Genomic DNA, 56,125 nt, shown 5'->3' with positions numbered 1-56,125 from the left:
TCTGCAGGTTGTACGGGTTGCAGATCCCAAGGCCAGTGCCGATCAGGCCGGCCAGCGGCATCACGGCGATGCAGCCGATTTCGGCCAGTTGGCGGGCGATGATCGGGTCATCACTGGTGTAGACCATCACGTCGAAGCCTTCCTTGACCAGGGTTTCGGCGGCCTTGAGGGTTTCGATCACGTTGGGGAACAGGGTTTTCTGGTCGGCCAGCACTTCCAGCTTCACCAGGTTGTGGCCGTCGAGCAGCTCACGGGCCAGGCGGCAGGTCCGCACGGCTTCGATGGCGTCGTAGCAGCCGGCGGTGTTCGGCAGGATGGTGTAGCGGTCCGGCGGCAGGATATCCAGCAGGTTCGGTTCGCCCGGGTTCTGGCCGATGTTGGTGCGGCGCACGGCCACGGTCACGATCTCGGCGCCCGAGGCTTCGATGGCCAGGCGGGTTTCTTCCATATCGCGATACTTGCCGGTGCCTACCAGCAGACGGGACTGGTAGGTACGACCGGCCAGGACGAAGGGCTTGTCGCTACGAACGATGCTCATGGGAAATCCTCGAGGTGGGGTGAGGTTCTGCAGAATCCGGGGTGGCGCGCCTGGGCGCCGGACGACTAGCCGCCGCCGATGGCGTGGACCACTTCGACCTGGTCACCTTCGGTGAGCGCGGTCTCGACGTGTTGGCTACGCGGGACGATATCCTGGTTGAGCTCCACTGCGACGCGACGCCCGGTCAGGTCCAGACGGGTCAGCAGGGCCGCAACGGTTTCACCGTCGGGCAGTTCAAAGGGTTCGCCGTTCAACTGAATGCGCATGCCATGGGCCGCCATCGTTTTTAGGGGCAAGCATTCTAGCCCGATTGGCGTAGCTGGCCCAAGGCCCTTTGATCAGTAGCGCGCTTCAGGCCGCCTGCTGCAAGCGCCACGCCGCCAGCCCCAGGAGGAACCAACCGAGCAGAAACGCCAGGCCACCGAACGGCGTGATGATGCCGAGCTTGCTGATGCCAGTCATCGTCAGCACGTACAGGCTGCCGGAGAACAGCAGGATGCCGACGACGAACGACACGCCCGCCCACGTGACCAGGCGGCCCGGCAGGTGCGCCGCGAGCAACGCCACGCCGAACAGCGCCAGGGTGTGGACCAGTTGGTAGGTCACGCCGGTATGGAAAATCGCCAGGTACTCGGCGCTCAGGCGGTTTTTCAAGCCGTGGGCAGCGAACGCACCGAGGGCGACACCGGTGAAGCCGAAAAAAGCAGCCAGCATCAGAAAGCCACGCAGCATGAGGAACTCCAGTCAGACTCATTGGGCAGGGTCTGTATAATGGCCCGCTCAACGGGTTCGGCCAAGCCATCTCTATGCTGCGTGTCCTCTTCAATCGTTTTCTCAAAGCCGTGAAATGGTTTGCCATCGGCAGCGTGTTGCTGGTGCTGCTGTTTCGTGTCGTACCGCCGCCGTTCACGGCGCTGATGGTGGAGCGCAAGATCGAATCCTGGTTTGACGGCGAACCGATTGACCTGCAGCGCACCTGGGTGCCGTGGGATGAGATCTCCAACGACCTCAAAGTGGCGGTGATGGCGGGTGAAGACCAGCGCTTCCCACAACATTGGGGCTTCGATTTCGGCGCGATCCAGGCGGCGCTCCTGCACAACGAGCGCGGCGGCTCGATCCGCGGCGCCAGTACGCTGAGCCAGCAGGTATCGAAGAACCTGTTCCTGTGGTCCGGCCGCAGTTATCTGCGCAAGGGCCTGGAGGCCTGGTTTACCGGGCTGATCGAGGTGCTGTGGCCCAAGCAGCGGATCCTTGAGGTGTACCTCAACAGCGTGGAATGGGACGAAGGGGTGTTCGGTGCGCAAGCGGCGGCGCAGCATCACTTCGGGGTGAGTGCCAAGGCGCTTTCTCGGCAGCAGGCCAGCTACCTGGCGGCGGTGTTACCCAATCCTCGGGTATGGAGCGCCAGCCATCCAACGGCCTATGTGGCACGGCGGGCGGCATGGATTCGCCAGCAGATGAGCCAGCTGGGTGGGGATGGCTATCTGGTTGAGTTGAACCATTCGCGCAAGGCGCCTTGGTCCGACTGACACAACACAGAAATAAATGTGGGAGGGGGCTTGCCCCCGATAGCAATGGGTCAGTCACCTTGATGTCGACTGACACTCAGCTATCGGGGGCAAGTCGAATCGTCGCACCGCCCCTCCCACAGTTTTAAGCGGCGATCGACAGCTTCAGCTTGTTCATCGCGCTCTTCTCAAGCTGACGAATCCGCTCAGCCGACACGTTGTACTTCTGCGCCAGGTCGTGCAGCGTGGCTTTTTCTTCGGCCAGCCAGCGCTGGTAGAGGATGTCACGGCTGCGGTCGTCCAGCACTTCCAGCGCTTCGTGCAGGTTGTGGTTGGAGTTGTCGCTCCAGTCGGCGTCTTCCAGTTGACGCGCCGGGTCGTACCGGTGGTCTTCCAGGTAGTTGGCCGGCGATTGGAAGGCGCTGTCGTCGTCCGCTTCGGCGGCCGGGTCGAAGGCCATGTCATGGCCGGTCAGGCGGCTTTCCATCTCGCGCACTTCACGCGGCTCCACACCGAGGCTTTCGGCCACGCGGTGGACTTCCTCGTTGTTCAGCCATGCCAGGCGTTTTTTCTGGCTGCGCAGGTTGAAGAACAGCTTGCGCTGGGCCTTGGTGGTCGCGACTTTCACGATGCGCCAGTTGCGCAGGATGAACTCGTGGATTTCCGCCTTGATCCAGTGAACGGCGAACGACACCAGGCGCACACCCATTTCCGGGTTGAAGCGCTTCACTGCCTTCATCAGGCCGACGTTGCCTTCCTGGATCAGGTCAGCCTGGGCCAGGCCGTAGCCGCTATAGCTACGGGCGATATGTACGACAAAACGCAGGTGGGCGAGCACCATCTGCCGAGCCGCCCCCAAATCCTGCTCATAGTAGAGACTCTCGGCCAGTTCACGCTCCTGCTCCGGTGTCAGCAATGGAATGCTGTTGACCGTGTGCACATAGGCCTCCAGGTTCGCACCCGGGACCAAGGCATAAACAGGTTGCAAAGAAGTGGTCATACGAAAAAACCTCCGACTCACATAACTCGTGCAGTTCAGCACTGCGAAAATTGACCGGGAACCGTAGGACAAGTTCCCTAAACCACTGATACGGTCAATACAAACGAAACCACATTAATCTGACATTAACTACTTCGGTGCCAGCTCACGTAAATGCCGTGCGACCGCAATCCACGCACCGATATACCCCAACAAGACCGCGCCAAGCAAGAGCGACAGACCATCGGCGACCGGCACCCCGGCCAGGGCGAAATCACTGCCGTACAAGCCGGCCAGCCCGATGACCGCGTCGTTCAGCCAGTCCAGGCCGAACGCCAACAAACCCCAGGACAAAATCCCCGCACCGAAGCCATAAAGCGCGCCCATGTACAGAAAAGGACGACGCACATAGCTGTCCGTGCCGCCGACCAGTTTAATCACTTCTATCTCGGTGCGACGGTTTTCAATATGAAGACGAATGGTATTACCTATCACCAAAAGTAATGCAGACACCAACAACACCGTCAGGCCGAACACAAAGCGGTCGCCCAGCTTGAGAATCGCCGCCAGGCGCTCTACCCAGACTAGATCAAGTTGCGCCTGTTGCACCTTGGGCATCTCTGCGAGTTTTTGTCGCAGGGCTTCCAGGGCCGGTTTGTCGACTTCATTCGGCGTCACCAGCACCACGCCCGGCAGCGGGTTCTGCGGCAGCTCCTTGAGCGCCTCGCCCAGGCCGGACTGTTGCTGGAACTCCTCGAGGGCCTGATCGCGGCTGATGTACTCGGCATCCGCCACGCCCGGCAGGTTCTTGATCTCTTCGCGCAGGGCTTCGCCGTCTTTGGCGCTGGCATCCAGGTTCAGGTACAGCGAAATCTGCGCGGCGCGCTGCCAGGAACCGCCCAGGCGCTCCACATTATTAAGCAGCAGCGACAAGCCCATGGGCAGGCTCAAGGCCACGGCCATCACCAGGCAGGTGAAAAAGCTGCCGATCGGCTGCTTGCCCAGGCGACGCAGGCTGTCGAGCAGGCTGGCACGATGGCTTTCGATCCAGGCACGCAGCAGCGTGGCGAAATCCGGGCCGTCGTCTTCGTCGTGTTTTTTCTTTTTCGGTTGCGGGTCGGCCGGTTTCGGCGCCACGCGCTCGGAAACCTTGGGGCTGCGTGTCGCACTCATACGCCAGCCTCCCCGTCGCCGATCAGGCGACCGCGTTGCAGGGTCAGCATGCGATGGCGCATGCGCGCGATCAGTGCCAGGTCGTGACTGGCGATCAGCACGCTGGTGCCCAGGCGGTTGATGTCTTCGAACACGCCCATGATCTCGGCCGCCAGGCGCGGGTCGAGGTTACCGGTGGGTTCGTCCGCCAGCAGCAAGGCCGGGCGGTGGACGATGGCGCGGGCGATGCCGACGCGCTGTTGCTGGCCGGTGGACAGGTCGCCGGGGTAGAGGTCGGTCTTGTCCGACAACGCCACGCGCTCCAGCGCCGAGTCCACGCGCTTGATGATTTCGGCCTTGGACAGCCCAAGGATCTGCAACGGCAACGCAATGTTATTGAACACCGTGCGATCGAACAGCAACTGGTGGTTCTGGAACACCACGCCGATCTGGCGGCGCAGGAACGGGATCTGCGCATTGCTGATGGTGGCCAGATCCTGGCCGGCCAGCAGCAGCTTGCCGGTGGTCGGGCGTTCCATGGCCAGCAGCAGGCGCAACAGGGTACTTTTGCCGGCACCCGAATGGCCGGTGACAAACAAGAATTCGCCGCGACGCACTCGAAAACTCAGCTCATGCAAGCCGACATGCCCATTGGCATAGCGTTTACCGACCTGTTCGAATCGAATCATGAACGCTCCCGCTCGGCAAACAGTGCCTGGACAAAGGGTTCGGCTTCAAAGGTGCGCAGGTCGTCAATACCTTCACCGACGCCGATATACCGAATCGGCAACCCGAACTGCTTGGCCAGGGCGAAGATCACGCCGCCCTTGGCCGTGCCGTCGAGCTTAGTCAATGCCAGGCCGGTCAGTTGCACCGTCTGGTGGAATTGTTTGGCCTGGCTGATGGCGTTCTGGCCAGTACCGGCGTCAAGCACCAGCAGCACCTCGTGCGGAGCCTCGCCGTCGAGCTTGCCGATCACGCGGCGCACTTTCTTCAGCTCTTCCATCAGATTGTCTTTGGTGTGCAGGCGACCGGCGGTATCGGCGATCAGCACATCAATGTTGCGGGCCTTGGCGGCTTGCACGGCATCGAAGATCACCGAAGCGGAATCGGCGCCGGTGTGCTGGGCGATGACCGGGATCTTGTTGCGCTCGCCCCAGACCTGCAACTGCTCGACGGCGGCGGCGCGGAAGGTGTCGCCGGCGGCGAGCATGACTTTCTTGCCTTCCAACTGCAGCTTCTTGGCCAGTTTGCCGATGGTGGTGGTCTTGCCGGCGCCGTTGACGCCGACTACCAGGATCACGAACGGCTTCTTCGGAGTAATCACCAACGGCGCTTCGACCGGCTTGAGCATCGCGGCCAGCTCGGCCTGCAGGGATTTGTACAGCGCATCGGCGTCGGTCAACTGCTTGCGCGCGACCTTCTGGGTCAGGCTCTGGATGATCACGGCGGTGGCTTCGACACCCACATCGGCGGTCAGCAGACGGGTTTCGATGTCTTCCAGCAGTTCGTCATCGATGGTCTTCCGGCCCAGGAACAGGCTGGCCATGCCTTCGCCGATGGTCGCGCTGGTTTTGCTCAGGCCTTGCTTGAGACGGGCGAAGAACCCGGTTTTGCTCGGTTCGGCGGCAACCACGGGCGACGGCGCGATCACGGCGGGCGCCGCGGCCAAAACAGGCGCGGGAGTCGGCTCGACCGCCACCGGCTCAACCTGCGGAATCGGCGGCGTCACATGCTCGGCCTGCACATCTTCGACCAGTGCCACGGGCTCTTCGGCCACCGGCAGTGCCAGCCACGGTTTGTGCTCAGGCTCGGCTTGCGCCACCGGCGCGGTCGGTTCGGCGCCTACCAAGGGCTCAGGGGTCGGCTCAGATTGAACCTGCGGCTGTTCGACGACGGTTTCCTGCGGCTTTTTGCGCAGCCATCCGAACAGGCCTTTTTTCTCGCCAGCCGCAGCTGGGCTCTTCTTGTCGTCGTTGGAACCAAACATGGAGGACGGCTATCTCAAGGTAGCGACGCGCCAAGGGCGCCTCGGTAAATAAAAATTCGATGCAGAACAGACTGCTTTAACGCTCGCTCGTTCATGCGCAACATTTTGTAAGGCGTAAATAAAGGCCTCAACAAATCGATTCAATATGGAATTGAAGCGACAACATCGGCGAAAAGCTGAAGATTGTCGGGGAAAACCGTAGCAAACTTCAAAATTCCTACAACTGAATCCAGAACGGTATGACGACCGCAGTGGCCGTCCCCAAATCGGATCAGTATCCTAGCACCTCCTCGCCCGCCGACGCTAAGACCAAGCGGGCAGCCCAACAGGTTTAAAAACGAATGAATGCTCTAGCCCGCCGCGCCGCAGGCCTGCTGCTCAGCACAGTTTGTCTGCCCCTCTCAGCCTTGGCTGCCGACCCACAACCCACCCATGAATTCACCCTGGATAACGGCCTCAAAGTGGTCGTGCGCGAAGACCATCGCGCGCCGGTGGTGGTTTCCCAGGTCTGGTACAAAGTCGGTTCGAGCTACGAAACCCCGGGCCAGACCGGTTTGTCCCACGCCCTGGAACACATGATGTTCAAGGGCAGCTCCAAGGTCGGCCCCGGCGAAGCCTCGCTGATCCTGCGCGACCTGGGCGCCGAAGAGAACGCCTTCACCAGCGACGACTACACCGCCTACTACCAAGTGCTGGCGCGTGACCGCCTGGGTGTCGCCTTCGAACTCGAAGCCGACCGCATGGCCAGCCTGCGCCTGCCGGCCGACGAGTTCAGCCGCGAAATCGAGGTCATCAAGGAAGAACGCCGCCTGCGCACCGACGACAACCCGATGTCCAAGGCCTTCGAGCGCTTCAAGGCCATGGCCTTCCCGGCCAGCGGCTACCACACGCCGACCATCGGCTGGATGGCCGACCTCGACCGCATGAAGGTCGAAGAACTGCGCCACTGGTACCAGTCCTGGTACGTGCCGAACAACGCCACCCTGGTGGTGGTCGGCGACGTGACCCCGGACGAGGTGAAGAACCTGGCCCAGCGCTACTTCGGTCCGATCCCCAAGCGTGACGTGCCTCCGGCGAAGATCCCGCTGGAACTGGCCGAGCCCGGCGAGCGCCTGCTGACGATGCATGTGCAGACCCAACTGCCGAGCGTGATCCTGGGCTTCAACGTGCCCGGCCTGGCCACCGCGCCAGACAAACGCTCGGTACAAGCCCTGCGCCTGATCTCGGCCCTGCTCGACGGCGGCTACAGCGCGCGCATTTCGGAACGGCTCGAACGCGGTGAAGAGCTGGTCTCCTCCGCCTCCACCAACTACGACGCCTACACCCGCGGTGACAGCCTGTTCACCCTGAGCGCCACACCGAACCAGCAGAAGAAAAAGACCATCGCACAAGCCGAAGCCGGCCTGTGGCGCCTGCTGGAAGAACTCAAAGCCAAGCCGCCGACCGCCGAGGAGCTGGAGCGTATCCGCGCCCAGGTCATTGCCGGCCTGGTCTACCAGCGTGACTCGATCACCAGCCAGGCGACCGCCATCGGTTCCCTGGAAACCGTCGGCCTGTCCTGGAAACTGATGGACACCGAACTGGCCGACCTGCAAAGCGTGACCCCGGACGATATCCAGAAAGCCGCACGTACCTATTTCACCCGCGAACGTCTCAGCGTCGCCCATGTCCTGCCTGAGGAGACCGCTCATGAGTGATCGCAAAAGCAGCCGCCTGATCCTGCCCGGCCTGATCGCCGTCACCCTGATCGCGGCGAGCGCGGTGTATTTCCTGCGCCCAAGCGAATCCGTCGCCAGCCCGGCGCTGGAAAAAGCCCAGTCGACCCACACACTGCAATCCCTGGCGGAACTGGACGGCAAGGCGCCGACCAACCGCAAGCTCGACGTGCAGACCTGGAACACCGCCGAAGGCGCCAAGGTGCTGTTCGTCGAAGCCCACGAACTGCCGATGTTCGACATGCGTATCCTGTTCGCCGCCGGCAGCAGCCAGGACGGCAACATCCCCGGCGTGGCGCTGATGACCAACGCCATGCTCAACGAAGGCGTGCCGGGCAAGAATGTGAGCCAGATCGCCAGCGGCTTTGAAGGCCTCGGCGCGGACTTCGGCAATGGCGCTTACCGCGACATGGCGCTGGTGTCCCTGCGCGGCCTGAGCGACAGCGACAAGCGCGACGCCGCCCTGGCGCTGTTTGACCAGGTGATCGGCAAACCGACCTTCCCCGCCGACTCCCTGGCGCGCATCAAGAACCAGATCCTCGCCGGCTTTGAGTATCAGAAGCAGAACCCCGGCAAACTGGCGAGCCTGGAGCTGTTCAAGCGCCTGTACGGCGACCACCCGTATGCTCACCCGAGCGAAGGCACGGCCGAGAGCGTTCCGAAAATCACCCAGGCACAGTTGCAGGCATTCCACGCCAAGGCGTATGCCGCGGGTAACGCTGTGATTGCCGTGGTGGGCGACCTGACCCGCGCCGAGGCCGAAGCCATGACCGCCAAGGTCTCGGCCTCGCTGCCCAAAGGCCCGGCCCTGGCGAAGATCGCCCAGCCGACCGAGCCCAAGGCCGGTTTGAGCCATATCGAGTTCCCGTCCAAGCAGACGCACCTGTTGTTCGCGCAACTGGGCATCGATCGCGCCGACCCGGACTACGCCGCCCTGTCCCTGGGCAACCAGATCCTCGGCGGCGGGGGCTTCGGCACCCGCTTAATGAGTGAAGTGCGCGAGAAGCGCGGCCTGACCTACGGCGTCTACTCCGGTTTCTCGCCGATGCAAGTGCGCGGTCCGTTCATGATCAACCTGCAGACCCGCGCGGAAATGAGCGGCGGCACCCTGCGCCTGGTGGAAGACGTGCTGGCCGACTACCTCAAGACCGGCCCGACGCAAAAGGAGCTGGATGACGCCAAGCGCGAGCTGAGCGGCAGCTTCCCGCTGTCCACCGCGAGCAACGCCGATATCGTCGGGCAGCTGGGCGCCATGGGTTTCTACAACCTGCCGCTGAGCTATCTGGAAGATTTCATGAAACAATCCCAGGCCCTGACCGTAGAACAGGTCAAAGCGGCTTTGAACAAACACCTGAGCGCCGACAAGATGGTCATCGTGACCGCCGGCCCGACGACTGCGCAAAAGCCACTACCGCCCCCCACTGATAAACCTGCCGAGCAGCCGCTCGGGGTTCCGGAGCATTAATGGCCAGTTCATCTCGCCCGAAAAAACCTGTCCACAACGTGCATAACGGTGTGGGCCAACTGCGCATCATTGGCGGTGAATGGGGCAGCCGCAAGCTCAGCTTCCCCGACGTCGTGGGCCTGCGCCCAACGCCGGATCGCGTGCGTGAAACCCTGTTCAACTGGCTGGCACCCTACATCGCCGGGGCCAAGGTACTCGACCCGTTTGCCGGCAGCGGCGCGCTGTTCCTCGAGGCGCTGTCCCGTGGCGCGGCCCAGGCACAGGCGCTGGATGCCAGCAATGTGGCGGTGTCCAGCCTCAAGGAACACCTGGGCACCCTGCGTTGCACCAACGGCCAGGTGCAGACCGCCGACGCGCTGCGCTCCCTGGAACCCCAGCCCGCCAGCGAATACGACGTGGTGTTCCTCGACCCGCCGTTCAACCAGAACCTGCTGCCGACCGTGTGCGCGTTGCTGGAAGAGCGCCAATGGCTGGCGCCGGACTCGTGGATCTACACTGAAAGCGAAAGCGCGCCATCCAGCCTGGGCCTGCCCGGCAGCTGGCGCCTGCACCGGGAACAGAAATCCGGGCGGGTGTATTACGCATTGTGGCAACGTTCGGTACAGCCCTCGGCCTGAACGGGCTTTTGTGGCGAGCAAGCTCGCTCGCCACAGTGAGTCCGCGTGCCACAGAGAGTGTCATGACCCCCTCTTCAGACCTGTTCAAACCCGCCTTCGGCCTCGGCAACCCTCATCTGCAAACGTTGTGGGGGCCGCTGTGGCGCCCGACCACGCATCTCGAACGCCCACGCGAACGCCTGTGGCTGGACGACGGCGACTTTCTCGACCTCGACTGGCATGGCCCCCATGACGCGCACGCGCCGTTGGTGCTGGTACTGCATGGGCTGACCGGCTCGTCCAACTCGCCTTACGTGGCCGGCCTGCAAAAAGCCCTCGCCGCCCAGGGCTGGGCCAGTGCGGCCTTGAACTGGCGCGGATGCTCGGGCGAGCCGAACCTGTTGGCGCGCAGCTACCACTCGGGCGCCAGCGAAGACCTGGCGGCAGCGATTGCCCATCTGCGCGCCAAGCGGCCGTTGGCGCCGTTGTATGCGGTGGGTTATTCCCTGGGGGGCAACGTGCTGCTCAAGCATTTGGGCGAAACCGGCGCGAATTCGGGGCTGCAAGGCGCGGCGGCGGTGTCGGTGCCGTTTCGTCTGGATCAGTGCGCCGATCGCATCGGCCTGGGCTTTTCGCGGGTGTACCAGAAGCACTTCATGCGCGAGATGGTGGCGTATATCCGTGTCAAACAAAGCCGCTTTTTACAGGATGGTCGTGCTGAAGGGCTCAAGGCCCTGGAGGCACTCGGGTCTCTGGAGAAGATGCACACGTTCTGGGACTTCGACGGCCGGGTCACCGCGCCGCTGCATGGTTTTCTCAGTGCCGAAGACTATTACCGCCGCGCGTCGAGCCGTTACTACCTGGGCGATATCCGCACGCCAACCCTGATCATCCAGGCGGCCGATGACCCGTTTGTCTTCGCCCATAGCCTGCCCGAAGCCAGCGAGTTGTCGGATTGCACCGAGTTCGAATTGCTGGCCAAGGGTGGGCATGTGGGGTTTGTCGACGGTTCGCTGAAGCGCCCCGGTTACTACCTGGAGCGGCGGATTCCGCAATGGCTGCTGACACAACCCCGTTAAACAAGGTGGGTTTACACGCAGGACGACTCAGTCGCCCGTCGCGATTTCCCGCGTCGGATCGGTAATCCACTCGCTCCACGATCCCGCATACAACTTGCCCAACGGGTAACCCGCCAGGCTCAGGGCGAACAGGTTATGGCACGCCGTCACGCCCGAACCGCAATACGCCACCAGTTCATCCGGCGAACGGCCTTGCAACTGGGCGGCGAAGCGCTGCTTGAGCTGCTCGGCCGGCAGGAAACGCCCATCGCTGCCCAGGTTTTCGGTGAACGCCGCACATTGCGCGCCGGGAATGTGCCCGGCAATCGGGTCGATAGGCTCGACATCGCCGCGAAAGCGCGGCTGGGCGCGGGCGTCGAGCAGGGTCAGGCCCGGTTGGCCCAGGCGTTTTTGCAGCTGCTTGGCATCCAGTAGCAGGCGATTATCCGGCGCGCCGACAAAGGTGCCGCGCTCGATCATCGGCGCATCCAGGCTTAACGGGAAGCCGGCCGCGTGCCAGGCCTTCAAGCCACCGTCCAGGATAAACACGCCATCACGCTTGCCCAGCCACGCCAGCGACCACCAGGTGCGGGCGGCATAAACACCCGGGCCGTCGTCGTAGAGCACCACATCGGTATCGGAATTGATGCCCCAGGCACGCAGTTGCTCGGCGAGCGTCTGCGCCTGCGGCAACGGGTGACGCCCGGTCACGCCCTTGGTCACCGGCCCACTGAGATGGCGCTCCAGGTCAGCATATTGCGCGCCTTCGATATGCCCTTCGGCGTAGCTGCACATTCCGTAGTCCGGGTCTTCCAGGGCAAAGCGACAGTCAAGTATCACCAGAGCGCCGCGCTGTTGGCGCTCGGCCAGTTGCTGGGGGCTGATCAGTTGGGCAAGTGGCATGACAGACTCCTGTGAACAAATTCGGGAAAGATCCTACTTCACTTCTTCCAGTGCCTGGTTCAACGGCACGTAAAACTCTTTGAACAGTGCATCCACCGCCGCTTTGGCCTGCGGCGTGACAAACCCCGCTTCCAGCACCAGCACCTGATACACCCCACGCTTGATCGCTTCGGCGCTCAGATGTGTGGATTTTTCATTGGTGGTACACAAAAACCGCACCCAGGAGGTAAGGATGATCCAGGCGTTGAGGGTCAGCGCCTCGGTTTGCACCGGGTCCATATTGAGAATGCCGGCATCGACAAACCCCCGGTAAATGGCGCCACCCTGAATCAGGCAACGCTGGGAAAAGCGCCGGTAGCCGGTGGCCAGTTCCGGGTCGCTCTCCAGCAGGTGTTCGAGGTCACGGTGCAGGAAACGGTAGCGCCACATACCAGCCAGGACCGCCTGCAGGTAGAAGCGCTTGTCCTCCACCACCATGGTGCGACCCTGGGGCGGGCGCAGGAAACTGTCGACCAAGGCTTCGTATTCGCGAAACAGCACGGCGATGATCGCCTGCTTGTTGGGGAAGTGGTAGTACAGGTTGCCCGGCGAAATTTCCATATGGGCGGCGATATGGTTGGTGCTGACACTGCGCTCGCCCTGCTGGTTAAAAAGCTCCAGGCTGGTTTGCACAATGCGCTCGCTGGTCTTTACTCGTGGTGCCATAGGGGATCAGCTTCTGTACACGTGATCGACCATCTTACGGCCTAACCTTGCCGGGATAAATCCAGTTGTGGCTGCAATGCCATTTGACAATTTAGAGCAATAACTCTAAAAATCCAGGCAGACCAATAACAATCCGGGACTGCACCATGTCTGCCAACGTTGCCTACCCGCAAGATTCCCAGACACTGGATCAACTCCAGGGCCTGTTCGACGCCCAACGCCGCGCCTATGCCGCCAACCCGATGCCGCCGGCCGCGCAACGCCAGCAATGGCTCAAGGCCTTGCGCGAAGTGCTCAGCGACGAACGCCAGGCGCTGATCGACGCGATCAGCCAGGACTTCAGCCATCGCAGCGCCGACGAAACCCTGTTCGCCGAACTGATGCCCAGCCTGCATGGCATTCACTATGCGAGCAAACACCTCAGTGGCTGGATGAAACCTTCCCGCCGTGCTGTAGGCATTGCCTTCCAGCCCGCCTCGGCCAAAGTCATCTACCAACCGCTGGGCGTGGTCGGGGTGATCGTGCCCTGGAACTACCCGCTGTACCTGGCCATCGGGCCATTGGTCGGTGCGTTGGCCGCGGGCAATCGGGTGATGCTCAAACTCAGCGAATCGACCCCGGCCACCGGCGAACTGCTCAAGACCCTGCTGGCGAAGGTCTTCCCCGAAGACCTGGTGTGCGTGGTGCTGGGCGAGGCCGACGTCGGCATGGCGTTTTCCAGGCTGCGCTTCGATCATCTGCTGTTCACCGGCGCCACCAGCATCGGTAAACATGTGATGCGCGCGGCGGCCGAGCATCTGACTCCGGTCACGCTGGAACTGGGCGGCAAATCGCCGGCGATCGTTTCCGCCGATGTGCCCCTCAAGGACGCCGCCGAACGCATCGCCTTCGGCAAGGCCCTGAACGCCGGGCAAACCTGCGTGGCGCCGGACTACGTGCTGGTGCCGGAAGATCGCGTCGAGGGTTTCGTCGAGGCCTACAGCAAGGCGCTTCGTGGTTTTTACCCGACTCTGGCCAACAACCCGGACTACACCGCCATCATCAACGAACGGCAACTGGCCCGGCTCAACGCCTACGTGAAGGACGCCACCGACAAGGGCGCCACCCTGATCCCTCTGTACGACCAGGGCCAGGCACGCCGCATGGCCCACAGCCTGCTGTTGAATGTCAGCGATGAAATGACGGTGATGCAGGACGAAATCTTCGGCCCGGTGCTGCCGATCGTGCCTTATCGCGGCATCGACCAAGCCTTTGCCTACATCAATCAGCGGCCTCGCCCACTGGCCCTGTACTACTTCGGCTACAACAAGCGCGAACAGAACCGCGTACTCCACGAAACCCACTCCGGCGGCGTATGCCTGAACGACACGCTGCTGCATGTGGCTCAGGACGACATGCCTTTCGGCGGCATCGGCCCGTCGGGCATGGGCCACTACCACGGCCATGAAGGGTTCCTCACGTTCAGCAAGGCCAAGGGCGTGCTGGTCAAGCAGCGCCTGAACGCCGCGAAGTTGATCTACCCGCCCTACGGCAAATCGATCCAGAAGCTGATCCAGAAGCTGTTTATCCGCTGATACCGCCACCCTCGGGATAACCATAACAATGAACCCAAGCCTGACTGATTCACCCGCGCTGTCGCGGCGCGGCGTCCTGAAAATCGGCCTGTGCGCCAGCGCCTTCCTGGCTACCGCCGGGCTGGGCGCGAGCCTCAGCGGTTGCTCCAGCAGCACTCCGGCCAGCGGCTTTGCCCTGTTGCGCAGCAGCGACTTGCCGTTTCTGCGCGCGGTGATCCCGGTGCTGCTGGAAGGCGTGGCCAGCGCCCAGGAAGTCGCCAGCGGGATTGAAGACACCCTGAAAAAACTCGACTACAGCCTGCAGCACCTGTCGCCGGAGATGTTCAAGCTGACCCAGCAACTGTTCGACGTGCTGGGCATGGGCATCACCCGCGGCCCACTGACCGGGATCTGGGGCAGTTGGGAAAACGCCAGTGGCGAACAGATCCGCAACTTCCTGCACCGCTGGGAAAACAGCTACCTGAACCTGCTGCGCATGGGCCAGGGTTCGTTGCTCAAGCTGGTGATCATGGCCTGGTACTTCCGGCCGGCGTCCTGGGCCCATTGCGGCTACCCCGGGCCGCCGCAGATCTGATTCGCATCCCCCCAATAAAAACAAGAGACGACCCCGATGCCTGTACCCGATCTGTTCCGCGACGGCCTGGCCCGCGGCTGGAAAACCCACAATGGCGCCGCCCTCGACCGCGACCTGACGCTGGAAGCCGACGTAGCGATCATCGGCAGCGGTGCCGGCGGCGGCACCTCTGCCGAAATCCTCAGCGCCGCCGGCTACAAAGTGCTGCTGATCGAAGAAGGCCCGCTCAAGACCAGCAGCGATTTCAAGCTGCTCGAAGACGAGGCCTACGCCAGCCTGTATCAAGAAGGCATCGGCCGCATGAGCAAGGACGGCGCCATCACCATCCTGCAAGGCCGGGCCGTGGGCGGCACCACGCTGATCAACTGGACCTCCAGCTTCCGCACCCCGGACGCCACCCTCAGCCACTGGGCCAGCGAATATGCGGTCAAGGGCCACAGCAGCGCGGACATGGCGCCATGGTTCGAAAAAATGGAACAGCGCCTGGGCATCGCTCCCTGGGCCATGCCGCCCAACGCCAACAACGACGTGATCCGCAAAGGCTGCGAACAGCTGGGCTACAGCTGGCATGTGATCCCGCGCAACGTGCGCGGCTGCTTCAACCTGGGTTATTGCGGCATGGGTTGCCCGGTCAACGCCAAGCAGTCGATGCTGGTGACCACCATCCCCTCCACCCTGGAGAAGGGCGGCGAGCTGCTGTACCTGGCCCGCGCCGAACGCCTGGTCTACAGCGGCGACCGCATCAATAGCCTGGAATGCGTGGCCATGGACGAACGCTGCGTGGCGCCGACTGGACGCAAGATCACGGTCAAGGCCAGGCATTACGTGCTGGCCGGCGGCGGCATCAACAGCCCGGCGCTGCTGATGCGCTCGGCCGCCCCCGACCCGCATTCGCGGCTGGGCAAGCGCACCTTTTTGCATTTGGTGAACTTCTCCGCGGCGCTGTTCGACGAGGTGATCAACCCGTTCTATGGCGCGCCGCAGTCGATCTATTCCGATCACTTCCAATGGCTGGACGGCACCACCGGCAGAATGTCGTACAAGCTCGAAGCGCCGCCGCTGCACCCGGCGCTGGCCAGTACGCTGCTCGGCGGCTACGGCACCCAGAACGCCCTGGACATGAGCCAATTGCCACATACCCACGCAATGCTTGCCCTGCTGCGCGACGGCTTCCACCCCGACAGCCCCGGCGGCAGCGTGGAACTGCGCGGCGACGGCACACCGGTGCTCGATTACCAGGTTTCGCCTTACGCCTGGGACGGCCTGCGCCGTGCGTTCCACAGCATGGCCGAGATCCAGTTCGCGGCGGGTGCCAAGTCGGTCAAGCCGCTGCATCACGATGCGCGCTACGTGAAGACCCTGGCCGAAGCACGCAGCCTGATCGACGGCCTCAACCTGGAATTGCACCGCACCTGCCTGGGCAGCGCCCACGTGATGGGCGGCTGCGCCATGGGCGAAGAGCCGAAAAATGCGGTGGCCGACAGCCTCGGTCGCCATCACCAGTTGCGCAACCTGTCGATCCACGACGGTTCGCTGTTCCCCACCAGCATTGGCGCCAACCCGCAGTTGTCGGTGTACGGATTGACCGCGCAACTGGCGAGCGCATTGGCCGAACGTCTGAAAACGGCATGAAAAAACAGGCTATTTCGCGGGTCTATCTGCATAAGTCGACTTGGCCGACCGGGACGGCTGCGATACCATCCGGTTCCCCAACGGACTCCGCCAGGACGACGCGATGAACCGAGTGTTGTACCCAGGTACCTTCGACCCGATTACCAAAGGCCATGGCGATCTGGTCGAACGCGCCTCGCGCTTGTTCGACCATGTGATCATCGCGGTCGCTGCCAGCCCCAAGAAAAACCCGCTGTTTCCCCTGGAACAGCGCGTGGAGCTGGCGCGCGAGGTCACCAAGCACCTGCCCAACGTCGAAGTGGTGGGTTTCTCGACGCTGCTGGCACATTTCGCCAAAGAGCAGAACGCCAATGTGTTCCTGCGCGGCCTGCGCGCGGTATCGGACTTCGAATACGAATTCCAGTTGGCCAACATGAACCGCCAACTGGCGCCGGACGTGGAAAGCCTGTTCCTCACGCCGTCGGAGCGTTATTCGTTCATTTCCTCGACGTTGGTCCGTGAAATCGCGGCCCTGGGCGGGGATATCACCAAGTTCGTGCATCCGGCCGTGGCTGATGCGCTGACCCTGCGCTTCAAGAAGTAAGACCGCTCACTCGGCGTCCGCTCGCACTGCGGGCGCCAATGCGGCACAATTGCGCGCATTAGTTTTCCAGATGCCTTGGCTGACTGCCCTGGCAGGAGTTTCCATGTCCTTGATCATCACCGACGATTGCATCAACTGCGACGTCTGCGAACCCGAGTGCCCGAACGCCGCGATTTCCCAAGGCGAAGAGATCTACGTGATCGACCCCAACCTCTGCACCCAGTGCGTCGGCCACTACGACGAACCGCAGTGTCAGCAGGTGTGCCCGGTGGATTGCATTCCACTGGATGAAGCCCATCCGGAGACTGAAGAACAGTTGATGGAGAAGTACCGGAAGATTACCGGTAAGGCTTGAGCCTGGTGGCGTCTGTGAAGGCCTCATCGGGGGCAAGCCCCCTCCCACACTTGAATGTATTCACACATCAAAATGTGGGAGGGGGCTTGCCCCCGATGGCGATATCAGCCTTCACACAGCAATCAGCTCTGGCACTTAGGGCAAAACACACTCGCCCGCTGCCCCAGCACCACATTGCGCAACTCGCTCCCGCAGACCTTGCACGCCTCGCCGCCCCGGCCGTAGACGAACAGTTCCTGCTGGAAATCCCCCGGCTGCCCATCGCCGCCGATAAAGTCGCGCAAGGTGGTGCCGCCGCGCTCGATGGCGGCCGCCAGAATGCGCTTGATCTCGATCGCCAGCTTCAGATAGCGCCCGCGTGAAATGCCACCGGCCTCGCGGCGCGGATCGACCCCCGCCGCGAACAGCGCTTCGGTCGCGTAGATATTGCCCACGCCCACCACCACCGCGTTGTCCATGATGAACGGTTTGACCGCCATCGAACGCCCACGGGACAGTTTGAACAGGCGCTCGCCATCGAACAGGTCGGTCAACGGCTCCGGCCCCAGGCGGATCAGCAGTTCGTGGTTATGCGGGTCCTGGCTCCAGAGCATCGCACCAAAACGCCGAGGGTCGGTGTAGCGCAGGGCCAGGCCCGACTCCAGCTCAATGTCCACATGCTCATGCTTGGCCGCCGGCAGGCCGACTTCCACCAGGCGCAGGTTGCCCGACATGCCCAGGTGGCTGATCAGGGTGCCCACTTCAGCGTTGATCAACAGGTACTTGGCCCGCCGCTCCACCAGCACGATACGCTGCCCGGACAGGCGTACATCGAGGTCTTCCGGGATCGGCCAGCGCAGGCGTCGCTCGCGCACCACGACGCGGCTGACCCGCTGGCCTTCCAGGTGCGGCGCAATCCCGCGCCGAGTGGTTTCGACTTCTGGTAACTCGGGCATGTGTGCCTCGTGAGGTAAGGGTCAGTGCGCGCCCAGTTCGCGGATCGACAACTTCATGCTTTCGAAGTCGTAGTCCGACAGGCCCACGTAGTCCAGCACCAGATGGCCAATCGCGTCCCACTCATAGTCGACCGGCTGGTTGCCCAACACCCGGTACGACGCGCAGATGTGCTCGGCCATTTTCAGGATCGCCAGCAGGTTCTTGAGCTGCGGATTGCGCGGCGACTCATCGCTGAAGATCGCCAGGGCGTTGTGATGGTTGGCAATGGCGTCGGTCACATGCTCCGGCAGGCGCCAGGACTTGGCGGTGTAATAGCCGACCACCGCATGGTTGGTGTTGAACGCATTGTTTTCGGTATCGACCACTCGGCAGTCGGCACCGGCATTGGCGTAGGACTCTTCGAGCACCGCCATGTAATTGGGGAAGCGCTTGAGCATCAGCGGTACGCCGCAATCGTGGAACAGCCCCAGGGCATAGGCTTCGTCCACCGCCTGGGCGCCGGTGCGCTTGGCCAGGGTGAGGCAGGTCATGGCCACGTCCTGGGCGGTGTCCCAGAAACGGTTGAGGGTGACGATGGTGTCGTCGCTCATCTCGCCCTTGATCGACAGGGCGTTGATCAGGTTGATGATTGAACGGCTGCCCAGCAGGTTAACGGCGCGCTGGATCGAGGCGATCTTGTTGCTCAGGCCGTAATACGATGAGTTGACGATCTTCAGCAGCGCGCCGGACAGGCCCGGGTCCTGGGAAATCAACCGCGCGATCACTTCCAGGTCCGGGTCGGGCATGTACTGTTCCATCTGCAAATCCACCATGATTTGCGGCTGAGGCGGCACACTGATGCCTTGCAGGGCCTGCTGGATCTGTTCGGCGGAAAGCTCTTGGGACATAAGTACACACTCTGGGCGAGAGGGGGATTCTAACCCCGATGGGAAGCTGACCGACACCTCAAAAAACCAAATGGCACTCCTATCAAATGGACGCCACAGCACGCGCCCCCCCTGCAACCCATCAGGCCAAGCCACGAAATGTAATGCAACACGGTATACTCCCGCTCTTTTTTCCGGAGCGACGTCATGTCCCTGCCAAGCCTGCGTCTCAAAGCCAACGCCGATCGTCGTTTGCGCAACGGCCACCTGTGGGTCTACAGCAACGAAATCGACGTGGCCGCCACCCCACTCCACGGCTTCCAGGCGGGCGACCAGGCCATCCTCGAAGCGGCCGGCGGCAAGACCCTGGGCATCGTGGCCATGAGCCCGAACAACCTGATCTGCGCGCGCCTGCTGTCGCGTGACATCAAGTTGCCTTTGGACAAGTCGCTGCTGGTACACCGCCTGAACGTCGCCCTGTCCCTGCGCGACCGCCTGTTCGACAAGCCGTTCTACCGCCTGGTCTACGGCGATTCCGACCTGCTGCCGGGCCTGGTGGTCGACCGTTTCGGCGACATCCTGGTGGTACAGATCGCCTCGGCGACCATGGAAGCGCATAAAGAAGACGTGATCGCCGCCTTGACCCAAGTGCTCAAGCCGAGCGGCATTCTGTTCAAGAACGACTCCGCCGCGCGCGACGCCGAAGGCCTCAACCGCTACGTCGAAACCGTGTTCGGCCTGGTGCCGGAGTGGGTCGCGCTGGAAGAAAACGGCGTGAAATTCGAAGCCCCGGTGATCCAGGGCCAGAAAACCGGCTGGTTCTATGACCACCGCATGAACCGCGCACGCCTGGCCCCGTATGCCAAAGGCAAGCGCGTCCTCGATCTGTACAGCTACATCGGCGGCTGGGGCGTGCAAGCCGCGGCCTTCGGCGCCACTGAAGTGTTCTGCGTCGACGCCTCGGCCTTCGCCCTCGACGGTGTAGAGCGCAACGCCGCGCTGAACGGCGTCGCCGAGAAAATGACCTGCATCGAAGGCGATGTTTTCGAAGCCCTCAAAGAGCTGAAAGCCAGCGAAGAACGCTTCGACGTGATCGTCGCCGACCCACCGGCCTTCATCAAACGCAAAAAAGACATGAAGAACGGCGAAGGCGCCTACCGCCGCCTCAACGAGCAAGCCATGCGCCTGCTCAGCAAGGACGGCATCCTGGTCAGCGCCTCGTGTTCGATGCACCTGCCGGAAGACGACCTGCAGAACATCCTGCTGACCAGCGCCCGCCACCTGGACCGTAACATCCAGATGCTCGAACGCGGCGGCCAGGGCCCGGATCACCCGGTACACCCGGCGATTGTTGAGACGCGCTACATCAAGAGCATCACCTGCCGGTTGCTGCCAAATAGCTAAAGACCAAAACCGTCCCCCTGTAGGAGCGAGCTTGCTCGCGAAAAACGCATAGACGACGCGGGCTACCTGATAGCGCTGCGTCATCGTTGACGTTCTTCGCGAGCAAGCTCGCTCCTACAAGGGGGAAGAGGTCACAACCAGATGGCGTCCCATAGCGGGTACTGGCCGATATGCTTGACCAGCCCTGCACGCAAGGGATTGGCCACGATATAGCGGGCCGTTGCTTTCAAATCTTCCTCCCGACGCAGTGCGCGGTCGAAGTAACCTTTTTGCCATAGGGTCCCGAACGAACACCTGGCCTGGTTGATGGCACGGGCACTTCGCGACTTGGTGATTCGCATCAGCCTTGGCAGGTCACCGTTATGCAACTCGACCAGCCAATGGAAATGGTCAGGCATGACCACCCAGGCCAGCGAAGTCGCCTCACCCTCGTCCTGAGCCTGCCTGAACTCACTGACAAGCAGGCGGCCGATGCGCCAGTCCTGAAAGACCGATTGCCGTTGATGGGTAACCGCAGTGATCAGGTAAATCCGGCCCGACTCCGAACAGCGCCCGATGCGCAGCCGATGTGCACGTTGCTGGGTGGACATTCCTTCGTCCTCTTCTGTGAGTGGAAGAGAAACGGTAGGCGCAGCGACGTCAACCGGCCTCTAAACAGTGGTTCTGAATATGTCCCCCCCCTGTAGGAGCGAGCTTGCTCGCGAAAAGCGTCAACAATAACGCCGTACTATCAGGAGGCCCGTGTCGCCTGTTCGTTTTTCGCGAGCAAGCTCGCTCCTACATCAGATTGGTTGATCCGAGCGTGCGTCGCCACGGCGCTTTTCGCCATTCCCTCCAGCCGCCAGCGGTGTAGAATCGGCCTATTCATCGCCAGTCATCCCCCGGCGGGTTTATGAGCTCGAGGCCAAAACGCACGGCGATCCCGTAACGTTTGCGGCAACGTCCGGACACCACGGCCATTTTTCGGGTGTTCCAGACGTCCATAGAAGCTCACTCCCCTTAGCACCTGATTAGTTTTGATTAGCCGCCCGGAGGGCTCCAATGCCAGATTACCGCTCGAAAACATCCACCCACGGCCGCAACATGGCCGGCGCCCGCGCACTGTGGCGTGCCACGGGGATGAAAGATGACGACTTCAAGAAGCCGATCATCGCGATTGCCAACTCGTTCACCCAGTTCGTCCCCGGCCACGTCCACCTCAAGGACCTGGGCCAACTGGTCGCCCGCGAGATCGAACGCGCCGGCGGTGTCGCCAAAGAATTCAACACCATCGCCGTGGACGACGGCATCGCCATGGGCCATGACGGCATGCTGTATTCCCTGCCGAGCCGCGAGATCATCGCCGACTCCGTGGAGTACATGGTCAACGCCCACTGCGCCGACGCCATCGTGTGCATCTCGAACTGCGACAAGATCACCCCCGGCATGCTGATGGCCGCCCTGCGCCTGAACGTCCCGGTGATCTTCGTCTCCGGCGGCCCGATGGAAGCCGGCAAGACCAAACTCGCCTCCCACGGCCTCGACCTGGTCGATGCCATGGTCATCGCCGCCGATTCCAGCGCTTCTGACGAGAAGGTCGCGGAATACGAGCGCAGCGCCTGCCCGACCTGCGGTTCATGCTCCGGCATGTTCACCGCCAACTCGATGAACTGCCTGGTGGAAGCCCTGGGCCTGGCCTTGCCGGGCAACGGTTCCACGCTGGCCACCCACAGCGACCGCGAGCAACTGTTCTTGCAGGCCGGCCGCACCATCGTCGAGCTGTGCAAGCGCTACTACGGCGAGAACGATGAGTCGGTGTTGCCGCGCAACATCGCCAACTTCAAGGCGTTCGAAAACGCCATGACCCTGGACATCGCCATGGGCGGTTCCACCAACACCATCCTGCACTTGCTGGCCGCGGCCCAGGAAGCCGAGATCGATTTCGACCTGCGCGACATCGACCGTCTGTCCCGCCACGTGCCGCAACTGTGCAAAGTCGCGCCGAACATCCAGAAGTACCACATGGAAGACGTGCACCGCGCCGGCGGGATCTTCTCGATCTTAGGTTCCCTGGCCCGTGGCGGCCTGCTGCACACCGACCTGCCGACCGTACACAGCAAGTCCCTCGCCGAAGGCATCGCCAAGTGGGATATCACCCAGACTGACGACGAAGCCGTACACACCTTCTTCAAGGCCGGCCCGGCGGGCATCCCGACCCAGACCGCGTTCAGCCAGTCGACCCGTTGGGACACCCTCGACGTCGACCGTGAAAACGGCTGCATCCGCAGTGTCGAGCACGCCTATTCGAAAGAAGGCGGCCTGGCCGTGCTGTACGGCAACATCGCCCTCGACGGCTGCGTGGTGAAAACCGCCGGTGTGGACGAGTCGATCCATGTCTTCGAAGGTCGCGCCAAGATCTACGAAAGCCAGGACAGCTCGGTACGCGGCATCCTCGCCGACGAAGTCAAGGAAGGCGACATCGTGATCATCCGCTACGAAGGCCCGAAGGGCGGCCCGGGTATGCAGGAGATGCTCTACCCAACGTCGTACCTGAAATCCAAAGGCCTGGGCAAAGCCTGCGCGCTGTTGACCGACGGCCGTTTCTCCGGCGGCACCTCGGGCCTGTCCATCGGCCACGCTTCGCCTGAAGCCGCTGCCGGCGGCGCGATTGGCCTGGTACAGGACGGCGACAAGGTACTGATCGACATTCCGAACCGCTCGATCAACCTGTTGATCAGCGACGAAGAACTGGCCGCGCGCCGGGTCGAGCAGGACAAGAAGGGCTGGAAGCCGGTGGAGAAGCGTCCGCGCAAGGTGACTACTGCGTTGAAGGCTTATGCGTTGCTGGCGACCAGTGCCGACAAGGGTGCGGTGCGTAACAAGGCAATGCTCGACGGTCTGTAAGGCCCGCCCATGAAAATGCCCCGCCAGGTGCGGGGCATTTTTTTTGCTGGGAGAAAACCTCAATAACCATGAGGATCAAATGTGGGAGGGGGCTTGCCCCCCGATGGCAGAGTGTCAGTCGATACATCCACAGCTGACCCACCGCTATCGGGGGCAAGCCCCCTCCCACAGCTTGACCGTGTGAACCCAATCAAGTGTGGGAGGGGGCTTGCCCCCGATAAGCAAGCGACTCGGTCTTACTGGATCTCATCCGGCTTGACGATCACCCAGTTCTTGTCCGCCGTCACCGGCAAGCCTTCCTTGGCCTGGGCGGCCGCGTGCTTGGCCATCATGCCGTTGAGCTGGGTCATGTACTTGTCTTTGCGGTTGACCCACAGGTGAATGCCGCCCTTGGCCACGTCCACATCGTGGAACAGCATGTAGCCGTCGCTGGTCGGGGTATCGCCGCCGACGATTACCGGTTTTTTCCATTCGTCGATGTAGGTCAGGATCGCGGCGTGCTTGCCGGCCATCCAGGTCGCCGGGGTCCACAGGTAGGGGGTCAATTCCAGACCGAGGTTGGCTTTTTCGTCGTATTTGCCGGCCGTGATCTGCTTGCGTGCGGTGGTCAGTTCGCCGGTCTTGCGGTCCTTGAGCAGGGTGCTCACGCCGATGACGTTCTGCGGTTTGACGTTGTAGCCGTACTTCGGATCGGCAGCGACCATGCGTACCAGCTCTTCCGACGCGGCGGTCATCACATACACCTCGATGCCGTTTTCCATCAGCTTGTTGTACAGCTCGGCCTGGCCGGTGAAGACTTTCGGCGGCTGGACTTCGGAGTTCTTCACCGCGTCGCCTTCGAAATAGCTGACCGGCACTGGCTTGCCGGAGGCCATCAACTCATCGACCTGGACCTTGAGTTCCTTGAGGGTAAAACCTGCAAACACCTGGGCCACCCACGGGTAGCAGACCATGTCGTCCACTTCGCAGAGGCGATAGTAGTAACTGAACAGACTTTCCTTATGGTCGGCGGTGTCTTTGAAGGGCATAAGCTTGAGCGATGGGTCGAGGCTGTCGCGGGTGATCAGGCCCTTGTTTTCCATGTAGGGCAGCAGGGACTCTTCGAGGTCGTAGCGGTAGCTGGTGTTGTCCATGTCGAACACCGCGAAGTTACCCTTGTTGGCGTTGGCGGCGATCATTTCGTTCAGTTGTTTGGCGGCCGGGGCCGGCCAGTGTTTCAACTCGGTGGCGGCGAACGCCTGGCCGGCAAGTGCGAGGCAGAATGCGGCGGATACCAGTAGTTTCGGCGCGAGCTTCATAGGCGTTGTCTCCCTGAGTGAAAGACATCGACGCTAACAAATCCCTGTGACAGTTTTCGCCCGGTCGCGACCGCTTGCGTTCTGATTCCGCCATTGCCATGCGCCTGAGCGCCAACTACTTATTCCAAAAACGACAGATACCATTCCATATTGGTATTAAATCAATATATATCAAGCTGTTAGGCTTCCCGGTTCGCAATCGCAGGCTCACGCGATTGGCAACACTCTCAACGGAGCTTCAATGAATCTGCCCCTGATTCTCAACTTACTGGTGTTCGTGGCCCTGTTGCTGGGCCTGGCACAAACCCGTCGAACGAACTGGAGCCTCGCCAAGAAAGTCCTGTTCGCCCTGATACTCGGCGTGGCGTTCGGTACGGCCTTGCACGCCATTTACGGCGATGGCAACCCGGTCCTCAAAGCCTCTATCGGCTGGTTCGATCTGGTCGGCAACGGTTATGTGCAGTTGCTGCAAATGATCGTGATCCCGCTGGTGTTCGCTTCGATCCTCAGCGCCGTGGCACGTCTGCACAACGCCGCGTCCCTGGGCAAGATCAGCTTCCTGACCATCGGCACCCTACTGTTCACCACCGCGATTGCGGCGCTGATCGGCATCGGCCTGACCAACCTGTTCGGCCTCACCGCCGAAGGCCTGGTGGCCGGCACCCAGGAAATGGCGCGCCTGCAAGTGATCCAGAGCGACTACGCGGGCAAGGTCGCCGACCTGAATATCCCGCAGTTGCTGTTGTCGTTCGTGCCAGCGAATCCGTTTGCCGACCTGGCCCGCGCCAAGCCGACCTCGATCATCAGCGTGGTGATCTTCGCCGCCTTCCTCGGCGTGGCCGCGCTGCAACTGCTCAAGGATGACGTGGAAAAGGGCCAGAAAGTGCTCAACGCCATCGACACCCTGCAAGCCTGGGTGATGCGCCTGGTGCGCCTGGTGATGAAGCTCACGCCCTACGGCGTATTGGCGCTGATGACCAAGGTGGTCGCCGGCTCCAACCTGCAAGACATCATCAAGCTCGGCAGTTTTGTCGTGGTCTCGTACCTGGCGCTGGGGCTGATGTTCGTGGTGCATGGCCTGCTGCTGTCGCTGGCCGGGATCAACCCGCTGCGCTTCTTGCGCAAGGTCTGGCCGGTGCTGACGTTCGCCTTCACCAGCCGCTCCAGCGCGGCGGCGATCCCGCTGAGTATCGAAGCGCAGACCCGCCGCCTGGGCATCCCGCACGCCATCGCCGGTTTCGCCGCCTCGTTTGGCGCGACCATCGGCCAGAACGGTTGCGCCGGTCTCTACCCGGCAATGCTGGCGGTGATGGTCGCGCCGACGGTCGGCATCAACCCGTTGGACCCGCTGTGGATCGCGACCCTGGTGGCGATTGTGACCTTGAGTTCGGCGGGCGTTGCCGGCGTGGGCGGCGGGGCGACGTTTGCCGCGCTGATCGTACTGCCAGCGATGGGCTTGCCGGTGTCACTGGTGGCGCTGCTGATTTCCGTGGAGCCGCTGATCGACATGGGCCGTACCGCGTTGAACGTGAACGGTTCGATGACAGCGGGGGCGATTACCAGCCAGATCATGCAGCAGACCGATAAAGAACGGCTGAATGCGGATGAGCATGCGGAGTTGGCGCAGGCCTGATAGACCGCTATCGGGGGCAAGCCCCCTCCCACACTTGATCGCATTCACCCGGTCAAATGTGGGAGGGGGCTTGCCCCCGATGCTTTTAGGCTTTTTCCCAAACTTCGAAGTTGTAAGCCGGCTTGTCACCTTCGGCTGGGTTCTGCAGATTGGAAACCAACTTCCACTGGTTCTCATCAAACGCCGGAAACCACGCATCCCCTTCCGGGCTCAGCGCCACCCGCGTCAGGTACAGGCGATCCGCCTGTTCCAGCCCCTGTGCATAAAGCTGCGCGCCGCCGATCAGCATCAGCTCATCCACGCCCTGCTCCAGGGCCCACGCTTGCGCGCGTTCCACCGCCGCTTCAAGCGACGGAAAAACTTCCGCACCTTCCAGCGCCAGGTCGGTCTGACGACTGACCACAATGTTCAAGCGCCCCGGCAGCGGTCGGCCCAGGGAGTCCCAGGTCTTGCGCCCCATGATGATCGGCTTGCCCAGGGTGGTGGCCTTGAAATATTTGAAATCCCCCGGCAAATGCCAGGGCATGCTGTTGTCGACGCCGATCACACGGTTTTCACCGAGGGCTGCGATCAGGCTTAGAGGGAGAGTTTTTTTCATGGCGACGAGAATACCAGAGCCACGCGAAGCGTACCCCAACCGGCTGCACAGCGGTTATGCTCCAGGCTCACTGACACAACAGGACGGCGCGTGACTGCACTGACCCCTCTGCAAACACTCTGGCTGACGGAAACCGTGCGCCTGCGCGAAGAACACGCCGGCCCGCTGGAAGATCAGCAAGCCAATCGCCTGGCCCGCACGGCCGGTGGCGACCTGTCGACGCGCATTCAACAGCGCGCCCTGCACCTGGCCGAGCGCGATGGGCTGACAACCGCCCTCATCCGCTGGCTGCAAGGTGCGCGTTTGGCCCTGATACTGCTGGCGATAGTCGCGGTGATCAGTGGTGCAGGCCTGGCCTTTGCTGCGCTGGGTAACGGCCTGACCCCGGTGAATGTGTTCTGGGCGCTGGGCAGCCTGCTCGGCTTGAACCTGATCCTGCTGATCAGTTGGGCATTGGGCCTGCTGTTTGCCGGAGAACACAGCGCCAGCCTCGGCCGGCTGTGGTTGTGGCTCAGCGAAAAACTCGCGCGTGACGCCAAAGCCGCGCAACTGGCGCCGGCGTTGCTGCTGCTATTGCAGCGCCAGAAGCTCAATCGCTGGGCCGTCGGGGTGCTGGTCAACAGCCTGTGGTTACTCGCATTGCTCAGCGCGCTGGCGATCCTGCTGACGCTGCTCGCCACCCGGCGCTACGGTTTTGTGTGGGAAACCACCATCCTCGGCACCGACACCTTCGTCGCCGTGACCCAAGCCCTCGGCGCCCTGCCCGCCCTGCTTGGTTTCAACGTCCCCACGGTGGAGATGATCCGCGCCAGCGGCGATTCCGCCCTGAACATCGACAGCGCCCGCCAGGCCTGGGCTGCCTGGCTGGTGGGTGTGCTGCTGATCTACGGCCTGTTGCCGCGGTTGACCCTCGCCCTGCTGTGCCTGTGGCGCTGGAAACGCGGACGCGCCGCCCTGCGCCTGGACCTCAACCTGCCCGGCTACAGCCAACTGCGCGAACGCCTGATGCCGAGCAGCGAGCGGCTTGGGGTCAACGATGCGGCACCGGAGCAGTTGCACGCGGTCAGCGGCGGCGTCAGCGAACTGCACAGTGACGGCGCGCTGGTGGTCGCCATCGAACTCGACGACCAGCACCCGTGGCCGCCGAAGCTGCCGGGCAACGTGCAGAACGCCGGCATCCTCGACAGCCGCGAATCACGCCACAAACTGCTGGAACAACTGACCCGCTTCCCGCCCGCGCGCCTGGCCATCGCCTGCGACCCGCGCCGCTCGCCCGACCGGGGCAGCCTGGCGCTGATCGCCGAACTGGCGCGCAGCGCCAGCGCCACCCGCGTGTGGCTGCTGCAAGCGCCACCCGGCCAGGCGCTGGACGCCGAGCGCCTGGGCGATTGGCACGCGGCGCTGCAACAACTGGAACTGCCCTTCGCCGATTGCGCGCCGTTGAACTGGCTGGAGAGCGGCCATGACTAAACCCCTGAAACTCGCCGTGGTCGGCCACACCAATGTCGGCAAGACCTCGCTGCTGCGCACCCTGACCCGCGATGTCGGTTTCGGCGAAGTCTCCCATCGCCCCAGCACCACGCGGCATGTCGAAGGCGCACGCTTGTCGGTCGAGGGCGAAGCTCTGCTGGAACTCTACGACACCCCCGGCCTGGAAGACGCCATCGCCCTGCTCGACTATCTGGAGCGCCTCGATCGCCCCGGCGAACGCCTCGACGGCCCGGCACGCCTGGCGCGGTTCCTGGAAGGCAGCGAAGCCCGCCAGCGTTTCGAACAGGAAGCCAAGGTGCTGCGCCAACTGCTGGCCTCCGACGCCGGCCTGTATGTGATCGACGCCCGCGAGCCGGTGCTGGCCAAATACCGCGACGAACTGCAAGTGCTGGCCAGTTGCGGCAAACCGTTATTGCCCGTGCTCAACTTCGTCAGCAGCAACGATCATCGCGAACCGGACTGGCGCGAAGCCCTGGCCCGCCTCGGCCTGCACGCACTGGTGCGGTTCGACAGCGTCGCGCCGCCGGAAGACGGCGAACGCCGCCTGTATGAAAGCCTCGCCCTGCTACTGGAAAACGCCCGGCCCCAACTGGAACGGCTGATCCTCGACCAGCACGCCCAACGCCAGGCCCGCCAGCAAAGTGCCGCGCGGCTGATCGCCGAACTGCTGATCGACTGCGCCGCGTGCCGGCGCAGCGTGGTCACTGAAGAGGAACCGCAAGCCATCGGCGATTTGCGCAAGGCCGTGCGCCAGCGCGAGCAGCGTTGCGTGGAAGCCTTGCTCAAGCTGTTCGGCTTCCGCCCGCAGGACGCCGCCGCCAGCGACTTGCCGCTGCTCGACGGGCGCTGGGGCGATGACCTGTTCAACCCGGAAACCCTCAAGCAACTCGGCGTGCGCGTCGGCGGCGGGATTGCCGCCGGCGCGGCCGCCGGTGCCGGGGTCGACCTGCTAGTGGGTGGGTTGACCCTTGGCGCCGCCGCGCTGGCGGGCGCCATTGCCGGTGGCGCGCTGCAAACCGCGCGCAGCTATGGCGGGCGCCTGCTGGGCAAGATCAAGGGCCAGCGCGAGCTGACCGTCGACGACAGCGTGCTGCGCCTGCTGGCCCTGCGCCAACGCCAATTGCTCAAGGCCCTGAACCTGCGCGGTCATGCGGCGATGCACAGCATCAAGGTCGACACGCCGCAGGACAAGACCTGGCGCGAAGGCAAGCTGCCCGACGCCCTGCACAAGGCCCGCGCCCACCCGCAGTGGTCGTCCCTCAACCCCCACGCCAAATTGAGCCAGGCCGAGCGCCAGGAGCAGGTCGAAGCCCTGGCCGCCCGGCTCGATGAAGCCTGACTCCGCTTATTGACGCGCGTACCACTCAAAGCCCAGAAAGGTCGTACACAACGTGCGGATCAGCTCTTTATCGGCCTTGTCCGCAATACCGTCGCGGTCGATGTCACTGTTGGTAAACGATTCCAGCACCCCGTCGCCATCGCCGTCATAGGCCGCCTTGTAGATCAGCGAGCCCTTGCACTGCGGCGCCGTGCGCTCTTGGAATTCCAGCTTGACCGCGTTGGGCGTGCCGGCCTTGGCGTAATGATCGACGTACAGCGTCAACGTGCGCTGCCAGTGGCTGCGCCGATTGAACCAGTTCAACTTCAAAAAGCAGTCGGCGAAGGTATCCACCCGCTGTTTTTCCAGCCGACAAGGGCGAGTGATCGGGTTCAGATCGTCCGCCCATTGCAGGTCGACCCGGCCGTCCGCGCTCATGTCCACGGCGAAGATCTCGTGGATCAGTTCATCGGGACAGCCAGCCTGCTGCTCATAGAAGTGCAGGATGACTGTGTCCGCCCGACCGTTGCCGCTCATGTCCTGGGCCGTCACTTTTAAGTAGCGCATCAGCGTTGCTCCTTGGATTGAAGAAGCAAGCCACCTTAGTGATCCGACCTCAGGGGCTCTAGGCGGCGCATCTGCGTTTGGCGTAAGGCCAATCTACGCAACCAGTAGCCGCGCGGCCTTGGCCTTGAGTACCTGCAGATCGAGCACCGGCACCTGCGCTTGCTTGGCCTGTTCGTCCCAGTGGCGCAGACGCAGGCTGATGGCGTAGAGCGGGTCTTGCTCGAACGCCCGCGCTTCGTCAGGCGTCATTGCCCCGCCTTGATACGCCAGCGTGCGGCGGCTGGCTTCGCTCAACCGGGCGTAGTAGTCCGGCTGGCTGAAGGTCAGGTAGCGCTTGGCCTCGACGTGATATTCCACCAGCCGCGCCAGGCGCTCGCTGAAACCGACGCGGCGCAGGTAATCGGCGCCCAGCCGCTCATGGCTGACCACGCCATAGCCGCCCATGTTCGCGCCGCCCTGGCCGCAGAGATGGCCGATATCGTGGAAAAACGCGGCCAGCACCACTTCATCGTCGAAGCCTTCGGCCATGGCCCACTGCGCGGCCTGGGACATGTGTTCGAGCTGCGACACCGCCTCGCCGATGTAATCCGCCGTGCCGTGTTGCTCGTACAGGCCGAAGACCTCGGCAATCACCTGCTGCGGATTCATCATGCCGCCCCCCACAGTGCGCTGATATTGCGCTCGCCCAGCGCCGGCCCCACGCTCATGCCCACGCCGGTATGCATCAACGCGGCGCTGACGCCGGGCGCCACGCGCAGGAACGAGAACGGCACCGACCCGCGTGCGCCGTAGACGCCCTGCCAACGCTCGACCACCTGGACCTTGCAACCCAGGGTCTGCTCGGCCAGTTCGAGCATCCAGTCATCGACCTGCTCGGCGTTGAAGGGCGATGCATCGCGGCCGTAGTCGTGGGAGTCGCCGATGATCAGTTCGCCATGGGGCGTCGGGCTGATCAGCAAGTGAATCCCGTGCTCATGCAGGTACGGTGCCTCGCGCAGGATCTGCGCCTGCACCGCCGCCGCTTCCGGCAGGTCGGCAAACGCGCCGTAATGCACGCAACTGAGGCCGGTGAGCAAGGCGTGTTGCAGGTTCAGGTTGACCGCCGGCCGCGCGCGCAGCATTTGCAGGCGGCAGATATGCGGGTCGAGTTCGGCAATCGCTTCGGCCAGCAGGGTTTGGTAGTCGTGGCCCGAGCAGACCACGATCTGCGCGCCACGAAAACTGCCCGCCGTGCTGTGCAACTGGCCGGGCTCGACGTCGCGCACCAGGGTCGAAAAGTGAAACTCCACCTGCAGTTCCTCGCGCAGGTAATCGATCAGCGCCGGGATCGCCTCGCGCGAATACAGCTGCTGATCGTCCTTGCCGTGCAACGCTGCGCGGTGATGACGGAATTGGCCGCCGTACAGATCTCGCAACGCTGCGCCCTGCAGCAGTTCGACGTTATAGCCATACGCCTGGGCGCGGCCGGCGCAGAAGGCTTCCAGCAGGTGTTCTTCGGCTTCGCTGCGGGCGAACAGATACGAGCCGTTGCGCTTGAGCTGCAAGCCGGCCAGCCGCGCCCATTCGCCCCAGATATCGCGGCTTTGCCGCGCCAGGTCGAGCATCGGGCCTGGCGGTTGGCCGGTGACCAGGGCCTGGCCGAAGTTGCGCACCGAGGCGCCCAACGGCGTGGCGCTGCGCTCGAACACCTTGACCTTGAGCCCGCGCTTGGCTGCCGCGTAGGCGTGGGACAGGCCGAGGATGCCGGCGCCGATGATCAGCAGGTCGCTGTGGTGTGTCATTTAGTGATGTCCTGTTTTCAAGACCGCTATCGGGGGCAAGCCCCCTCCCACACTTGACCGAGTTCCAACATGAGAATGCGGTCAACATGTGGGAGGGGGCTTGCCCCCGAAGAGGCCATCAGCCCAAACGGAGTATTTACTGACCCGCTACCTTCTCCGACTTACCGTCATAGCGCTTGCGCCATTCAGTCAGAATGCTGTCGCGGTTTTTCGAGGCCCAGGTGAAGTCGTTCTTGATCAGCCGCTGCTCGTAGTCCGCCGGCAATTCGGTCTGCGGCTTGGCGATGCCCGGCTGGGCGAGCACGGCGAAGTTGTCCTTGTACAGGTCCATCGCCGCGGTGCTGGCGGAGAAGTCGGCGAGTTTCTTCGCCGCGTCGGCGTGGGCGCTGCCTTTGATCACCGCCGTCGCTTCGATGTCCCAGCCCAGGCCTTCTTTTGGTAGGATGATGTCCAGCGGCGCGCCCTGGCGCTTCAGCTGCACGGCCGGGTATTCGAAGGAAATACCGATCGGGAATTCACCCGAAGCCGCCAGCTTGCACGGCTTGGAACCGGAGTGGACGTACTGGCCGATGTTCTGGTGCAGGTCGTCCATGTACTGCCAGCCCTGCTTCTCGCCGAAGGTCTGCAGCCAGGCGCTCACATCCAGGAAACCGGTGCCCGAGGACGCCGGGTTGGGCATCACGATCTTGCCCTTGTACTCAGGCTTGGTCAGGTCTTGCCAGCTCACCGGTTTGCTCAGGCCCTGCTTCTCGGCTTCGACGGTGTTGAAGCAGATCGTCGCGGCCCAGACGTCCATGCCGACCCACGCAGGCGGGTTGGCGGCGTCACGGTAGTGTTTGCCGATCTTGTCCAGGCCCTTGGGCGCGTAACTTTCGAGCATGCCTTGCTGGTCGAGGATCGCCAGGCTCGACGCGGCCAGGCCCCAGACCACATCGGCTTGCGGGCGGTCTTTTTCCGCGAGCAGCTTGGCGGTGATGATGCCGGTGGAGTCACGCACCCATTTGATTTCGATGTCGGGGTTGGCCTGCTCGAAGGCCTGTTTATAGGTCTTCAATTGCTCGGCTTCGAGGGCCGTGTACACGGTCAATTCAGTCTTGGCGAAGGCATTCAGGCTGAATGCAGTGAGTACGGCAGCGACCAACGCGAGGGGCTTGAACATGGCATACCTCCTTCAGGGTTATTGGCCCGGCGCGGTCTGGCGCCAGGCTTGGGAGCGGCGCAACGCGCCACGTGAGGCCCACGCCAGCAGCAGCGAGACGCCGGCCGAAGTGAACAGGATCAAAGTGGACATGGCCGCCGCGCCGCCCACATTGCCGGCGTCGTCCATGTTCAACACGGCGACGGCGGCGAGGATGGTGTCGGGGCTGTAGAGGAAGATCGCCGCCGAGACAGTGGTCATCGCCGACACAAACAGGTAGCGCACGATGTCCAGCAGCGCCGGCAGGCAGATCGGCACGGTGACGCGCAGGTAGTGGCGGTACAGCGGCGCCTTGAGCGACAACGCGGCGGCTTCGAACTCCGCGTCCAACTGGCGCAGCGCGGTGGTGGCGGTCATCTGCGCGGTGGTCAAATAATGAGCGATGGTACACACCACCAGCAGCGTCATGGTGCCGTAGAACACATGCAGCGGGTTGCCGCTGAGGTTGAAGAAGAAGACGTAGCCCAGGCCCAGCACCAGGCCCGGCACGGCCATCGGCACGAAGCTGAGCATGCGCAGCGCCAGGTTGAGGCCCTTCTGGCCCTGGGTCTTTTCCATCAGGTACGCGCCGGTGAAGATCAGCACGCTGCCGATCAACGCCGTACACAGCGCCAGGGTCAGGCTGTTGCGGTACGCCAGCCAGCCGCCGCCGGCTGTGTCTTCGAACTGGTAGTGGTTGAGCGACAGCGACAGGTTGTAGGGCCAGAACTTCACCAGCGACGAGTACACCGCCATGCCGAACACCAGCAGCAACACCGCGCAGATCAGCAGCACGATGGCCAGGTAACAGGCATCGCGCCGCCGCGACGGGGCCGGCTGGAACACTTGGGCACGGCCGCCCATGGCATCGCCCTGACGCCGACGCAGCCAGGTATCGACGCCAAAGCTGAACAGCGCCGGCAGCAGCAACACCATGCCGATCAACGCCCCGCGCCCGAACTGTTGCTGGCCGACCACGGCCTTGTAGGCTTCCAGCGCCAGCACCTGATAATCGCCGCCGACCACCACCGGTACGCCAAAGTCAGTGATGGTCAGGGTGAACACCAGGCAAAACGCGGCGAACACCGCCTGGCGCGTGGCCGGCCAAGTGATGCTGCGAAATGCCCGGGCCGGGCTGGCGCCCATGCTCGAGGCGGCATCGAACAAGCGCGCATCCGCCAGGGAAAGCGCCGACAACAGGATCATCAAGGCGTGTGGGAAGGTGTAGATCACCTCACCGAGGACAATGCCCCAGAAGCCGTAGATATTCTCCGACAACAAACCGCGCAGCAGGCCCTGGTTGCCGAACAGATAGACCAACGCGATCCCCGGCAGCATCGACGGCGCCATCAAGGGCAGCAGCGACAGCCCGCGCCAGAGCGCCTTGGCCGGGATCAGTGTGCGTTGCAGCGCGTAGGCAAACAGATACGCCAGCGGTACGACAATGACCGCCACGCTGAGGGAGACTTTCAGGCTATTCCCAAGCAGCCAGTGGAAGTTGGCGCTGCTGACCAGTTCCCGCGCCGCCACCAGCCCGCCGCCCTGCCCGGCTTCGCTGCTGAAGCCGCGCCAGAAGATCGCCAACAGTGGCAACAACACCGCGATGCCCAGCAGGCACAGCCATAGCCATTTGCCGCCCAGCACGAAAAGGCGGTCGCCCAACTCGGCACGAGACACCCGGCGTGCAATGGGCAGCGTCATCAGCGCACCCATGTCAGGCAAACACCTGCAGGCTGCGCGGCGGCAACGCGACCCAGATGTCCTGGGCCCCCAGGCGCGGCATGGCTTCCGGAGCCAGTTCGGCCAGCAGCGGATGACCGGGCAGTTGCGCCAGTTCAAAGCTCATGCGGCAACGGTTGCCGAGGAAGGTGATCTCGCGGACCTTGGCCGCAAACAGGTTCTCTTCATGCACCAGCGGGTTGACGCTGATCGCCTCCGGGCGGCAGAACAAGCGCCCGGAGGTGGCCGCGCCAGCATCATCGGCCAGGCGCATGTGCATCCCGCCGACCTGGGCGTGGCTCGCGCTGCTGCGGCTGAACGGCAGCCAATTGCCCTGGCCGACGAACTCCGCCACGAACGGTGTGGCCGGGCGGTCGTAGATCTCTTGGGGCGTGGCGTATTGCTCGACCTTACCGTTGTTCATCACGGCAATGCGGTCGGCCATCAACATGGCTTCGTCCTGATTGTGGGTGACCATCAGCGTGGTGACGCCCAGGCGCCGTTGCAGTAGGCGCAGTTCGGTACACAGGTGCTCACGGACGCGAGCGTCGAGGGCCGACATCGGTTCATCGAGCAGCAACAGCGAGGGTGCCGGCGCCAAGGCGCGGGCCAGGGCGACCCGTTGTTGCTGGCCGCCGGAGAGTTGGCCGGGGTATTTCTTTTCGCTGCCGAGCAGGCCGACCAGTTCGAGCATCTGACCGACACGCTTGCGCACTTCATCGCGACCGCTGCCGGTGAGGCCGTAGCCGATATTCGCTTCAACGCTGAGGTTGGGGAACAGCGCGTAGGACTGGAACAAAATGCCGTAGTCCCGCGCCTGCGGCGGCAGCAGGGAAACATCCCGCTCACCCAGATAAAGCTCCCCACTGTCCTGGCGCTCGAGGCCGGCGATGCAGCGCAGCAGCGTGGTCTTGCCGCAACCGGACGGGCCCAGCAGGCACACCAGCTCGCCGGCGGCGACGTCCAGGGACACGTTGTCCAGCGCGGTAAAGGCGCCGAAGCGTTTCTGGATACCGCGCACCTTCATTGGCGCGCCGGGTTGGGTCAGGGCTGTGTTCATGGAGGCACCTCATCAAACAGATGAGGGCCATGCTAGGCAGGCAATGCGTCCCTGATGTGGCAGAAAGGCAAAACGTGGCGATAGTGGTATTGGTGGATTTGGGTAGGGTTTATCCAGAAGGGGTGGCCTTGAGGGCGCTATCGGGGGCAAGCCCCCTCCCACATGTTGACCGCATTCTCATGTTGGAACTCGGTCAAGTGTGGGAGGGGGCTTGCCCCCGATAGCGCCCTCAAGACCACCACCACCTGTCAAAGCGGCGACATTTCCTGCGCCAACCCGAGAAAAGCAGCTGGCAGGCGAGCGCCTTTTCTTTCCTTGAGGCAGTAGAGGTACTCAGCGATCTGCGGCGCGTTCTCGATGGTCAGCACCCGCAACTGCGGGTCGTGGGGCACTTCCTGGCGGGCGATGATGCTGATGCCGATATTGCGCAGCACCGCTTCACGAATCGACTCGCGGCTGCCGATTTCCAGCAGCGGCCCGTAACTCACGCCGGCGCCCTGCAGCAGCTGTTCCGTCAGGCGTCGCGTGGTGGAGCCGGCTTCACGCATCAACAGCGTATGCCCGGCCAGCGCGCTCAACGGCACATGATCGAGCGTCGCCAACGGGTGGTTGCGATGCACCGCCAGCACCAGCGGATCGGTGCCCAGCACACGGCGAATCAGGCGCGGGTCTTCCAGCAGTTGCGAGGACGCGGCGACGTCGACGCGGTAATCATCCAGGGCTTCGAGCACCTGTTGGGAGTTGCCGATTTCCACCGACACTTCCACCTGGGGCAAACGCTCGCGGAAGGCTTTGACCAGGTCGAGGATGTAATACGGCGCCGTCGCGGCAATCCGCAATGCGCCCTGGACCTGGCCACTGTTACGCAGGAAAAACTCGATATCCGCTTCCTGTTGCAACAGCGTCTTGACCATCGGCAGCAGGCGCGCGCCTTCGTCGCTGACCGTCAGGCGGCGGCCCCCGCGATAGAACAGCTCGACGCCGTACTGGCTTTCCAGGTTGCGGATCTGCGTGGTGACGGTGGGCTGGCTCAGGCCGAGTTTTTTCGCCGCCTGGGTAATGCTGCCCAGGCGGGCGACCATAAAAAACGCCTTCAACTCGGCACTCAGCACACCACCCTCACATCATTTATTTGCGCAGCAGGCGCAGGCCATTGAACACCACCAGCAGGCTTACGCCCATGTCGGCGAACACCGCCATCCACATGGTGGCCATGCCCAGGAAGGTGACCGCAAGGAAGACCGCCTTGATCACCAGCGCCAGGGCGATGTTCTGCTTGAGGATACTCGAGGTTTGCCGCGACAACCGAATGAAAGCCGGAATCTTGCGCAAATCATCGTCCATCAAGGCCACGTCGGCAGTTTCGATGGCAGTGTCGGTGCCTGCCGCGGCCATGGCAAAACCGATCTCGGCGCGGGCCAACGCCGGGGCGTCGTTGATGCCGTCGCCGACCATGCCCACGCGCCGGCCTTGGCCGTAAAGGGCTTCGATGGCTAGCAGTTTGTCGGTGGGCAACAGGTCGCCCTGGGCCTGGTCGATGCCAACCTGGGCCGCAATCGCCTGGGCAGTGTGGGTGTTATCGCCGGTGAGCATCAGGGTTTTGATGCCCAGCTCGTGCAACTGCTGGATCGCTTCGCGGCTGCTGTCCTTGACCGTGTCGGCCACGGCGAACAGCGCCAGCGGGCCGGATTTGTCGAGCAGCAGCACCACGGATTTGCCTTGTTTCTCCAGGGCGAAGAGTTTGTCTTCCAGCGCGGGCGAGCACAGGCCGAGTTCTTCCACCAGGCGGTGGTTGCCCAGGTGGTAGGTTGCGCCGTTGATATCACCGCGCACACCGCGACCGGTCAGGGCAGTGAAGTTATCCACAGCATGGCGCGACAGGTTTTTATCCACAGCCGCGTTGGCGATGGCCAGCGATACCGGGTGGTCGGAACGCCCGGCGAGGGCGGCGGCCAACGCCGGCGCACTGTCTTCGACATTCGGGAACAGGGCCAGGTAGTCGGTTTGCACCGGTTTGCCGTGGGTGATGGTGCCGGTCTTGTCGAGGGCCAGGTAGTCGAGCTTGTAACCGCCCTCCAGGTACACGCCGCCCTTGATCAGGATGCCTTTGCGCGCCGCTGCGGCCAGGCCGCTGACGATGGTCACCGGGGTGGAGATCACCAAGGCGCACGGGCATGCGACCACCAACAGCACCAGGGCGCGGTAGATCCAGTCGAACCAGACGCCGGCCATGAACAGCGGCGGGATCAGCGCCACGCCCAGGGCAAACAGGAATACCGCCGGGGTGTAGATCTTCGCGAAACGGTCGACAAAACGCTGGGTCGGCGCGCGGGCGCCCTGAGCCTGTTCCACGGCGTGGATGAACCGCGCCAGGGTCGAGTTGCTGGCGGCCGCCGTGACTGCGTATTCCAGGGAACCGGCCTGGTTGATGGTGCCGGCGAAGACTTTATCGCCCACGGTTTTTTCAATCGGCAGGCTTTCGCCGGTGATCGGCGCCTGGTCGATGGTCGACTGGCCGGCGGTGACTTCGCCGTCCAGGCCGATGCGCTCGCCGGGGCGAACCCGCACGATGGCGCCCAATTCCACACTGTTCACTTCCCGTTCGGCCCAACTGCCGTCGGCCTGGCGCACTGTGGCCCGTTCCGGGGTCATCTGCATCAAGCCGCTGATGGCATTGCGCGCGCGGTCGAGGGACTTGGCTTCGATCAATTCGGCCACGGTGAACAGGAACATCACCATCGCCGCTTCCGGCCATTGCCCGATCAGGATCGCGCCGGTCACGGCGATGCTCATCAGCGCGTTGATGTTCAGGTTGAGGTTTTTCAGGGCGATCCAGCCCTTTTTATAGGTGGTCAGGCCGCCGCTGAGGATCGAGACCAGCGCCACCAGGGCGATCACCCAGGTCGGGGCCGCGTTGGTGAAGTGGATCACTTCGGCGGCCAGGGCGCCGACGCCGGACAACGCCAACGGCCACCAGTGTTTCTTCGCCAGCGGCGCGGCAGCCGGGGTGCCCTCTTCGATCGGATCGGCCTGCATGCCCAGGGACTTGATGGCGTCGATGATCGGCGCGGTGCTCGGCAGGTCATGGGTGACGCCGAGGATGCGGTTGATCAGGTTGAATTCCAGCTGCTGCACACCGGCAAGCTTGCCCAGTTTGTTCTGGATCAGGGTCTGCTCGGTGGGGCAGTCCATGGCTTCGATGCGGAAGGTGCTCAGGCGCGAATCGGCGCTGGGCGCGGCGCTCAGTTGCACCAACGCCGGGGCTGGCGTGCCGGAGCAGCAGGCACCGGCGTGGCCGTGGTCATGCACCGGTGTCAGTTTTTTCGGCGCATGAGCGTGGTCATGCGCGTGATCGTGCGTGTGCGGGGTGTGATGGGAGTCGCTCATCTGGTCGCGTCCGTAAGGTGCCTGTTGCCAAGTAAAGACCCTGTAGCCACTATAGGGTCAAGCACCCATTTGGAGATTGTTGCGATGAAGATCGGCGAATTGGCCAAGCTGACCGACTGCCCGGTGGAAACCATCCGTTATTACGAGAAGGAAGGCTTGCTGCCACCACCGGCACGCACCGAGGCCAACTACCGCGTGTACACCCAGGCGCACACCGAGCGGTTGGTGTTTATCCGCAACTGCCGCAGCCTGGACATGACCCTGGAAGAAATCCGCAGCCTGCTGGGCTTACGAGACAGCCCGCAGGACCAATGCGAAAACGTCAATGCGCTGATCGACGAGCATATCCACCATGTCAAAGCGCGGATCGACGGCCTGTTGGCATTGCAGGAACAGCTGATCGACCTGCGCCAGCGCTGTGGCAGCGGGCCGGAGCTGGATCAGTGCGGGATATTGCAGCGGCTGGAGGTCAGCGGCAGTGTCGCCGCCAGCGAGGCCGAGCCTTCGCATGTGGGCAGAAGCCATGGGCATTAATTCAGCCTGGTAACCGAATCAAAGTGTGGGAGGGGGCTTGCTCCCTCCCACACAAGCCCACACCTTTAGACTGAGGCAGCCTTTAGATGGCGACGTCGGCCTTGATGCTTGGGTCGGCGTCGTAACCGACGATTTCGAAGTCTTCGAACTTGTAGTCATAGATCGACGCAGGCTTACGCTTGATCACCAATTCCGGCAGCTTCTTCGGCGTGCGCGCCAGTTGGGTCTGGATCTGTTCCATGTGGTTGCTGTAGGCGTGGGTGTCGCCGGTGGTGACGATGATCTCGTGGGGGATCAGGTCGCACTGCTGGGCCAGCATGTGGGTCAGCAGCGCCAGCGCGGCGGTGTTGTACGGCAGGCCAAGGAATACGTCGGAGCTGCGGATATACAACTGCATCGACAGATGGCCGTCATGCACGAACGCCTGGTACAGCAGGTGGCACGGCGGCAGGGCCTGCTTGCCGTTGCGCGCATTTTCCTGGGGGCTCTTGGTCTCGTCCGGCAGGTACTCGACGTTCCAGCCGTGGAACAGGATGCGGCGGCTGTTGGGGTTGGTCTTCAGCGTCTCGACCATGTAGTCGATCTGATTGATCGTGCCGCCGTCCTTGGTCGGCCAGGCGGTCCACTGCTCGCCGTACACCGGGCCCAGATCACCGTCTTCGGTGGCCCACTCGTCCCAGATACGCACGCCGTTCTCGTTCAGCCACTTGATGTTGGTGTTGCCGCTCAACATCCAGATCAATTCGTTGGCGATGCTTTTGAAGTGAAGCTTCTTGGTGGTCAGCAGCGGGAAGCCGTCGGCCAAGTTATGCCGATACTGACGGGCAAACACAGCCTTGGTGCCGGTGCCGGTGCGGTCGCCCTTGGTCAGGCCATTGGTCACGACGTCGTTCAGTAGTTCGAGATATTGCTTCATGTCATTACCCGTATCGGTGCAGCCGAGACCTCGCAGGCCTCGGCATTCGAATTCAAAGCGCGGTGTTCTTCAACGGTTGCGGGCGGTTGTACGCCCACCACAGCAGGCCCAGGCCGACGATGATCATCGGCAGACTGAGGATCTGGCCCATGGTCACCCAACCGAACGCCAGGTAGCCCAGTTGCGCATCCGGGACGCGCACGAACTCGACGACAAAACGGAAGATGCCGTAGAACAACGCGAACATACCCGACACAGCCATGGTCGGCCGTGGCTTGCGCGAGAAAATGTACAGAATGAGGAACAGTGCCACACCTTCCAGGGCGAACTGGTACAGCTGCGACGGATGGCGCGGCAATTGCGCCGGGTCGCTGAACGGCGGGAACACCATGGCCCACGGCACGTCGGTCGGCTTGCCCCACAGTTCGGCATTGATAAAGTTACCGATACGCCCGGCGCCCAGGCCGATCGGCACGAACGGCGCAACGAAGTCCATCAGTTGGAAGAATGACTTGCCGTTGCGGCGGCCAAACCACCAGGCGGCGAGCATCACGCCGATAAACCCACCGTGGAAGGCCATGCCGCCCTTCCATACCTCGAAGATCAGCGTCGGGTTGGCGATGTAGGCGGGCAAGTCGTAAAACAGCACATACCCCAGGCGTCCGCCGACGATGACCCCCATCGACAACCAGAAAATCAGGTCAGAGAGTTTTTCCTTGGTCCACGTCGGGTCGAAACGGTTCAGACGCCGGGACGCCATAAACCAGGCGCCGCCGATGCCGATCAGGTACATCAACCCGTACCAATGGATTTTCAGCGGACCGATAGCCAGGGCCACCGGGTCGATCTGCGGGTAAGGCAGCATTGCGACTCCTCGTTAAATCATTCGTTATGGCGACCGGGACCATGCCCGGGCGCGATTAAGGCTGCGTTACAGCAAGAAATTCAAACCCACGCAAAACAGCAGCCCGGCAAACAGGCGTTTGAGCAAGCGCGGCGACAAACGGTGCGCCAGGCGCGCGCCGAAGCGGGCAAACACCATGCTGGTCAGGGCAATGCCCAGCAGCGCCGGCAAATACACGAACCCTAGACTATGAGCGGGCAGCAGCGGGTCATGCCAGCCCAGAATCATGAAACTTAATGCACTGGCCAGCGCAATCGGCAGCCCGCAGGCCGACGAAGTGGCCACCGCTTGCTGCATCGGCACGCTGCGCCAGGTCAAAAACGGCACGGTCAGCGAACCGCCGCCAATCCCGAAAATCGCCGAGGCCCAGCCGATCACCGTGCCCGCCAGGGTCAGACCGAGCTTGCCCGGCACCGTTCGACTGGCCTTGGGCTTGACCTCCAGGGCCAACTGCACGGCGATGATCAGCGCGAACACGCCGATGATCTTCTGCAAGTGGGGGCCGGAAATCGCCTCGGCGGTCAGCGCGCCAAAACCGGCGCCGATCAGGATGCCCACGGTCATCCACACAAAGATCGGCCAGCGCACTGCGCCCCGTCGATGGTGCTCACGCACGGCGTTGATCGAGGTGAAGATGATCGTCGCCAGGGACGTGCCCACGGCCAGGTGGGTCAGCACCTGCGGGTCGAAGCCCTGCAAGGTGAAGCTGAACACCAGCACCGGCACGATAATGATCCCGCCGCCCACGCCAAACAGCCCGGCGAGCACCCCGGCACAGGCGCCCAGCAGTAAATACAGCAGAAATTCCATGGGAGCCCCCAAACCAAGTCCGGCATGTTAACGGATGGAAGGCATGCGACCCAACTGGATACGATGGAACGCCCGCGCCAGTGTAGGTAGAGTGGCCAAACACACAAAGGGAGATCGCCTGATGTGCCTGATTGTTTTCGCCTGGCGGCCGGGCCATGCCCAACCGCTGATCGTCGCGGCCAACCGTGACGAGTTCTACGCCCGCCCCAGCCTGCCGCTGGCCCAGTGGCCGGATGCGCCTGCCGTCTATGCCGGCCGCGACCAGGAAGCGGGCGGCACCTGGCTGGGGGTGAACGCCGACGGACGGTTTGCCGCCCTGACCAATATCCGCGACCCGCATCAACCGCCAGCCCGCAAGTCGCGTGGGGAACTGGTGGCGCGGTTTCTCAGCGGTTCGCTACCGCTTGAGCAGTATTTGGCGGAGATCAACGGCCGTTCGATTGAATATGCCGGGTTCAACCTGCTGGCGGGCACGCGGGAGGAGCTGTGGCATTACAACGCCCGCGACAGCGTGCCTACGCAACTGCCCGCCGGGGTGTACGGCCTTTCCAATGCAGGGCTCGACACGCCATGGCCGAAATTGCTCAAGGCCAAGGCGGCGCTGGGCGAGGTACTGGAGAACCCGCAGCCGGAAACCTTGCTGGATATCTTGAGCGACCCGCAGACCGCGCCGTTTGCCGACTTGCCGGACACCGGCGTGGGCTTGGCGACCGAGAGTTTGCTATCAAGCGTATTTATCGCCAGCCCCAGTTATGGGACACGGGCGAGTACAGCGCTGATTGTGAATGCGGACGGCACGCGGCAGATGGTGGAGCGCAGTTTTGGGCCGCACGGTGGGCGGCTCGGCGAAGTCGAACTCAACCTGTAGGAGCGAGCTTGCTCGCGAAAAACGCCAACGATGACGCGCGCCCCCCTGAATGCACGCGGTACCCTCAGGTTTTTCGCGAGCAAGCTCGTGTGCTGACTGACACTCCGTAATCGGGGGCAAGTCGAATCGTCGCTCCGCCCCTCCCACATTTTTGATCGGCGCCAGGTTCTAGAGGGTTTTGGCTGAGGCCGGGTTGATCATCCGCGTCAACCCCAGGTTCTTCAGCGCCAGTTGCAGCGAGCTGTGGATAACTTGCGGGTTGTCGATGGTCATCAACTCGGCCAGCAGTTCCTTGGCCATGCTCAGGTTGACCTGGCGCAGCAGCCACTTCACCTTCGGCAAGTTGGTGGCGTTCATCGACAGGCTGTCAAAGCCCATCGCCATCAACAGCACCGCTGCCGCCGGATCGCCGGCCATTTCCCCGCAGATGCTCACCGGCTTGCCTTCGGCATGGGCGTCGCGCACCACATGTTGCAGCGCTTGCAGCACCGCCGGGTGCAGGTAGTCGTAGAGGTCGGCCACCCGTGGGTTGTTGCGGTCCACGGCCAGCAGGTATTGGGTCAGGTCGTTGGAGCCCACCGACAGGAAGTCCACCTGCCGCGCCAGTTCCTTGGCCTGGTACACCGCCGCCGGAATTTCGATCATCACGCCGATCGGCGGCATCGGTACGTCGGCGCCTTCGTCGCGCACCTCGCCCCAGGCGCGGTGGATCAGGTGCAGGGCTTCTTCCAGCTCATGGGTGCCGGAGATCATCGGCAGCAGGATGCGCAGGTTGTTCAGGCCCTCGCTGGCCTTGAGCATGGCGCGGGTTTGTACGAGGAAAATTTCCGGGTGGTCGAGGGTGACGCGAATCCCGCGCCAGCCGAGGAAGGGGTTGTCTTCCTTGATCGGGAAATACGACAGTGACTTATCGCCGCCAATGTCCAGGCTGCGCATCGTCACCGGCAACGGATGGAAGGCGGACAGTTGCTCGCGATAAATCGCCAGCTGCTCCTTCTCGCTCGGAAAGCGCTGGTTGATCATGAACGGCACTTCGGTGCGGTACAGCCCAACCCCTTCGGCGCCGCGTTGTTGCGCGCGAGCCACATCGGCGAGCAGGCCGGTGTTGACCAGCAGCGGCACGCGATGCCCGTCTAGGGTCACGCAGGGCAGTTCGCGCAAGGCGTCGAGGCCCTGGGACAGCTGGCGTTCCTCTTCCACCACCTCGGCGTACTGCTTGCGCATCACTTCGCTGGGGTTGGTGAACACCTCGCCACGGTTGCCGTCGACGATCATTTCGATGCCGTCGACCTTGGAGTACGGCAGGTCCACCAGGCCCATCACCGTCGGAATGCCCATGGCCCGGGCCAGGATCGCGACGTGGGAGTTGCCCGAACCGAGCACCGAGATCAGGCCCACCAGTTTGCCTTCCGGCACTTCGCCGAGCATGGTGGCGGTCAGTTCTTCACTGATCAGGATGGTGTTGTCGGGGTAGACCAGGTTGGTGGAACGGTCTTCCTGCAAGTAAGCGAGCAGACGGCGACCGAGGTCGCGCACATCCGAGGCGCGCTCGCGCAGGTAGGCGTCGTCCATCAATTCGAAACGGTTGACGTGATCGGAGACCACCTGGCGCAGCGCGCCCTGGGCCCACTGGCCGGTCTTGATCACGTTTTTGACTTCGCTGCCCAGCGACGCGTCATCCAGCATCATCTGGTACACCTCGAACAGCGCTCGCTCTTCGGGGCGCAGTTGGGTGGCGAGCTTGTTCGACAGGTTGCGCATGTCGGCGCGCACGCCTTCCAGGGCGGTCTTGAACAGTTTGATTTCGGCGTCGATGTCGCTGACGGTCTTGTCCGGCACCACATCGAGGTCGGCCGGCGGCAACATGACCACGGCCGTACCGACGGCCGCACCTGGCGAGCCCGGTACGCCGACGAATTTGGCTTCCTGGATGCCCTTGCCCTGGCGCCCCAGGCCGCGAATCGAGCCGGTGGCTTCGGCATGGGCGATCACCCCGGCCAATTGCGCGCTCATGGTCACGAGGAAGGCTTCTTCGCCTTCGTCGAACTGGCGGCGTTCTTTCTGCTGGATGACCAACACGCCGACAACGCGGCGGTGGTGAATGATCGGCGCGCCGAGGAACGAGGCGTAGCGCTCTTCGCCGGTTTCGGCAAAGTAGCGATAACGCGGGTGATCAGCCGCGTTTTCAAGGTTCAGGGGTTCTTCACGCGTCCCTACCAAGCCCACCAGACCTTCATTGGGCGCCATGCTGACCTTGCCGATGGAGCGCTTGTTCAAGCCCTCGGTCGCCATCAGCACAAAACGGTTGGTCTCGGGGTCCAGCAGGTAAACCGAGCAGACCTGGCTGCCCATGGCTTCCTTGACGCGCAACACAATAATCCCCAACGCCGCCTTGAGATCCTTGGCGGAGTTAACTTCCTGGACGATCTTGCGCAGCGTATTGAGCATGGCTCGGGGTCGAACTCCGTCGTCAGTCGCGCGTTAAAAGGCGCGGGGCAAGCTCTTTGAGAGCGCGACGATAAACCTCGCGCTTGAATGTCACCACCTGGCCCAACGGATACCAATAACTGACCCAACGCCAGCCATCGAACTCCGGTTTACCGGTCAAATCCATCCGCACCCGCTGCTCGTTGGAGATCAGGCGCAGGAGAAACCATTTCTGCTTCTGGCCGATACACAGCGGTTGGCTGTGGGTACGCACCAGGCGTTGCGGCAAACGATAACGCAACCAGCCACGGGTACAGGCCAAAATTTGCACATCTTCGCGCTCAAGGCCGACTTCTTCGTTCAACTCGCGGTACAAGGCGTCTTCAGGGGTTTCGTCAGGGTTGATCCCACCTTGAGGAAACTGCCAGGCATCTTGGTTGATTCGGCGAGCCCATAGGACCTGTCCGGAATCATTCGTAAGAATAATCCCGACATTAGGACGGAAACCATCGGGGTCGATCACGGCAACAACCTCGCAAACGCATGTCGTCGCATTGTTCCACAAAGGTTGTTCCAGCGGCAACGAGGCTTCTTAGCTTATGTGCAGTCTTGTGAAAAGACCGTATTCTGGACGCCTTTTTACAGACTTTTCAGCGGGTAACTGTAATGCGCCTGGCTTTATTCGACTTGGACAACACGCTTCTGGGGGGTGACAGCGATCACGCCTGGGGCGATTACCTCTGTGAACGCGGATTTCTCGACCCGGTGACCTACAAGGCACGCAACGACGAATTCTATCAGGACTACCTGGCCGGCCAGCTGGATAACGCGGCCTACCTGAATTTTTGCCTGGAAATCCTCGGCCGCACCGAAATGGCCCAACTGGAGGCATGGCACAACGACTACATGCGCGACTGCATCGAGCCGATCATGCTGCCGCAGGCATTTGAACTGCTGGCCAAGCACCGCGCCGCTGGCGACAAGCTGGTGATCATCACCGCGACCAACCGCTTCGTCACCGCGCCAATTGCCGCACGCCTGGGCGTGGACGCCCTGATCGCCACCGAATGCGAGATGGAAGACGGCCGCTACACCGGGCGCAGTACGGATGTACCGTGCTTTCGCGAGGGCAAGGTGACGCGCCTGAACCGCTGGCTGGAAGAAACCGGGCACAGCCTGGAAGGCAGCTACTTCTACAGCGATTCGATGAATGACTTGTCGCTGTTGGAGCAGGTGACGTATCCGATCGCGGTAGACCCGGACCCGAATCTGCGGGCTGAGGCTGAAAAACGCGGCTGGCCGGTGATTACGCTGCGTAGCTGATGGCCCTATCGGGGGCAAGCCCCCTCCCACATTTAACTGCATTTCAACGGATGTACGCGGTTAAATGTGGGAGGGAGCTTGCTCCCGATGCAGGCAACTCGGTCCCAAGCCTTAAACCGGCTTGGCGCCCATCAACCCCGCAATCGCCACAAACCCCACCAGGCTGACCACCGCCAATGCCAAGGTGAAATTCAGGCTACCGCCCTCGCCCTTGCGCAAGCGATTGAGCCGCGCCACCAGCCAGAACCAGCACAGCGCCGCGACGGTGTAGAGCAGGCTGGAACCCAGAATCCAGGTCTGCCCCAGCGGCCAGCCGACCAGATGCACCAGCCACCAGCCGGTAAACGGCATGCTGATCAGGCAGATCCCCATCAACAACCATACGAACGCCCACGGGCGCTGCACGGTGATCGCCGGGCCGGCGCTGCGTTTGCGCCAGGCCAGCAGCGCCAGGCCGAGGCCGCTGAGCAGCAGCAACACGGTCGCCGCCATGTGGATAACTTTGAGGGTGGTCAGGGTTTCCATGTGTCGTCTTCCTTAAAGGCCGCCCCAATCAGCGTAGTCGCTCAACCGAGGAACAGTTTGTAAGCCGGGTTATCGCTTTCATCCCAGTACGGGTAGCCGATGGCTTCAAGGGCTGCCGATACCAGATGGCGCTCGTCCGCCGGGACTTGCAGGCCGGCGACCACGCGGCCGTCGGCTGCGCCGTGGTTGCGATAGTGGAACATCGAGATGTTCCAGCGCCCGCCTAATTTGTTAAGAAAGTTGAACAAGGCGCCCGGCCGCTCCGGGAATTCGAAGCGAAACACCACTTCATCGCTGACCTTCGCCGCGTGCCCGCCGACCATATGGCGGATGTGCAACTTGGCCAGTTCGTTCTCGGTCAGATCGAGCACCGGGAAACCCTGGCTGGTCAGGCTGGCGATCAATGCGCTGCGCGGATCGTTTTCCGGGTGGGTCTGCACGCCGACGAAAATGTGCGCCTCGCGGCCGGAGTGGTAGCGATAGTTGAATTCGGTGATCTGGCGCTTGCCCACGGCCTCGCAAAACGCCTTGAAGCTGCCCGGTTTCTCGGGGATGGTCACGGCGATGATGGCTTCGCGGCCTTCACCCAGCTCGGCGCGCTCGGCCACATGCCGCAGGCGGTCGAAGTTGACGTTGGCGCCGGAGTCGATGGCCACCAGGGTTTGCCCGGTGACGCCACGGCTCTCGACATATTTCTTGATGCCCGCCACACCCAGGGCGCCCGCTGGCTCGGTGATGGAGCGGGTGTCGTCATAGATGTCCTTGATCGCCGCACAGATTTCATCGGTGCTGACGGTGATCACTTCGTCCACATAGTCTTTGCAGATGTCGAAGGTGTACTGGCCGATCTGCGCCACCGCCACGCCATCGGCAAAAATCCCCACGGTCGGCAGCACCACGCGCTCGCCGGCGGCCATGGCGGCCTGCAGGCAGTTGGAGTCGTCCGGCTCGACGCCGATGATCTTGATCTCCGGACGCAGGTATTTCACATACGCTGCGATACCGGCGATCAGCCCGCCGCCGCCGACCGGCACGAAGATCGCGTCCAGCGGCCCAGGGTGCTGGCGCAGGATCTCCATCGCCACGGTCCCCTGCCCGGCAATGGTGTGCGGGTCGTCGTAGGGGTGAATGTAGACGTAGCCTTTTTCGTCGACCAGTTTCAGCGAGTAGGCCAGGGCTTCCGGGAACGAATCACCGTGCAGCACCACTTTGCCACCACGGGAACGCACGCCTTCGACCTTGATTTCCGGGGTGGTCTTGGGCATCACGATAGTGGCCTTGACCCCCAGCACCTTGGCCGCCAGGGCCAGGCCCTGGGCATGGTTGCCCGCCGAAGCGGTGACCACGCCGCGCGCGCGCTCATCGGCCGTCAACTGGGTCAGCTTGTTGTACGCGCCGCGAATCTTGAACGAGAACACCGGCTGCAGGTCTTCCCGCTTGAGCAAGACCTTGTTGCCCAGCCGCTCGGAGAGCTGGCGGGCGGCCTGCAATGGGGTTTCTATGGCAACGTCGTAAACGCGCGAGGTGAGGATCTTTTTGACGTACTGTTCAAGCATCGGCAGGCATCACTGGGCGGAGTGGGCAGGGTCGACGAGTCTAACTCAGCGTTTGGCCGGGCGACCACACGAATCCAAAGGTTTTGATGGGTTATACTCGCGCCCTCTCTACTCCCCGCCCGTTCCGGAGCCCGCATGACCCAGGATCAACTCAAACAGGCAGTGGCCCAGGCCGCCGTCGATTTAATCCTTCCTAAACTCGATGACAAGAGCATCGTCGGCGTCGGCACCGGCTCCACCGCCAACTGCTTCATCGATGCGCTGGCCAAGCACAAGGGCGCGTTCGATGGCGCCGTGGCCAGCTCCGAAGCCACCGCCGCGCGCCTCAAGGGCCATGGCATTCCGGTGTACGAGCTCAATACCGTCAGCGACCTGGAGTTCTACGTCGACGGCGCCGATGAAAGCGACGCGCACCTGAACCTGATCAAGGGCGGTGGCGCGGCCCTGACCCGCGAGAAGATCGTCGCGGCCGTGGCCAAGACCTTTATCTGCATCGCCGACGCCAGCAAACTGGTGCCGGTACTCGGCGCCTTCCCGCTGCCGGTGGAAGTGATCCCGATGGCCCGCAGCCACGTGGCCCGCGAGCTGGTGAAGCTGGGCGGCGACCCGGTGTACCGCGAAGGCGTGTTGACCGACAACGGCAACATCATCCTCGACGTGTACAACATGCAGATCACCAACCCGGTGGAGCTTGAGACGCAGATCAACGCCATCGTCGGCGTAGTCACCAACGGCCTGTTCGCCGCACGCCCGGCTGACGTGCTGCTGCTGGGCACCCCGGAAGGCGTGAAAACCCTCAAGGCCTGACGCACAACCGAATGTGGGGCCGGCGGTGTGTTCAGGCTTCTGGTTTCTTGAACACGTAGAACAGGTTCGGCTCGCTGACCAGGTACAACGTACCCGCGTCATCCATGGCGATCCCTTCGGCCTGCGGCACCCGCGCATTCAGGCCATGGCGCCCGTTAAGCAGCGACAAACTGCTTAACGGGCGACCGTCGATATCCAGCTCCAACACCAAGAACGACTCATCCGACAGCGCCAGTAAATGGCCGCTGCGTTCGTCGTATTGCAGGCTCGACAGGTCGCGCACGAACAGCCCGGCATCGCGTTTGGGGTTGTTGATGACGTGGACCGAGTAGGTTTTTTCCGGTTTGAAATGGGGAAACCCGTGAACCTCATAGATCACCATCGGGTCGCGTTCCTTCGCCACGAACAGGCGCTTGCCCACCGAGTCGTAGGCAAGCCCTTCAAACCCCTTGTTGCCCCCCACATGCACACCCAGGGTCATCTGCTCCGCGTCGGCGGCGTCGAGGAACTGCGTATCGTCGTCCACATGCACCTTGATCAGGCGCTGTTGGCGCTCATCGCTGATGACATAGATGTTGTCGCTGATAAATTCCACGGCCTCGGCATCTCCGAAGCCGACCAGGGAAATCCGTCGCAGGATCTTGCCAGCGAGGGACAGTTCGACCAGCTCGGCGTTTTTATTGGTGACGGTAAACAGGCTTTTACGCACCGGGTCGTAGGTCAGCGCGGAGACGTCGTCATCCAGGCCTTCGATCACCTGGCCCTCGACGCTGACCCGGTAATCCGCCAGGCCAATGGCGCGTTCGCCAACAGGCTGGCCCCACACCTGCCAATTGAACCAGGCCCGTTCGAACAGACGAAACTGTTGTGCGACAACGCCCGCGCCCATCAAGGCGATCAGCACCAGTATGAAAAAAGCCGGTTTGGGGCGGGCAAGTCGACGCATCGGGCGGGCTCAAAGTCAAAAATGGCGAATGAATATCACGCCCGCCTGAATTTAAACTTAAACGCGCCCGGTGTGTGGCGTATGCCGCGGATAGAGAAATATCCGACGTAATCGGTTGTTATTTCTGTTTTTCGAAACGATAGAACAGGTTCGGCTCACTGACCATGTAGAGGTTGCCGTTCTCGTCCAGGGTCACGCCTTCGGCACGCGAGATCGTGTTCTTGAGGCCGTTGAAGCCGCCGAGCAAGGTCATGAAGCTGACAGGCTCGCCCTTTTCATCCAGTTCCAGCAGCAGGTGGGACTCGGCCGACAGCGCCAGCAGGTGCCCGGTGCGCGGATCGATGGTTAGCGCCGAGAGGTTGCGCATGTCGAGCTTTGTATTGGCGAGCTTTTGCTTGTCACCGACCAGGGTCTGGCTGCCGTCGCTTTTCCAGGTGAACAGCGCCGGCGGGCGTTCTTCGCCGAGCACGAACTGCTGGTTGCGCTTGTCCCAGGTGACGCCTTCAAAAGCTTTGTTCTGGTCTTTGGACGGGCCCAGGTCGTAACTCGGGAAGTCGGCCTTGTTCAACGCCGTGGTGCTGGCGTCGACCTTGACGATGGTCAGGCTGTGCTGGCGTTCATCGACCACGGCCATCAGGCCGTTTTCCATCACCGTCACACCTTCCGGGTTGTTCCAACCGTTAAGGGGCATCTTGCGCAGCACATCGCCTTGCAGAGTCAACTCGACGAGGAATGGATTTTTGCCCATGACGGAAAACAGGGTTTTCGTCTGCGGATTGTAGGACAGGTCCGAGGCCTCGTCCTTCTCCATACCGGGCAGCCGCTTGGCGTCGATGACGGCGCGGTAATCCGGGAGCCACACGCTCGCTTGGCGTTTGGCCGGGCTTTCAAAACGTTCCACGACCCACAACACACCGCGGTCGTCCCAATGCATGACCCAGGCAACGCCATACACGATCGCCCCGACCAGAAGCAGCCAGGAATACCAGCGCAGAGCAAAACGAGAGCGTGGCTTGGAGGTGACGGTAGGCAGGGACACGGCCATTGAGCGCTTTTTCCGGAAAGTCAGCGTTAGGTGAAAGCACAGGAATAACCGGCCCGCGCGCTAGAGGCTGAAGATTATCCGGATGGGGTGTGAAAAAAATGCAAACAACCGAAACGGGTGCGGGACCTGTGGCGAGCGAGCTTGTTCGCTCGCCACAGGGTTGTGCCGAAGTTAGCGAACGCTGCTTTCGAAGCGGGTCACACCGGACAGTTCCAGCACCAGCTTGTCACCGACATTCAACGGCCCAACGCCAGCGGGGGTGCCGGTGAGGATCACGTCGCCGGCCTGCAGCGAGAAGCAGCCGGCCATGTACTGGATCATCGGGATGATCGGGTTGAGCATGGCCGCGCTGTTGCCATTCTGGCGCACTTCGCCATTGATGCTCAGGCGAATGCCGATATCGGTCAGGTCCGGGAAGGTGCTGCCGACCACGAACGGCGCGATCACCGCCGCGCCGTCGAAAGACTTGGCGATTTCCCACGGCAAGCCCTTGGCTTTCAACTCGGCCTGCTTGTCGCGCAGGGTCAGGTCCAGGGCCGGGGCGAAGCCGGAGATGGCATCGAGCACTTCTTCGCGGCTGGGCTTGGTCGACAGGGGTTTGCCGATCAGCACCGCGATTTCCGCTTCGTAATGCACCGAACCGCGTTCGGTCGGGATGCTGAAACCGCCTTCCAGCGCCACAACGCAGCTGCCCGGCTTGATGAACAGCAACGGTTCGGTCGGTACCGGGTTATCCAGTTCCTTGGCATGTTCGGCGTAGTTGCGCCCAATACACACCACTTTACCCACCGGGAAGTGGATGTTGGTGCCGTCGACATACTTGTGCTGGTAGCTCATGGAACGACTCCTTCAGGGGCGGTTAAACAGCGAAGATCTTGCCGGGGTTCATGATCCCGTTCGGGTCAAACACCGCTTTCACGGCCTTCATGTATTCGATTTCAACCGGCGAGCGGCTGTAGGTCAGGTAGTCGCGCTTGGTCATGCCCACGCCGTGTTCGGCGGAGATCGAGCCGTTGTACTTCGCCACGGTTTCGAACACCCACTTGTTCACGGTGGCGCACTTGGCGAAGAACTCATCCTTGCTCAGGTTTTCCGGCTTGAGGATGTTCAGGTGCAGGTTGCCGTCGCCGATATGGCCGAACCAGACGATTTCGAAGTCGGGGTAGTGTTCGCCGACGATCGCGTCAATTTCCTTCAAGAATGCCGGCACTTTCGACACCGTGACCGAAATGTCGTTCTTGTACGGCGTCCAGTGGGAAATGGTCTCGGAGATGTACTCGCGCAGTTTCCACAGGTTGTGCAGCTGGGTTTCGCTCTGGCTCATCACGCCGTCCAGCACCCAGCCCTGCTCGACGCAGTGCTCGAAGGTTTCCAGGGCGTGGTTGGCGACTTCTTCGGTGGTGGCTTCGAATTCCAGCAGTGCGTAGAACGGGCACTCGGTCTCGAACGGCGCCGGCACGTCACCACGGCCGAGGACTTTGGCCAGGGCCTTGTCGGAGAAAAACTCGAAAGCGGTCAGGTCCAGCTTGCTTTGGAATGCGTGCAACACCGGCATGATCGCGTCGAAGTCGGTGGTGCCGAGCACCATCGCGGTGAGGTTTTTCGGCGCACGGTCCAGGCGCATGGTGGCTTCCACGACAAAACCCAGGGTGCCTTCGGCGCCGATGAACAGCTGGCGCATGTCGTAGCCGGTGGCGTTCTTGATCAGATCGCGGTTCAGTTCCAGCACATCGCCTTTGCCGGTGACGACCTTCATGCCGGCGACCCAGTTACGGGTCATGCCGTAGCGAATGACCTTGATCCCGCCGGCATTGGTGCCGATATTGCCGCCAATCTGGCTCGAACCGGACGAAGCGAAGTCCACCGGGTAGTACAGGCCGTGCTCTTCGGCGACGTTCTGCAATTGCTTGGTGACCACGCCCGGCTGGCACTTGGCGGTGCGGTCGGTGAGGTTCACCTCGAGGATCTGGTTCATATAGTCGAACGAGACGACCACTTCACCATTGGCCGCAACGGCGGCAGCCGACAGGCCGGTACGCCCACCGGACGGCACCAGCGCGACCTTGTGCTCATTGGCCCAGCGCACGATGGCCTGCACCTGTTCAATCGTCTTGGGGAATACGATGGCAGTCGGGGCCGGGGCGAAGTGCTTGGTCCAATCCTTGCCGTAAGCCTCCAGGGAGTCGGCGTCGGTCAGCACTTTGCCGGGCTCAACCAGGGTCTTTAGCTCATCAATCAGGGCAGGATGGGTCATCGACAGAACTCTCGAACAATTCATGGTCATCCTGAGAACGCTTCACGTCGCAGGAATAGGTGTTTAGCGGGGCGCGTATGCTAGCATACCGCCCCCGTAGGACAGAGCCCAAGGGCGTTCTGCGGTGACGGCTTTCCTGCCGTCCGGGTCAGCTCTGTGCCCTGATTTACCAATACGTTTCTGTTTGACGAGTGGCTGTTGTCGTCAGGCAAGGCGCCGCGACGACTCATAGCTCTGGCTATGGGGAGGAGCGGCAACGCAGCATGACGGCAACAGACGCCGTCAAACGGGAACAGTATTGGTGAATCAGGACACATCCGGCGATCCGATTCCCTGCCATTTTTCTCCGGGATACAGGTTTACGCAGATGAGCAAGACTTCTCTCGATAAGAGCAAGATCAAGTTCCTTCTTCTGGAAGGCGTCCACCCATCGGCTGTCGAAGTTCTGAAAGCCGCCGGGTATACCAGCATTGAGTACATCACCAGTTCTCTGCCGGAAGCCCAGCTCAAGGAAAAGATCGCCGACGCGCACTTCATCGGCATTCGCTCCCGCACTCAACTGACCGAAGAGGTCTTCGATCACGCCAAGAAACTCGTGGCGGTCGGCTGTTTCTGCATCGGCACCAACCAGGTCGACCTTAACGCAGCGCGCGAGCGCGGCATCGCGGTGTTCAACGCACCGTACTCCAACACCCGTTCCGTCGCGGAGCTGGTGCTGGCCGAGGCCATCCTGCTGCTGCGCGGCATTCCGGAGAAGAATGCCTCCTGCCACCGTGGCGGCTGGATCAAGAGCGCAGCCAACTCCTTCGAAATCCGCGGCAAGAAGCTGGGGATCATCGGTTACGGTTCGATCGGCACTCAACTGTCGGTCCTGGCCGAAAGCCTGGGCATGCAGGTGTTCTTCTATGACACCCTGACCAAGCTGCCACTGGGTAACGCCACGCAAGTGTCGAGCCTGACCGAGCTGCTGGGCATGTCCGACATCGTCACCCTGCACGTGCCGGAAACCGCTGAGACCCAGTGGATGATCGGCGAGAAGGAAATCCGCGCGATCAAGAAAGGCGGCATCCTGATCAACGCCGCCCGCGGCACCGTGGTCGAGTTGGACGCCCTGGCCGACGCGATCAAGGACAAGCACCTGATCGGCGCCGCCATCGACGTGTTCCCGGTGGAGCCGCGCTCCAACGACGACATCTTCGAAAGCCCGCTGCGTGGCCTGGACAACGTGATCCTGACCCCGCACATCGGCGGCTCCACCGCTGAAGCCCAGGCCAACATTGGCCTGGAAGTCTCGGAAAAGCTGGTCAAGTACAGCGACAATGGTACGTCGGTGTCCTCGGTCAACTTCCCGGAAGTGGCCCTGCCGGCTCACCCTGGCAAGCACCGTCTGCTGCACATCCACCAGAACATCCCGGGTGTGATGATGGAGATCAACAAGGTCTTCGCGGAAAACGGCATCAACATTTCCGGTCAGTTCCTGCAGACCAACGAGAAGGTCGGCTATGTGGTGATCGACGTCGACGCCGAGTACTCGGACCTGGCGCAACAGAAGCTGCAACACATCAGCGGCACGATTCGTTGCCGCGTGTTGTTCTAACGCTTCAAACGCCCTACGAAAAATGGGAGGCCCGCAAGGGTTAATGCCGATCAGTTAAGCCTTCTCGCTTGACCTTTGGCCGCAAAAAATCAAAATCCGATGCCTACACTGGCATCGGATTTTTTTATGCGTCTCGCTCGGGCACTGGAACTGACCCACAACATCGCC

General features: G+C 62.5%; 53 protein-coding genes (1 of these 53 cut by a window edge). 20 read left to right on the top strand and 33 right to left on the bottom strand.

Translation table 11 applies throughout. The features are described 5' to 3' along the window. The 3 genes from INT12_RS09080 to INT12_RS09070 all read right to left on the bottom strand — a co-directional run. On the bottom strand, positions 1–538 hold the 5' portion of the coding sequence (locus INT12_RS09080) for a thiazole synthase (RefSeq protein WP_017845016.1). 257 nt of this gene lie to the left of the window's left edge; the window shows 538 of its 795 coding nt (coding positions 1–538); its start codon is at positions 536–538; its stop codon lies off the left edge, out of view. Between the two features lie 65 nt (positions 539–603). After that, positions 604–804: a sulfur carrier protein ThiS gene (gene thiS, locus INT12_RS09075; RefSeq protein WP_008434168.1), complete on the bottom strand. Its 201-nt coding sequence runs from the start codon at positions 802–804 to the stop codon at positions 604–606. An 85-nt stretch (positions 805–889) separates the two neighbouring features. Beyond that, positions 890–1,270 (bottom strand): DUF423 domain-containing protein, encoded by a 381-nt coding sequence (locus INT12_RS09070; protein ID WP_017845018.1) that lies wholly within the window; start codon positions 1,268–1,270, stop codon positions 890–892. A 74-nt stretch (positions 1,271–1,344) separates the two neighbouring features. Between INT12_RS09070 and mtgA the strand changes: the two genes are divergently transcribed. Then, positions 1,345–2,067: a monofunctional biosynthetic peptidoglycan transglycosylase gene (gene mtgA, locus INT12_RS09065; protein ID WP_193039530.1), complete on the top strand. Its 723-nt coding sequence runs from the start codon at positions 1,345–1,347 to the stop codon at positions 2,065–2,067. Between the two features lie 124 nt (positions 2,068–2,191). Here the strand turns inward: mtgA and rpoH are convergent, their stop codons facing one another. The 4 genes from rpoH to ftsY form a co-directional block, all read right to left on the bottom strand. Continuing rightward, a complete protein-coding gene (gene rpoH / locus INT12_RS09060) occupies positions 2,192–3,046 on the bottom strand; it encodes an RNA polymerase sigma factor RpoH (protein ID WP_017845020.1) in 855 nt (284 codons plus the stop codon). 129 nt (positions 3,047–3,175) lie between these two features. Beyond that, positions 3,176–4,198 (bottom strand): permease-like cell division protein FtsX, encoded by a 1,023-nt coding sequence (gene ftsX / locus INT12_RS09055; protein ID WP_017845021.1) that lies wholly within the window; start codon positions 4,196–4,198, stop codon positions 3,176–3,178. Continuing rightward, positions 4,195–4,866 (bottom strand): cell division ATP-binding protein FtsE, encoded by a 672-nt coding sequence (gene ftsE, locus INT12_RS09050; RefSeq protein WP_017476533.1) that lies wholly within the window; start codon positions 4,864–4,866, stop codon positions 4,195–4,197. Before ftsE ends, ftsX begins: the two co-directional genes overlap by 4 nt. After that, positions 4,863–6,167 (bottom strand): signal recognition particle-docking protein FtsY, encoded by a 1,305-nt coding sequence (gene ftsY, locus INT12_RS09045; protein WP_193039531.1) that lies wholly within the window; start codon positions 6,165–6,167, stop codon positions 4,863–4,865. Before ftsY ends, ftsE begins: the two co-directional genes overlap by 4 nt. 341 nt (positions 6,168–6,508) lie before the next feature. Between ftsY and INT12_RS09040 the strand changes: the two genes are divergently transcribed. The 4 genes from INT12_RS09040 to INT12_RS09025 all read left to right on the top strand — a co-directional run bounded on the left by INT12_RS09040 (position 6,509) and on the right by INT12_RS09025 (position 11,022). After that, positions 6,509–7,864 (top strand): M16 family metallopeptidase, encoded by a 1,356-nt coding sequence (locus tag INT12_RS09040; protein WP_017845024.1) that lies wholly within the window; start codon positions 6,509–6,511, stop codon positions 7,862–7,864. Beyond that, positions 7,857–9,347, top strand: a complete 1,491-nt coding sequence (locus INT12_RS09035) for a M16 family metallopeptidase (RefSeq protein WP_193039780.1) — start codon at positions 7,857–7,859, stop codon at positions 9,345–9,347. Before INT12_RS09040 ends, INT12_RS09035 begins: the two co-directional genes overlap by 8 nt. Further along, positions 9,347–9,964: a 16S rRNA (guanine(966)-N(2))-methyltransferase RsmD gene (gene rsmD, locus INT12_RS09030; protein WP_193058825.1), complete on the top strand. Its 618-nt coding sequence runs from the start codon at positions 9,347–9,349 to the stop codon at positions 9,962–9,964. The genes INT12_RS09035 and rsmD overlap by 1 nt, the downstream gene beginning before the upstream one ends. Positions 9,965–10,026: 62 nt before the next feature. Further along, positions 10,027–11,022: a hydrolase gene (locus INT12_RS09025; RefSeq protein ID WP_046487833.1), complete on the top strand. Its 996-nt coding sequence runs from the start codon at positions 10,027–10,029 to the stop codon at positions 11,020–11,022. Between the two features lie 27 nt (positions 11,023–11,049). Here the strand turns inward: INT12_RS09025 and INT12_RS09020 are convergent, their stop codons facing one another. Next, positions 11,050–11,904, bottom strand: coding sequence for a sulfurtransferase (locus tag INT12_RS09020; protein ID WP_193039779.1), 855 nt, complete (start codon positions 11,902–11,904; stop codon positions 11,050–11,052). 33 nt (positions 11,905–11,937) lie between these two features. Continuing rightward, the gene (locus tag INT12_RS09015) at positions 11,938–12,609 is read right to left on the bottom strand and encodes a TetR/AcrR family transcriptional regulator (protein ID WP_017845029.1); all 672 of its coding nucleotides are present in this window, start codon (positions 12,607–12,609) and stop codon (positions 11,938–11,940) included. Positions 12,610–12,755: 146 nt separating this feature from the next. Here INT12_RS09015 and INT12_RS09010 point away from each other — a divergent pair, with 146 nt between their 5' ends. The 5 genes from INT12_RS09010 to INT12_RS08990 all read left to right on the top strand — a co-directional run bounded on the left by INT12_RS09010 (position 12,756) and on the right by INT12_RS08990 (position 17,327). Continuing rightward, positions 12,756–14,183, top strand: a complete 1,428-nt coding sequence (locus INT12_RS09010; protein ID WP_057003959.1) for a coniferyl aldehyde dehydrogenase — start codon at positions 12,756–12,758, stop codon at positions 14,181–14,183. Positions 14,184–14,211: 28 nt separating this feature from the next. Next, positions 14,212–14,757, top strand: coding sequence for a twin-arginine translocation pathway signal protein (locus INT12_RS09005; protein ID WP_193058824.1), 546 nt, complete (start codon positions 14,212–14,214; stop codon positions 14,755–14,757). Positions 14,758–14,793: 36 nt separating this feature from the next. Beyond that, on the top strand, positions 14,794–16,389 hold the full coding sequence (locus tag INT12_RS09000) for a GMC family oxidoreductase (protein WP_046487839.1): 1,596 nt from the start codon (positions 14,794–14,796) through the stop codon (positions 16,387–16,389). 103 nt (positions 16,390–16,492) lie between these two features. Continuing rightward, positions 16,493–16,972: a pantetheine-phosphate adenylyltransferase gene (gene coaD, locus INT12_RS08995; RefSeq protein WP_003176711.1), complete on the top strand. Its 480-nt coding sequence runs from the start codon at positions 16,493–16,495 to the stop codon at positions 16,970–16,972. A gap of 103 nt (positions 16,973–17,075) precedes the next feature. Beyond that, positions 17,076–17,327 carry a YfhL family 4Fe-4S dicluster ferredoxin gene (locus tag INT12_RS08990; RefSeq protein ID WP_003195146.1) on the top strand — a complete coding sequence of 84 codons (252 nt, stop codon included), beginning with the start codon at positions 17,076–17,078 and terminating at the stop codon, positions 17,325–17,327. A 122-nt stretch (positions 17,328–17,449) separates the two neighbouring features. On the opposite strand, the gene mutM is transcribed toward INT12_RS08990, so the two are convergent. After that, complete coding sequence (mutM, locus tag INT12_RS08985) at positions 17,450–18,262, bottom strand: bifunctional DNA-formamidopyrimidine glycosylase/DNA-(apurinic or apyrimidinic site) lyase (protein WP_193058823.1); 813 nt, start codon at positions 18,260–18,262, stop codon at positions 17,450–17,452. A gap of 21 nt (positions 18,263–18,283) precedes the next feature. Beyond that, the gene (locus tag INT12_RS08980; protein ID WP_193039782.1) at positions 18,284–19,096 is read right to left on the bottom strand and encodes an HDOD domain-containing protein; all 813 of its coding nucleotides are present in this window, start codon (positions 19,094–19,096) and stop codon (positions 18,284–18,286) included. A 240-nt stretch (positions 19,097–19,336) separates the two neighbouring features. On the opposite strand from INT12_RS08980, the gene INT12_RS08975 reads away from it, so the two are divergent. Then, positions 19,337–20,533, top strand: coding sequence for a class I SAM-dependent rRNA methyltransferase (locus INT12_RS08975; RefSeq protein WP_046381745.1), 1,197 nt, complete (start codon positions 19,337–19,339; stop codon positions 20,531–20,533). Positions 20,534–20,664: 131 nt separating this feature from the next. Here INT12_RS08975 and INT12_RS08970 read toward each other — a convergent pair whose 3' ends face one another. Beyond that, positions 20,665–21,123, bottom strand: coding sequence for an REP-associated tyrosine transposase (locus INT12_RS08970; protein ID WP_193039778.1), 459 nt, complete (start codon positions 21,121–21,123; stop codon positions 20,665–20,667). Between the two features lie 451 nt (positions 21,124–21,574). On the opposite strand from INT12_RS08970, the gene ilvD reads away from it, so the two are divergent. Beyond that, positions 21,575–23,416 (top strand): dihydroxy-acid dehydratase, encoded by a 1,842-nt coding sequence (gene ilvD, locus INT12_RS08965; RefSeq protein WP_046381743.1) that lies wholly within the window; start codon positions 21,575–21,577, stop codon positions 23,414–23,416. A 236-nt stretch (positions 23,417–23,652) separates the two neighbouring features. On the opposite strand, the gene INT12_RS08960 is transcribed toward ilvD, so the two are convergent. Continuing rightward, the gene (locus INT12_RS08960; RefSeq protein WP_017845038.1) at positions 23,653–24,714 is read right to left on the bottom strand and encodes a hypothetical protein; all 1,062 of its coding nucleotides are present in this window, start codon (positions 24,712–24,714) and stop codon (positions 23,653–23,655) included. A 241-nt stretch (positions 24,715–24,955) separates the two neighbouring features. Between INT12_RS08960 and INT12_RS08955 the strand changes: the two genes are divergently transcribed. After that, positions 24,956–26,347 (top strand): L-cystine transporter, encoded by a 1,392-nt coding sequence (locus INT12_RS08955; RefSeq protein ID WP_102618288.1) that lies wholly within the window; start codon positions 24,956–24,958, stop codon positions 26,345–26,347. A gap of 85 nt (positions 26,348–26,432) precedes the next feature. Here the strand turns inward: INT12_RS08955 and INT12_RS08950 are convergent, their stop codons facing one another. Then, entirely contained in the window at positions 26,433–26,945 is a 513-nt protein-coding gene (locus INT12_RS08950; protein WP_104904290.1) for a dihydrofolate reductase, read from the bottom strand. Positions 26,946–27,035: 90 nt separating this feature from the next. Here INT12_RS08950 and INT12_RS08945 point away from each other — a divergent pair, with 90 nt between their 5' ends. After that, the gene (locus INT12_RS08945; protein ID WP_193039776.1) at positions 27,036–28,415 is read left to right on the top strand and encodes a DUF2868 domain-containing protein; all 1,380 of its coding nucleotides are present in this window, start codon (positions 27,036–27,038) and stop codon (positions 28,413–28,415) included. Next, positions 28,408–29,775: a DUF3482 domain-containing protein gene (locus tag INT12_RS08940; RefSeq protein WP_017845042.1), complete on the top strand. Its 1,368-nt coding sequence runs from the start codon at positions 28,408–28,410 to the stop codon at positions 29,773–29,775. Before INT12_RS08945 ends, INT12_RS08940 begins: the two co-directional genes overlap by 8 nt. Positions 29,776–29,781: 6 nt before the next feature. Here INT12_RS08940 and INT12_RS08935 read toward each other — a convergent pair whose 3' ends face one another. The 8 genes from INT12_RS08935 to INT12_RS08900 all read right to left on the bottom strand — a co-directional run bounded on the left by INT12_RS08935 (position 29,782) and on the right by INT12_RS08900 (position 39,445). Beyond that, positions 29,782–30,321, bottom strand: a complete 540-nt coding sequence (locus INT12_RS08935) for a hypothetical protein (RefSeq protein WP_193039775.1) — start codon at positions 30,319–30,321, stop codon at positions 29,782–29,784. Between the two features lie 93 nt (positions 30,322–30,414). Beyond that, positions 30,415–30,969 (bottom strand): phosphonate degradation HD-domain oxygenase, encoded by a 555-nt coding sequence (locus tag INT12_RS08930; RefSeq protein WP_026139794.1) that lies wholly within the window; start codon positions 30,967–30,969, stop codon positions 30,415–30,417. After that, positions 30,969–32,102 carry a TIGR03364 family FAD-dependent oxidoreductase gene (locus INT12_RS08925; protein ID WP_193039774.1) on the bottom strand — a complete coding sequence of 378 codons (1,134 nt, stop codon included), beginning with the start codon at positions 32,100–32,102 and terminating at the stop codon, positions 30,969–30,971. The genes INT12_RS08930 and INT12_RS08925 overlap by 1 nt, the downstream gene beginning before the upstream one ends. Positions 32,103–32,238: 136 nt before the next feature. Next, positions 32,239–33,261 carry a putative 2-aminoethylphosphonate ABC transporter substrate-binding protein gene (locus INT12_RS08920; protein ID WP_017845046.1) on the bottom strand — a complete coding sequence of 341 codons (1,023 nt, stop codon included), beginning with the start codon at positions 33,259–33,261 and terminating at the stop codon, positions 32,239–32,241. 18 nt (positions 33,262–33,279) lie between these two features. Continuing rightward, a complete protein-coding gene (locus INT12_RS08915) occupies positions 33,280–34,992 on the bottom strand; it encodes a putative 2-aminoethylphosphonate ABC transporter permease subunit (RefSeq protein WP_046381734.1) in 1,713 nt (570 codons plus the stop codon). Between the two features lies 1 nt (position 34,993). After that, positions 34,994–36,058: a putative 2-aminoethylphosphonate ABC transporter ATP-binding protein gene (locus INT12_RS08910; protein ID WP_193039773.1), complete on the bottom strand. Its 1,065-nt coding sequence runs from the start codon at positions 36,056–36,058 to the stop codon at positions 34,994–34,996. Between the two features lie 248 nt (positions 36,059–36,306). Then, positions 36,307–37,170, bottom strand: a complete 864-nt coding sequence (locus INT12_RS08905; RefSeq protein WP_193039772.1) for a LysR family transcriptional regulator — start codon at positions 37,168–37,170, stop codon at positions 36,307–36,309. Between the two features lie 16 nt (positions 37,171–37,186). Then, positions 37,187–39,445, bottom strand: coding sequence for a heavy metal translocating P-type ATPase (locus INT12_RS08900; protein WP_193058822.1), 2,259 nt, complete (start codon positions 39,443–39,445; stop codon positions 37,187–37,189). A gap of 84 nt (positions 39,446–39,529) precedes the next feature. Between INT12_RS08900 and cadR the strand changes: the two genes are divergently transcribed. Continuing rightward, a complete protein-coding gene (gene cadR, locus INT12_RS08895; RefSeq protein WP_017845051.1) occupies positions 39,530–39,979 on the top strand; it encodes a Cd(II)/Pb(II)-responsive transcriptional regulator in 450 nt (149 codons plus the stop codon). 82 nt (positions 39,980–40,061) lie between these two features. Here the strand turns inward: cadR and INT12_RS08890 are convergent, their stop codons facing one another. The 3 genes from INT12_RS08890 to INT12_RS08880 all read right to left on the bottom strand — a co-directional run bounded on the left by INT12_RS08890 (position 40,062) and on the right by INT12_RS08880 (position 42,609). Next, positions 40,062–40,895, bottom strand: coding sequence for a thymidylate synthase (locus tag INT12_RS08890; protein ID WP_017845052.1), 834 nt, complete (start codon positions 40,893–40,895; stop codon positions 40,062–40,064). 52 nt (positions 40,896–40,947) lie between these two features. After that, positions 40,948–41,760 (bottom strand): prolipoprotein diacylglyceryl transferase, encoded by an 813-nt coding sequence (gene lgt, locus INT12_RS08885; RefSeq protein WP_017845053.1) that lies wholly within the window; start codon positions 41,758–41,760, stop codon positions 40,948–40,950. A gap of 66 nt (positions 41,761–41,826) precedes the next feature. Continuing rightward, entirely contained in the window at positions 41,827–42,609 is a 783-nt protein-coding gene (locus tag INT12_RS08880) for a sulfite exporter TauE/SafE family protein (RefSeq protein WP_017845054.1), read from the bottom strand. Between the two features lie 121 nt (positions 42,610–42,730). On the opposite strand from INT12_RS08880, the gene INT12_RS08875 reads away from it, so the two are divergent. After that, complete coding sequence (locus INT12_RS08875; RefSeq protein ID WP_193039770.1) at positions 42,731–43,477, top strand: NRDE family protein; 747 nt, start codon at positions 42,731–42,733, stop codon at positions 43,475–43,477. Positions 43,478–43,645: 168 nt separating this feature from the next. On the opposite strand, the gene ptsP is transcribed toward INT12_RS08875, so the two are convergent. Continuing rightward, entirely contained in the window at positions 43,646–45,925 is a 2,280-nt protein-coding gene (gene ptsP / locus INT12_RS08870; protein ID WP_017845056.1) for a phosphoenolpyruvate--protein phosphotransferase, read from the bottom strand. Positions 45,926–45,947: 22 nt separating this feature from the next. Continuing rightward, on the bottom strand, positions 45,948–46,427 hold the full coding sequence (locus tag INT12_RS08865; RefSeq protein ID WP_026139795.1) for an RNA pyrophosphohydrolase: 480 nt from the start codon (positions 46,425–46,427) through the stop codon (positions 45,948–45,950). 143 nt (positions 46,428–46,570) lie between these two features. Here INT12_RS08865 and INT12_RS08860 point away from each other — a divergent pair, with 143 nt between their 5' ends. Further along, positions 46,571–47,227 (top strand): HAD family hydrolase, encoded by a 657-nt coding sequence (locus INT12_RS08860; RefSeq protein WP_017845058.1) that lies wholly within the window; start codon positions 46,571–46,573, stop codon positions 47,225–47,227. 111 nt (positions 47,228–47,338) lie between these two features. Here the strand turns inward: INT12_RS08860 and INT12_RS08855 are convergent, their stop codons facing one another. Next, positions 47,339–47,752 (bottom strand): DUF2269 family protein, encoded by a 414-nt coding sequence (locus INT12_RS08855; protein ID WP_017845059.1) that lies wholly within the window; start codon positions 47,750–47,752, stop codon positions 47,339–47,341. 41 nt (positions 47,753–47,793) lie between these two features. Beyond that, positions 47,794–49,308 (bottom strand): threonine ammonia-lyase, biosynthetic, encoded by a 1,515-nt coding sequence (ilvA, locus tag INT12_RS08850; RefSeq protein ID WP_017845060.1) that lies wholly within the window; start codon positions 49,306–49,308, stop codon positions 47,794–47,796. Between the two features lie 135 nt (positions 49,309–49,443). On the opposite strand from ilvA, the gene rpiA reads away from it, so the two are divergent. After that, the gene (rpiA, locus tag INT12_RS08845; RefSeq protein WP_079444884.1) at positions 49,444–50,115 is read left to right on the top strand and encodes a ribose-5-phosphate isomerase RpiA; all 672 of its coding nucleotides are present in this window, start codon (positions 49,444–49,446) and stop codon (positions 50,113–50,115) included. Between the two features lie 31 nt (positions 50,116–50,146). On the opposite strand, the gene INT12_RS08840 is transcribed toward rpiA, so the two are convergent. From INT12_RS08840 to INT12_RS08825, 4 genes are all read right to left on the bottom strand, one after another. Continuing rightward, positions 50,147–51,061: an SdiA-regulated domain-containing protein gene (locus INT12_RS08840; protein WP_046487870.1), complete on the bottom strand. Its 915-nt coding sequence runs from the start codon at positions 51,059–51,061 to the stop codon at positions 50,147–50,149. Between the two features lie 118 nt (positions 51,062–51,179). Then, positions 51,180–52,106, bottom strand: coding sequence for an SdiA-regulated domain-containing protein (locus INT12_RS08835; protein WP_017845063.1), 927 nt, complete (start codon positions 52,104–52,106; stop codon positions 51,180–51,182). Positions 52,107–52,277: 171 nt separating this feature from the next. Continuing rightward, positions 52,278–52,943, bottom strand: coding sequence for a fumarylacetoacetate hydrolase family protein (locus INT12_RS08830; protein WP_017845064.1), 666 nt, complete (start codon positions 52,941–52,943; stop codon positions 52,278–52,280). A gap of 22 nt (positions 52,944–52,965) precedes the next feature. Further along, positions 52,966–54,360: an FAD-binding oxidoreductase gene (locus tag INT12_RS08825; protein WP_017845065.1), complete on the bottom strand. Its 1,395-nt coding sequence runs from the start codon at positions 54,358–54,360 to the stop codon at positions 52,966–52,968. Between the two features lie 367 nt (positions 54,361–54,727). On the opposite strand from INT12_RS08825, the gene serA reads away from it, so the two are divergent. Next, positions 54,728–55,957, top strand: coding sequence for a phosphoglycerate dehydrogenase (gene serA / locus INT12_RS08820; protein WP_193039767.1), 1,230 nt, complete (start codon positions 54,728–54,730; stop codon positions 55,955–55,957). The last annotated feature ends 168 nt before the right edge of the window (positions 55,958–56,125 follow it).

This window comes from Pseudomonas sp. K8 (genome assembly GCF_014889455.1).
Taxonomy (GTDB): Bacteria; Pseudomonadota; Gammaproteobacteria; order Pseudomonadales; family Pseudomonadaceae; genus Aquipseudomonas; species Aquipseudomonas veronii.
Note: the sequence above shows the minus strand (reverse complement) of the source record. Positions and strands in the feature narration are given on the sequence as shown.

Bases quoted from the DNA above. Each gene is read 5' to 3' on its own strand.
- mutM (WP_193058823.1), bottom strand. From the start codon at position 18,262: ATGCCCGAGTTACCAGAAGTCGAAACCACTCGGCGCGGGATTGCGCCG.
- INT12_RS08855 (WP_017845059.1), bottom strand. From the start codon at position 47,752: ATGGAAACCCTGACCACCCTCAAAGTTATCCACATGGCGGCGACCGTG.
- INT12_RS08875 (WP_193039770.1), top strand. From the start codon at position 42,731: ATGTGCCTGATTGTTTTCGCCTGGCGGCCGGGCCATGCCCAACCGCTG.
- INT12_RS08935 (WP_193039775.1), bottom strand. From the start codon at position 30,321: ATGCGCTACTTAAAAGTGACGGCCCAGGACATGAGCGGCAACGGTCGG.
- thiS (WP_008434168.1), bottom strand. From the start codon at position 804: ATGCGCATTCAGTTGAACGGCGAACCCTTTGAACTGCCCGACGGTGAA.
- INT12_RS08940 (WP_017845042.1), top strand. From the start codon at position 28,408: ATGACTAAACCCCTGAAACTCGCCGTGGTCGGCCACACCAATGTCGGC.
- mtgA (WP_193039530.1), top strand. From the start codon at position 1,345: ATGCTGCGTGTCCTCTTCAATCGTTTTCTCAAAGCCGTGAAATGGTTT.
- INT12_RS08960 (WP_017845038.1), bottom strand. From the start codon at position 24,714: ATGAAGCTCGCGCCGAAACTACTGGTATCCGCCGCATTCTGCCTCGCA.
- coaD (WP_003176711.1), top strand. From the start codon at position 16,493: ATGAACCGAGTGTTGTACCCAGGTACCTTCGACCCGATTACCAAAGGC.
- INT12_RS09015 (WP_017845029.1), bottom strand. From the start codon at position 12,609: ATGGCACCACGAGTAAAGACCAGCGAGCGCATTGTGCAAACCAGCCTG.
- INT12_RS08970 (WP_193039778.1), bottom strand. From the start codon at position 21,123: ATGTCCACCCAGCAACGTGCACATCGGCTGCGCATCGGGCGCTGTTCG.
- INT12_RS08990 (WP_003195146.1), top strand. From the start codon at position 17,076: ATGTCCTTGATCATCACCGACGATTGCATCAACTGCGACGTCTGCGAA.
- ptsP (WP_017845056.1), bottom strand. From the start codon at position 45,925: ATGCTCAATACGCTGCGCAAGATCGTCCAGGAAGTTAACTCCGCCAAG.
- INT12_RS09035 (WP_193039780.1), top strand. From the start codon at position 7,857: ATGAGTGATCGCAAAAGCAGCCGCCTGATCCTGCCCGGCCTGATCGCC.
- ftsE (WP_017476533.1), bottom strand. From the start codon at position 4,866: ATGATTCGATTCGAACAGGTCGGTAAACGCTATGCCAATGGGCATGTC.
- INT12_RS09025 (WP_046487833.1), top strand. From the start codon at position 10,027: ATGACCCCCTCTTCAGACCTGTTCAAACCCGCCTTCGGCCTCGGCAAC.
- ilvA (WP_017845060.1), bottom strand. From the start codon at position 49,308: ATGCTTGAACAGTACGTCAAAAAGATCCTCACCTCGCGCGTTTACGAC.
- INT12_RS08920 (WP_017845046.1), bottom strand. From the start codon at position 33,261: ATGTTCAAGCCCCTCGCGTTGGTCGCTGCCGTACTCACTGCATTCAGC.
- INT12_RS08950 (WP_104904290.1), bottom strand. From the start codon at position 26,945: ATGAAAAAAACTCTCCCTCTAAGCCTGATCGCAGCCCTCGGTGAAAAC.
- rpiA (WP_079444884.1), top strand. From the start codon at position 49,444: ATGACCCAGGATCAACTCAAACAGGCAGTGGCCCAGGCCGCCGTCGAT.
- INT12_RS08955 (WP_102618288.1), top strand. From the start codon at position 24,956: ATGAATCTGCCCCTGATTCTCAACTTACTGGTGTTCGTGGCCCTGTTG.
- INT12_RS09000 (WP_046487839.1), top strand. From the start codon at position 14,794: ATGCCTGTACCCGATCTGTTCCGCGACGGCCTGGCCCGCGGCTGGAAA.
- INT12_RS08925 (WP_193039774.1), bottom strand. From the start codon at position 32,102: ATGACACACCACAGCGACCTGCTGATCATCGGCGCCGGCATCCTCGGC.
- INT12_RS08860 (WP_017845058.1), top strand. From the start codon at position 46,571: ATGCGCCTGGCTTTATTCGACTTGGACAACACGCTTCTGGGGGGTGAC.
- INT12_RS08880 (WP_017845054.1), bottom strand. From the start codon at position 42,609: ATGGAATTTCTGCTGTATTTACTGCTGGGCGCCTGTGCCGGGGTGCTC.
- INT12_RS08915 (WP_046381734.1), bottom strand. From the start codon at position 34,992: ATGGGTGCGCTGATGACGCTGCCCATTGCACGCCGGGTGTCTCGTGCC.
- rsmD (WP_193058825.1), top strand. From the start codon at position 9,347: ATGGCCAGTTCATCTCGCCCGAAAAAACCTGTCCACAACGTGCATAAC.
- INT12_RS08975 (WP_046381745.1), top strand. From the start codon at position 19,337: ATGTCCCTGCCAAGCCTGCGTCTCAAAGCCAACGCCGATCGTCGTTTG.
- INT12_RS09020 (WP_193039779.1), bottom strand. From the start codon at position 11,904: ATGCCACTTGCCCAACTGATCAGCCCCCAGCAACTGGCCGAGCGCCAA.
- INT12_RS08835 (WP_017845063.1), bottom strand. From the start codon at position 52,106: ATGGCCGTGTCCCTGCCTACCGTCACCTCCAAGCCACGCTCTCGTTTT.
- INT12_RS08830 (WP_017845064.1), bottom strand. From the start codon at position 52,943: ATGAGCTACCAGCACAAGTATGTCGACGGCACCAACATCCACTTCCCG.
- INT12_RS09040 (WP_017845024.1), top strand. From the start codon at position 6,509: ATGAATGCTCTAGCCCGCCGCGCCGCAGGCCTGCTGCTCAGCACAGTT.
- INT12_RS08910 (WP_193039773.1), bottom strand. From the start codon at position 36,058: ATGAACACAGCCCTGACCCAACCCGGCGCGCCAATGAAGGTGCGCGGT.
- ftsY (WP_193039531.1), bottom strand. From the start codon at position 6,167: ATGTTTGGTTCCAACGACGACAAGAAGAGCCCAGCTGCGGCTGGCGAG.
- rpoH (WP_017845020.1), bottom strand. From the start codon at position 3,046: ATGACCACTTCTTTGCAACCTGTTTATGCCTTGGTCCCGGGTGCGAAC.
- INT12_RS09010 (WP_057003959.1), top strand. From the start codon at position 12,756: ATGTCTGCCAACGTTGCCTACCCGCAAGATTCCCAGACACTGGATCAA.
- INT12_RS09005 (WP_193058824.1), top strand. From the start codon at position 14,212: ATGAACCCAAGCCTGACTGATTCACCCGCGCTGTCGCGGCGCGGCGTC.
- INT12_RS09070 (WP_017845018.1), bottom strand. From the start codon at position 1,270: ATGCTGCGTGGCTTTCTGATGCTGGCTGCTTTTTTCGGCTTCACCGGT.
- serA (WP_193039767.1), top strand. From the start codon at position 54,728: ATGAGCAAGACTTCTCTCGATAAGAGCAAGATCAAGTTCCTTCTTCTG.
- INT12_RS08930 (WP_026139794.1), bottom strand. From the start codon at position 30,969: ATGAATCCGCAGCAGGTGATTGCCGAGGTCTTCGGCCTGTACGAGCAA.
- INT12_RS08890 (WP_017845052.1), bottom strand. From the start codon at position 40,895: ATGAAGCAATATCTCGAACTACTGAACGACGTCGTGACCAATGGCCTG.
- ilvD (WP_046381743.1), top strand. From the start codon at position 21,575: ATGCCAGATTACCGCTCGAAAACATCCACCCACGGCCGCAACATGGCC.
- cadR (WP_017845051.1), top strand. From the start codon at position 39,530: ATGAAGATCGGCGAATTGGCCAAGCTGACCGACTGCCCGGTGGAAACC.
- INT12_RS08840 (WP_046487870.1), bottom strand. From the start codon at position 51,061: ATGCGTCGACTTGCCCGCCCCAAACCGGCTTTTTTCATACTGGTGCTG.
- lgt (WP_017845053.1), bottom strand. From the start codon at position 41,760: ATGCTGCCTTACCCGCAGATCGACCCGGTGGCCCTGGCTATCGGTCCG.
- ftsX (WP_017845021.1), bottom strand. From the start codon at position 4,198: ATGAGTGCGACACGCAGCCCCAAGGTTTCCGAGCGCGTGGCGCCGAAA.
- INT12_RS08825 (WP_017845065.1), bottom strand. From the start codon at position 54,360: ATGACCCATCCTGCCCTGATTGATGAGCTAAAGACCCTGGTTGAGCCC.
- INT12_RS08900 (WP_193058822.1), bottom strand. From the start codon at position 39,445: ATGAGCGACTCCCATCACACCCCGCACACGCACGATCACGCGCATGAC.